This is a genomic window from Streptomyces sp. ADI96-02, assembly GCF_003846185.1.
In the GTDB taxonomy this organism is placed as follows: domain Bacteria; phylum Actinomycetota; class Actinomycetes; order Streptomycetales; family Streptomycetaceae; genus Streptomyces.
Genome location: NZ_ML123034.1, coordinates 1281199 through 1338869, shown reverse-complemented (window position 1 = coordinate 1338869; position 57671 = coordinate 1281199). Strand labels below are relative to the sequence as shown.

General features: G+C 72.4%; 49 protein-coding genes (2 of these 49 only partly in view). 33 read left to right on the top strand and 16 right to left on the bottom strand.

Features of this window, described 5'->3' with window-relative positions; all coding sequences use genetic code 11:
- The 3 genes from EES43_RS05860 to EES43_RS05850 all read left to right on the top strand — a co-directional run.
- On the top strand, positions 1-658 hold the 3' portion of the coding sequence (locus EES43_RS05860) for a slipin family protein (RefSeq protein ID WP_124267711.1). 368 nt of this gene lie to the left of the window's left edge; the window shows 658 of its 1026 coding nt (coding positions 369-1026); the start codon falls outside the window, past its left edge; it ends in the stop codon at positions 656-658.
- A gap of 212 nt (positions 659-870) precedes the next feature.
- On the top strand, positions 871-3933 hold the full coding sequence (locus EES43_RS05855; protein ID WP_241192330.1) for a DEAD/DEAH box helicase: 3063 nt from the start codon (positions 871-873) through the stop codon (positions 3931-3933).
- The gene (locus tag EES43_RS05850; RefSeq protein WP_124267710.1) at positions 3930-5249 is read left to right on the top strand and encodes an SWIM zinc finger family protein; all 1320 of its coding nucleotides are present in this window, start codon (positions 3930-3932) and stop codon (positions 5247-5249) included. The genes EES43_RS05855 and EES43_RS05850 overlap by 4 nt, the downstream gene beginning before the upstream one ends.
- A gap of 91 nt (positions 5250-5340) precedes the next feature.
- On the opposite strand, the gene EES43_RS05845 is transcribed toward EES43_RS05850, so the two are convergent.
- Positions 5341-6552 (bottom strand): pyridoxal phosphate-dependent aminotransferase, encoded by a 1212-nt coding sequence (locus tag EES43_RS05845; protein ID WP_124267709.1) that lies wholly within the window; start codon positions 6550-6552, stop codon positions 5341-5343.
- Positions 6553-6637: 85 nt separating this feature from the next.
- Here EES43_RS05845 and EES43_RS05840 point away from each other — a divergent pair, with 85 nt between their 5' ends.
- On the top strand, positions 6638-7366 hold the full coding sequence (locus EES43_RS05840; RefSeq protein WP_124267708.1) for a winged helix-turn-helix transcriptional regulator: 729 nt from the start codon (positions 6638-6640) through the stop codon (positions 7364-7366).
- Positions 7367-7444: 78 nt separating this feature from the next.
- Complete coding sequence (locus EES43_RS05835; RefSeq protein ID WP_124267707.1) at positions 7445-8104, top strand: nucleoside/nucleotide kinase family protein; 660 nt, start codon at positions 7445-7447, stop codon at positions 8102-8104.
- A 16-nt stretch (positions 8105-8120) separates the two neighbouring features.
- Here the strand turns inward: EES43_RS05835 and EES43_RS05830 are convergent, their stop codons facing one another.
- From EES43_RS05830 to EES43_RS05820, 3 genes are all read right to left on the bottom strand, one after another.
- A complete protein-coding gene (locus EES43_RS05830) occupies positions 8121-9014 on the bottom strand; it encodes a carbohydrate kinase family protein (protein ID WP_124271804.1) in 894 nt (297 codons plus the stop codon).
- Between the two features lie 20 nt (positions 9015-9034).
- Complete coding sequence (locus tag EES43_RS05825) at positions 9035-10063, bottom strand: pseudouridine-5'-phosphate glycosidase (protein ID WP_124267706.1); 1029 nt, start codon at positions 10061-10063, stop codon at positions 9035-9037.
- A 90-nt stretch (positions 10064-10153) separates the two neighbouring features.
- Positions 10154-11476: an MFS transporter gene (locus tag EES43_RS05820; protein ID WP_124271803.1), complete on the bottom strand. Its 1323-nt coding sequence runs from the start codon at positions 11474-11476 to the stop codon at positions 10154-10156.
- Positions 11477-11963: 487 nt separating this feature from the next.
- Here EES43_RS05820 and EES43_RS05815 point away from each other — a divergent pair, with 487 nt between their 5' ends.
- On the top strand, positions 11964-12890 hold the full coding sequence (locus EES43_RS05815) for a CDP-diacylglycerol diphosphatase (protein WP_241192329.1): 927 nt from the start codon (positions 11964-11966) through the stop codon (positions 12888-12890).
- Between the two features lie 91 nt (positions 12891-12981).
- On the opposite strand, the gene EES43_RS05810 is transcribed toward EES43_RS05815, so the two are convergent.
- Positions 12982-13869 (bottom strand): glycerophosphodiester phosphodiesterase, encoded by an 888-nt coding sequence (locus tag EES43_RS05810; RefSeq protein WP_124267705.1) that lies wholly within the window; start codon positions 13867-13869, stop codon positions 12982-12984.
- Between the two features lie 239 nt (positions 13870-14108).
- Between EES43_RS05810 and EES43_RS05805 the strand changes: the two genes are divergently transcribed.
- From EES43_RS05805 to EES43_RS05785, 5 genes are all read left to right on the top strand, one after another.
- Positions 14109-14921, top strand: coding sequence for an MHYT domain-containing protein (locus EES43_RS05805; protein ID WP_124267704.1), 813 nt, complete (start codon positions 14109-14111; stop codon positions 14919-14921).
- A gap of 169 nt (positions 14922-15090) precedes the next feature.
- Positions 15091-17223, top strand: coding sequence for an excinuclease ABC subunit UvrB (gene uvrB / locus EES43_RS05800; RefSeq protein WP_124267703.1), 2133 nt, complete (start codon positions 15091-15093; stop codon positions 17221-17223).
- Positions 17224-17391: 168 nt separating this feature from the next.
- The gene (locus EES43_RS05795; RefSeq protein ID WP_124267702.1) at positions 17392-17970 is read left to right on the top strand and encodes a TerD family protein; all 579 of its coding nucleotides are present in this window, start codon (positions 17392-17394) and stop codon (positions 17968-17970) included.
- A 110-nt stretch (positions 17971-18080) separates the two neighbouring features.
- The gene (locus tag EES43_RS05790) at positions 18081-20003 is read left to right on the top strand and encodes a TerD family protein (RefSeq protein ID WP_124267701.1); all 1923 of its coding nucleotides are present in this window, start codon (positions 18081-18083) and stop codon (positions 20001-20003) included.
- Between the two features lie 242 nt (positions 20004-20245).
- On the top strand, positions 20246-21274 hold the full coding sequence (locus EES43_RS05785) for a TerC family protein (RefSeq protein WP_124267700.1): 1029 nt from the start codon (positions 20246-20248) through the stop codon (positions 21272-21274).
- Positions 21275-21483: 209 nt separating this feature from the next.
- Here the strand turns inward: EES43_RS05785 and EES43_RS05780 are convergent, their stop codons facing one another.
- Both EES43_RS05780 and EES43_RS05775 read right to left on the bottom strand, forming a co-directional pair.
- Positions 21484-22140: an MBL fold metallo-hydrolase gene (locus EES43_RS05780; RefSeq protein WP_124267699.1), complete on the bottom strand. Its 657-nt coding sequence runs from the start codon at positions 22138-22140 to the stop codon at positions 21484-21486.
- Between the two features lie 10 nt (positions 22141-22150).
- The gene (locus tag EES43_RS05775) at positions 22151-22840 is read right to left on the bottom strand and encodes a maleylpyruvate isomerase family mycothiol-dependent enzyme (protein ID WP_124267698.1); all 690 of its coding nucleotides are present in this window, start codon (positions 22838-22840) and stop codon (positions 22151-22153) included.
- A gap of 174 nt (positions 22841-23014) precedes the next feature.
- On the opposite strand from EES43_RS05775, the gene uvrA reads away from it, so the two are divergent.
- Both uvrA and EES43_RS05765 read left to right on the top strand, forming a co-directional pair.
- Entirely contained in the window at positions 23015-26077 is a 3063-nt protein-coding gene (uvrA, locus tag EES43_RS05770; protein ID WP_124267697.1) for an excinuclease ABC subunit UvrA, read from the top strand.
- 238 nt (positions 26078-26315) lie between these two features.
- Positions 26316-26744: a Rieske (2Fe-2S) protein gene (locus EES43_RS05765; RefSeq protein ID WP_124267696.1), complete on the top strand. Its 429-nt coding sequence runs from the start codon at positions 26316-26318 to the stop codon at positions 26742-26744.
- Positions 26745-26783: 39 nt separating this feature from the next.
- Here the strand turns inward: EES43_RS05765 and EES43_RS05760 are convergent, their stop codons facing one another.
- Positions 26784-27713 (bottom strand): hypothetical protein, encoded by a 930-nt coding sequence (locus EES43_RS05760; protein ID WP_124267695.1) that lies wholly within the window; start codon positions 27711-27713, stop codon positions 26784-26786.
- A 230-nt stretch (positions 27714-27943) separates the two neighbouring features.
- Here EES43_RS05760 and EES43_RS05755 point away from each other — a divergent pair, with 230 nt between their 5' ends.
- The 14 genes from EES43_RS05755 to EES43_RS05690 all read left to right on the top strand — a co-directional run bounded on the left by EES43_RS05755 (position 27944) and on the right by EES43_RS05690 (position 42683).
- Positions 27944-28564, top strand: a complete 621-nt coding sequence (locus EES43_RS05755) for a papain-like cysteine protease family protein (protein WP_124267694.1) — start codon at positions 27944-27946, stop codon at positions 28562-28564.
- Positions 28565-28568: 4 nt separating this feature from the next.
- Positions 28569-29489, top strand: coding sequence for a hypothetical protein (locus EES43_RS05750; protein WP_124267693.1), 921 nt, complete (start codon positions 28569-28571; stop codon positions 29487-29489).
- 105 nt (positions 29490-29594) lie between these two features.
- A complete protein-coding gene (uvrC, locus tag EES43_RS05745) occupies positions 29595-31655 on the top strand; it encodes an excinuclease ABC subunit UvrC (RefSeq protein ID WP_124267692.1) in 2061 nt (686 codons plus the stop codon).
- A complete protein-coding gene (gene rapZ / locus EES43_RS05740) occupies positions 31652-32650 on the top strand; it encodes an RNase adapter RapZ (protein WP_124267691.1) in 999 nt (332 codons plus the stop codon). Before uvrC ends, rapZ begins: the two co-directional genes overlap by 4 nt.
- Complete coding sequence (yvcK, locus tag EES43_RS05735) at positions 32647-33681, top strand: gluconeogenesis factor YvcK family protein (protein ID WP_124267690.1); 1035 nt, start codon at positions 32647-32649, stop codon at positions 33679-33681. Before rapZ ends, yvcK begins: the two co-directional genes overlap by 4 nt.
- Positions 33672-34661 carry a DNA-binding protein WhiA gene (gene whiA / locus EES43_RS05730; RefSeq protein ID WP_014045276.1) on the top strand — a complete coding sequence of 330 codons (990 nt, stop codon included), beginning with the start codon at positions 33672-33674 and terminating at the stop codon, positions 34659-34661. Before yvcK ends, whiA begins: the two co-directional genes overlap by 10 nt.
- 238 nt (positions 34662-34899) lie before the next feature.
- The gene (gap, locus tag EES43_RS05725) at positions 34900-35910 is read left to right on the top strand and encodes a type I glyceraldehyde-3-phosphate dehydrogenase (RefSeq protein ID WP_124267689.1); all 1011 of its coding nucleotides are present in this window, start codon (positions 34900-34902) and stop codon (positions 35908-35910) included.
- 111 nt (positions 35911-36021) lie between these two features.
- Entirely contained in the window at positions 36022-37233 is a 1212-nt protein-coding gene (locus tag EES43_RS05720; protein ID WP_124267688.1) for a phosphoglycerate kinase, read from the top strand.
- 6 nt (positions 37234-37239) lie between these two features.
- Entirely contained in the window at positions 37240-38016 is a 777-nt protein-coding gene (gene tpiA, locus EES43_RS05715; protein WP_124267687.1) for a triose-phosphate isomerase, read from the top strand.
- 112 nt (positions 38017-38128) lie between these two features.
- Positions 38129-38362 (top strand): preprotein translocase subunit SecG, encoded by a 234-nt coding sequence (secG, locus tag EES43_RS05710; RefSeq protein WP_124267686.1) that lies wholly within the window; start codon positions 38129-38131, stop codon positions 38360-38362.
- 109 nt (positions 38363-38471) lie between these two features.
- Positions 38472-38807, top strand: coding sequence for an RNA polymerase-binding protein RbpA (locus tag EES43_RS05705; RefSeq protein ID WP_124267685.1), 336 nt, complete (start codon positions 38472-38474; stop codon positions 38805-38807).
- A 195-nt stretch (positions 38808-39002) separates the two neighbouring features.
- Complete coding sequence (gene pgi, locus EES43_RS05700) at positions 39003-40655, top strand: glucose-6-phosphate isomerase (protein WP_124267684.1); 1653 nt, start codon at positions 39003-39005, stop codon at positions 40653-40655.
- 4 nt (positions 40656-40659) lie between these two features.
- Positions 40660-41163, top strand: a complete 504-nt coding sequence (locus EES43_RS05695) for a PH domain-containing protein (RefSeq protein ID WP_124267683.1) — start codon at positions 40660-40662, stop codon at positions 41161-41163.
- The gene (locus EES43_RS05690; protein ID WP_124267682.1) at positions 41160-42683 is read left to right on the top strand and encodes a PH domain-containing protein; all 1524 of its coding nucleotides are present in this window, start codon (positions 41160-41162) and stop codon (positions 42681-42683) included. The genes EES43_RS05695 and EES43_RS05690 overlap by 4 nt, the downstream gene beginning before the upstream one ends.
- Before the next feature lie 145 nt (positions 42684-42828).
- On the opposite strand, the gene pgl is transcribed toward EES43_RS05690, so the two are convergent.
- The 5 genes from pgl to tkt are packed head-to-tail and all read right to left on the bottom strand — an operon-like array spanning position 42829 to position 49418.
- Entirely contained in the window at positions 42829-43611 is a 783-nt protein-coding gene (gene pgl, locus EES43_RS05685; protein ID WP_124267681.1) for a 6-phosphogluconolactonase, read from the bottom strand.
- On the bottom strand, positions 43608-44645 hold the full coding sequence (gene opcA / locus EES43_RS05680; protein ID WP_124267680.1) for a glucose-6-phosphate dehydrogenase assembly protein OpcA: 1038 nt from the start codon (positions 44643-44645) through the stop codon (positions 43608-43610). The genes pgl and opcA overlap by 4 nt, the downstream gene beginning before the upstream one ends.
- Positions 44642-46174 carry a glucose-6-phosphate dehydrogenase gene (gene zwf / locus EES43_RS05675; RefSeq protein ID WP_124267679.1) on the bottom strand — a complete coding sequence of 511 codons (1533 nt, stop codon included), beginning with the start codon at positions 46172-46174 and terminating at the stop codon, positions 44642-44644. The genes opcA and zwf overlap by 4 nt, the downstream gene beginning before the upstream one ends.
- 5 nt (positions 46175-46179) lie before the next feature.
- Complete coding sequence (gene tal / locus EES43_RS05670; RefSeq protein ID WP_124267678.1) at positions 46180-47298, bottom strand: transaldolase; 1119 nt, start codon at positions 47296-47298, stop codon at positions 46180-46182.
- A 32-nt stretch (positions 47299-47330) separates the two neighbouring features.
- On the bottom strand, positions 47331-49418 hold the full coding sequence (gene tkt / locus EES43_RS05665; protein ID WP_124267677.1) for a transketolase: 2088 nt from the start codon (positions 49416-49418) through the stop codon (positions 47331-47333).
- Positions 49419-49704: 286 nt separating this feature from the next.
- Between tkt and EES43_RS05660 the strand changes: the two genes are divergently transcribed.
- A complete protein-coding gene (locus tag EES43_RS05660) occupies positions 49705-50658 on the top strand; it encodes a heme o synthase (RefSeq protein ID WP_164493119.1) in 954 nt (317 codons plus the stop codon).
- A 178-nt stretch (positions 50659-50836) separates the two neighbouring features.
- On the top strand, positions 50837-51214 hold the full coding sequence (locus tag EES43_RS05655; protein ID WP_124267676.1) for a hypothetical protein: 378 nt from the start codon (positions 50837-50839) through the stop codon (positions 51212-51214).
- A gap of 85 nt (positions 51215-51299) precedes the next feature.
- On the opposite strand, the gene EES43_RS05650 is transcribed toward EES43_RS05655, so the two are convergent.
- The 3 genes from EES43_RS05650 to EES43_RS05640 all read right to left on the bottom strand — a co-directional run bounded on the left by EES43_RS05650 (position 51300) and on the right by EES43_RS05640 (position 54043).
- Complete coding sequence (locus EES43_RS05650) at positions 51300-52286, bottom strand: COX15/CtaA family protein (RefSeq protein WP_124271800.1); 987 nt, start codon at positions 52284-52286, stop codon at positions 51300-51302.
- Positions 52287-52352: 66 nt separating this feature from the next.
- Positions 52353-53120 carry an ABC transporter permease gene (locus EES43_RS05645; RefSeq protein ID WP_124267675.1) on the bottom strand — a complete coding sequence of 256 codons (768 nt, stop codon included), beginning with the start codon at positions 53118-53120 and terminating at the stop codon, positions 52353-52355.
- The gene (locus EES43_RS05640) at positions 53117-54043 is read right to left on the bottom strand and encodes an ABC transporter ATP-binding protein (RefSeq protein WP_124267674.1); all 927 of its coding nucleotides are present in this window, start codon (positions 54041-54043) and stop codon (positions 53117-53119) included. The genes EES43_RS05645 and EES43_RS05640 overlap by 4 nt, the downstream gene beginning before the upstream one ends.
- 136 nt (positions 54044-54179) lie before the next feature.
- Between EES43_RS05640 and EES43_RS05635 the strand changes: the two genes are divergently transcribed.
- The 4 genes from EES43_RS05635 to EES43_RS05620 form a co-directional block, all read left to right on the top strand.
- Positions 54180-54923 carry a helix-turn-helix transcriptional regulator gene (locus tag EES43_RS05635; RefSeq protein ID WP_124267673.1) on the top strand — a complete coding sequence of 248 codons (744 nt, stop codon included), beginning with the start codon at positions 54180-54182 and terminating at the stop codon, positions 54921-54923.
- Positions 54920-56341: a Fe-S cluster assembly protein SufB gene (gene sufB / locus EES43_RS05630; RefSeq protein WP_124267672.1), complete on the top strand. Its 1422-nt coding sequence runs from the start codon at positions 54920-54922 to the stop codon at positions 56339-56341. The genes EES43_RS05635 and sufB overlap by 4 nt, the downstream gene beginning before the upstream one ends.
- A 99-nt stretch (positions 56342-56440) precedes the next feature.
- A complete protein-coding gene (sufD, locus tag EES43_RS05625) occupies positions 56441-57622 on the top strand; it encodes a Fe-S cluster assembly protein SufD (RefSeq protein WP_124267671.1) in 1182 nt (393 codons plus the stop codon).
- On the top strand, positions 57622-57671 hold the 5' portion of the coding sequence (locus EES43_RS05620; RefSeq protein ID WP_124267670.1) for a bifunctional 3-phenylpropionate/cinnamic acid dioxygenase ferredoxin subunit. The gene runs 268 nt beyond the window's last position; the window shows 50 of its 318 coding nt (coding positions 1-50); its start codon is at positions 57622-57624; its stop codon lies beyond the right edge, outside the window. The genes sufD and EES43_RS05620 overlap by 1 nt, the downstream gene beginning before the upstream one ends.

The window sequence follows — 57671 nt, the reverse complement described above, 5'->3', positions numbered from 1 at the left end:
CATCGGCAAGAGCGACCTCGACGACCTGCTCTCCAACCGCGAGAAGCTGAACCAGGGCCTGGAGCTGATGATCGACAGCCCGGCGGTCGCCTGGGGCGTGCAGATCGACCGCGTCGAGATCAAGGACGTCTCGCTGCCGGAGACGATGAAACGGTCCATGGCACGGCAGGCGGAGGCGGACCGGGAGCGGCGCGCCAGGGTGATCAACGCCGACGCCGAACTCCAGGCGTCGAAGAAGCTGGCCCAGGCGGCGGGAGAGATGGCCGAACAGCCCGCGGCGCTCCAGTTGAGGCTGTTGCAGACCATCGTGGCCGTCGCGGCGGAGAAGAACTCCACGCTGGTGCTGCCCTTCCCGGTGGAGCTGCTGCGCTTCCTGGAACGGGCCCAGCCGCAGGGGACGGCTCGGCAGGACCGGGATCAGGGGGTGGAACAGGACCAGGACCAGGGGCTGGAAGGGGACCAGCGACAGGAGCGGACGGCGTCGGAGGACTCGCAGGACGCTGCCGCGTCGGTGCCGGCCGCCGCCGCGGTGCCCTCCGCCGCGTTCGACCGGCGGCCCTCCGCCGACCGCCGCCCTTCCGGACCGCCGGTTTCGGATCCTCCCGAGGTGCCCGCGAAGGACGTCGGGGCGGACTCCGAGCCGTACGCCCATCACTGAGCGCGGCCGGGCGCGCCACTGACCGGAGGATCGAGGATCGAGGATCGGCCGGTAGCGGGCTGAGCTGCGGCGACGCTCCGGCGGGACGGGTTGTCAGACCCCCCGCTTAGACTCGCGGAGTCAGCACAATCCGTGCTCGACGAGTGAGCGGACCGCGACGGACCGTGGCCGGATCGACGCGGGAACCGAGGCGTGAGGGGGTGGCGGCCGGGATGACGGAGCGGACAGCGCGGAGCCGGCTTCACGCCCACGACGCGAGCCACCTGAGAGACCCGGGAGGCGGACACGACACCCCGGGCGGCGCCGACGCCGACCGTCTGCTGCGCTGCGCCGCCGTCTTCCTGCCGGGGCCGGTGCCGAGGGAAGGCCGCATCGCGTTCTGGGACCCGGACACAGTGCCGGCCCCGCCCGGTGAGCGGGCCCCGGGTGGCGAGGCGGAACGGGGCGGTTCACCGTTCGTGTACGCCGACGGCTCCGGGCGGTCCGACCGCGTGCCGTACGCCCCCGCAGAGCTGACGGTCGTGCGGAGAGCCGGAGGCGCGGGCCGCGGCGGCGGTGTGCGGAGCGTGCCCGTCGACGCCGCCCTGGTCTCCGTGGCCGACGCGCTGCCCGTGCTCGTCCGCGCCCGGCACCGCGCGTCGGCCCACCCCGCCGCCCGCGCCTGGGGGGCCGCCGCACTGCACGCCCTCCAACTGGTCGCCCGGGGCAAGCTGCTGCCGGGGCTCACCGCCGACGGCCAGGACGCCTGGCGGGCGGGGCCCCGGGACGCCGAGGACGTCGCCCATCTGCGGGCCGTCGCCGCCGCGCTGCCGCCCGAGGGGTACGCGGTGCCGCTCCCGGAATCCGACCCGCCCCGGCTTCACGAGCCCGAAACGCTGATCGGGGCCTTCCTCGACGCGGTCGCCGACACCCTGCCGCGTACGCCCGCCGCCGCCTTCGCCATGGGCTCGCCCTTCGCCGCGCGGGAGCCCCAGCACCTGCCGCACGCCGCCGCCTGGGCGGTCGACGTCGCCTCCGGTCTCGACGCCGGCGTCCGGATCTCGTTGCGGCTCGACCTCTCGGCGTACGAGTTGTTCGACACCGCCGACACCTACGCCGTCGCCGCCGCACCCGAGGAGACGCCGGACGCCGACGCGCCGGAGCGGCGCCCGGACGACCCGGCGGTCCGCCACGCCGCGGCGGCCGTCGTCCAGGTGCACAGCCTCGCCGACCCGACCTACGTCGTCGACGCCGCCGCCCTGTGGAACGGGCTCGCGGGGGAGCCGTTCGGCCCGCGTTCCCGGGTCGACGCCGTGCTGGCGCTGCGCCGGGCCGCCCGCGTCTGGGCCCCGCTCGAACGGCTCCTGGAGCAGCCCGCCCCCGATGTGCTCGCCCTCACCGAGGACGAGCTGTACGAGCTGCTGAGCGATGCCGGGGCCCGCCTCGCGACGGCCGGGGTCGCCGTGCACTGGCCGCGTGAGCTGGCCCGTTCGCTCAGCGCGGCGGCCGTGGTCCGGCCCGCGCCCGGCTCGGCCACGGACGGCACCTCGTTCTTCGACGCCGAGCAGCTCTTCGCCTTCGACTGGCAGCTGTCCCTGGGCGACCAGCCGCTGACCGAGGCCGAGATGGACACCCTGGCCGAGGCGCACCGGCCGGTGGTGCGGCTGCGCGACCAATGGGTCGTCGTCGACCCCGCGCTCGTACGCAAGGCGCGCAAGCGCGAGCTCGGCCTGCTGGACCCGGTCGAGGCGCTGGCCGTCGCCCTCACCGGCAGCGCCGAGGTGGACGGCGAGCGGGTGGACGCCGTGCCGGCCGGAGCCCTGGCCGCCCTGCGTACGCGGATCCTCGCCGACGACGCGACGATCGCACCGCCGCCCGGGCTGGACGCGACGCTGCGCGACTACCAACTGCGCGGGCTGGCCTGGCTGGACCGGATGACCTCGCTCGGCCTCGGCGGCTGCCTCGCCGACGACATGGGCCTCGGCAAGACGATCACCGTGATCGCCCTCCACCTGCACCGCGCGCACCCGGAGCCCACCCTGGTGGTCTGCCCGGCCTCCCTCCTCGGCAACTGGCACCGGGAGATCAACCGGTTCGCCCCCGGCGTTGCGGTCCGCCGCTTCCACGGCGCCGACCGGTCCCTGAGCGACCCGGACGGCGGCTTCGTCCTCACCACCTACGGCACGATGCGCTCCAGCGCGGCCGAGCTGGCCGCACAGCCCTGGGGGCTGGTCGTCGCCGACGAGGCCCAGCATGTCAAGAACCCGCACTCCTCCACCGCGAAGGCCCTGCGCACCATTCCGGCCCCCGCCCGCGTCGCCCTGACCGGCACACCCGTGGAGAACAACCTCTCCGAGCTGTGGGCGCTGCTCGACTGGACGACGCCCGGACTGCTCGGCCCGCTCAAGGCGTTCCGCTCCCGGCACGCCCGGATCGTGGAGAACACCGGGACGGCGGCCGGCCTCGGCAACGACGAGGCGGTCGAGCGCCTGGCCCGGCTGGTGCGCCCCTTCCTCCTGCGACGCAAGAAGTCCGACCCCGGCATCGCCCCCGAACTGCCGCCCAAGACGGAGACCGACCACCCCGTCTCCCTCACCCGCGAGCAGGCCACGCTCTACGAGGCGGCCGTACGCGAGACGATGGCGCGGATCGAGGCGGCGGAGGGCATCGCCCGCCGCGGGCTCGTCATGAAGCTGCTGGCCTCGCTCAAGCAGATCTGCAACCACCCCGCCCAGTATCTGAAGGAGGAGCCCACCCGGCTGACCGGCCGCTCCGGCAAGCTCGCACTCCTCGACGAACTCCTCGACACGATCCTGTCCGAGGGGGCCTCCGTCCTGATCTTCACCCAGTACGTGACGATGGCCCGGCTCCTCTCCGCGCACCTCGCCTCCCGCGCCATCCCCTCCCAACTGCTGCACGGCGGCACGCCGGTGCCCGAGCGGGAGCGCATGGTGGACCGCTTCCAGTCCGCCGAGATCCCGGTCTTCCTGCTCTCCCTCAAGGCGGCCGGCACCGGCCTCAACCTCACCCGCGCCGCCCATGTCGTCCACTACGACCGCTGGTGGAATCCGGCCGTGGAGGAGCAGGCCACCGACCGCGCCTACCGGATCGGCCAGACGCAGCCCGTGCAGGTCCACCGGCTCATCGCCGAAGGCACGGTGGAGGACCGCATCGGTGAGCTGCTGGAGTCCAAGCGGGCCCTGGCCGACGCGGTGCTCGGCACCGGCGAGACCGCTCTGACCGAGCTGAGCGACCACGACCTCGCCGACCTGGTCTCGCTCCGGAGGCCCGCATGAGCCCCAGGCCCGCCCTCGCCACCGGCCGGCCCGAGCGGCCCCGCTCCACCGCCCCGCGGGCCCGCCCCGGCCCCGACGACCTGCGGCGCACCTTCGAGGCCGCCCCGGCCCGTACGTCCTCGCCCGACGCGCCCTTCGCCGACAGCTGGTGGGGCCGCGCCTGGGTGGACGCGCTGGAGGCGCTGCCGCTGGACGGCGCCCGGCTGGCCCGAGGCCGGGCGTACGCGGACGGCGGCCACGTCGCCGCCGTCACCGTCACCCCGGGCCGGGTCGTCGCCTACGTGCACGGCAGCCGCGCCCGCCCCTACCGGGCCGAACTGCGCCTGCGCACCTTCGGCGACACCGGCTGGGGCGCCTTGCTCGACGCGGTCGCCGCCCACCCCGGCCACCTGTCCGCCCTGCTGGCCAAGGAGATGCCGCACTCGCTGGCCGACACCGCGCGGGAGGCCGACGTCCGCCTGCTGCCCGGCGCGGACGACCTCGACCCGAGCTGTTCGTGCCCCGACCACGGACGGCCCTGCAAGCACGTGGCCGCCCTCTGCTACCAGACCGCCCGGCTGCTCGACAGCGACCCGTTCGTCCTGCTGCTGATGCGGGGCCGCGGCGAACGGGAGCTCCTCGACGACCTCGGCCGCCGCAACGCCGAACACGCCGCCCGTGAGCGCCCCGCCGCCCCGGCCGCCCCGTCGGTCACGGCCACGGGCGCCCTGGCCGAGCGCTTCCTGCCGCCGCTGCCCGCGCCACTGCCCGTCCCGCCGCACCCGGGGCAGCCGCCGTCCTACCCCGATCTGCCCGGCGCCCGCGATCCGCTCGGCCTCGACCACCTCGCCACCGACGCCGCCGCCCGCGCCCACGCGCTCCTGACGACGGGCCGCGATCCGATCGCGGGGCTCGACGCGTGGCAGGACGCGGTCCGGATCGCCGCCTCGCGCCCGACCGCCGGCCTGACCGCCACCACCCGCGCGCTCTACCGGGAGCTGGCCCACGCCACCGGTCGCAACACCATGGACCTGGCCCGTGCGGTCGCCGCCTGGCGGCAGGGCGAGGCCGAGGGGCTGGCTGTCCTGGAGGAACCCTGGGACCCGCCCGCCGGGCCCTTCGACCGGGCCAGGCCCGCCTTGGCCGCCGCGGGCCACCCGCGCTTCCAGCCCCGGCGCAACCACCTGACGCACCCGGACGGTTCGCTCCAGCTCCGCTTCGGCCACGACGGCCGCTGGTACGGCTACGAGTCCGACCCGGGCGCCGACGACTGGTGGCCGCGCTCCGCCCCGGCCGCCGACCCCGTCACCGCACTCGAAGCCCTGCTGGGCGGCTGAGGGTCCGGCCGGGAAGACCTCCGCCACCCCCGGCTCCGCTCCCGTGACCGCAGGAGAACGCCCGGCCCACCCCGCGGGCCGCGGGCCGCGCTCACTGCCGGTATCCGCTCAGGAAGCGGCCGATCCGGCTGATCGCCGCGTCGAGGTCGTCGGCGTACGGCAGCGTCAGGATGCGGAAGTGGTCCGGCCGCGGCCAGCTGAAGCCGGTGCCCTGCACCACCTGGATCTTCTCGCGCAGCAGCAGGTCCAGCACGAACTTCTCGTCGTCGACGATCGGGTGCACCTTCGGGTCGATGCGCGGGAAGGCGTACAGCGCGCCCTTCGGCTTTACGCAGGAGACGCCGGGGATCTCGTTCAGCCGCTCCCAGGCCCGGTCGCGCTGCTCGTGCAGCCGGCCGCCCGGCGCGACGAGCTCGCGGATCGACTGCCGCCCGCCGAGCGCGGCCTGGATGGCGTACTGGGCCGGCGCGTTGGGGCACAGTCGCATGGAGGCCAGCATCGTCAGGCCCTCCAGGTAGTCGCGCGCGTGCTGCCGCGGACCGGACACCACCATCCAGCCGGAGCGGAATCCGGCCACCCGGTACGTCTTCGACAGTCCGCTGAAGGTGAGGCAGACCAGGTCCGGGGCGAGGAGGGCCGCGCTGTGGTGCTCGGCGCCGTCGTACAGGATCTGGTCGTAGATCTCGTCGGCGAACACCATCAGCCCGTGCCGCCGCGCCAGGTCGAGGATGCCTTCGAGGATCTCGCGCGGATAGACCGCTCCGGTGGGGTTGTTCGGGTTGATGATCACGACGGCCCGGGTGCGGTCGGTGATCTTCGACGCCATGTCGGCCAGATCGGGGTTCCAGTCCGACGACTCGTCACAGGTGTAGTGGACGGCCCTGCCGCCCGCGAGCGTCGTCACCGCCGTCCAGAGCGGGAAGTCCGGCGCCGGGATCAGCACCTCGTCCCCGTCCTCCAGCAGGCCCTGCACGGCCATGGAGATCAGCTCCGACACCCCGTTGCCGAGGAACACGTCGTCCACGCCGACCTCGGTGAGCCCCATCGCCTGGTAGCGCTGCGCCACCGCGCGCCGGGCGGAGAGGATGCCGCGCGAGTCCGTGTAGCCGTGCGCCCGGGGCAGCATCCGGATCATGTCCTGGACGATCTCCTCCGGGGCCTCGAAACCGAAGAGCGCCGGATTGCCGGTGTTCAGGCGCAGCACGCTGTGGCCGGCCTCCTCCAAGGCGTCGGCCTGCTCGATGACCGGGCCCCGGATCTCGTAGCAGACCTCGTTGAGCTTGCTGGACTGCCGGAACTCCATGCGGTGCCTCCCCGAGCCGAATGTGATACTTGGTTTTACCAAGTTCACGCTTGGAAAGTCCAACAACTTGTCTAGACTGCGTCGCATGCCACGTCAGCAGCCCCCCGCACCACGGTCCGCGACCCGTCCCGTCCGACGCCGGAGCTACGACCAGTTCTGCGCCGCCGCCCGCGCCCTCGACTCCGTGGGCGACCGGTGGACGCTGCTGATCGTCCGCGAACTGCTGGCCGGACCCCGCCGCTACACCGACCTGCACGCCGATCTGCCGGGCGTCAGCACCGACGTCCTGGCCTCCCGGCTCAAGGACATGGAGCAGGGCGGCCTCGCGGTGCGCCGCAAGCTGCCGCCCCCGGCCGCGGCGTCGGTGTACGAGCTGACCGGCCGCGGCCGGGACCTGCTGCCCGTCCTCGCCGCTCTCGCCGACTGGGGAGCGCCCGCCCTGGCCGAACGCCGGCCGACCGACGCCGTGCGGGCCCACTGGTTCGCGCTGCCGCTGCTGCGCGCCCTGGCCGGGGTCGGCCGGCGGGGCGTGCTCGAAGTCCGCCTGGACGAAGGCGTGTTCCACCTCCGTACCGGCCGGCCGTCAGCCGAGGCCCGGTCGGACGCGGCGCTCGACGGCACCGTGTCCGACGCCGTGTCCGACGCCGTGTACGGCGACGGCCCGGCCGATCGCCCGGACGCCCGGATCACCCTGGACGCCGAGCTGTGCCTCCGGCTCGGCCGGGGCGTCGTCACGTTCGCGGAGGCGGTCGGGGAGGGCCTGATCCAGGTGTCCGGCGAGAGCCCGCTCGCCACCGAACTGCGGGGCGGCTGAATCGCGCCCCGGCGCGGCACAGTGGCCCGGCCCGCCTCTCCATCGCCCTTCGCCGGAAGGTGCGGCGATGATGGAGACGTGCGACTCGAAGCGATCACCTGGGAACGGCTGGCCGGCGAGCTGGCCCGGTACGGCGACGGGCTGTCGTCCGCCGACGGAGGCCCTTGGCTCGCGCTCGGCGTCGACGGCGCGCCTGCCGCCCCCACCGGCGACCTCGCCGCCCGGGTCGCCCAGGAGCTGCGGCTGCTCGGCCGGGCGGTGCTGGTCGTGTCCACCGAGGGATTCCTGCGCCCGGCGAGTCTGCGCTTCGAGTACGGCAAGCAGGACCCCGACGCGTACGCCGACAGCTGGTTCGACACGGGGGCGCTGTGGCGTGAGGTGTTCGGGCCGCTGGAGGCGGGCGGCTCGGGGCGCGTCCTGCCCGACCTGTGGGACCCGGTGGCCGATCGCGCGACCCGCAGCCCATACCACCCGCTGCCGGAGGGAGGCGTGGTCGTCGTCCACGGTCCGCTGCTGCTGGGGCACTGGTTCCCGTTCGCGCTCAGCGTCCACGTACGCCTCTCGCCGGGGGCGCTGCGGCGGCGCACCGAGGAGGCGGAGCGATGGACGCTGCCCGCCTTCGACCGTTACGAGGCCGAGGTGGGGCCCGCCGACCGGGCGGACGTGGTCGTACGGGCCGACGACCCCCGGCATCCGGCCTGGTCGGGTCTGCCCGGGGCGGCAGGCGGGGCCGGCTGACCCGTCGGCCCTCCCGTCAGCGGGCCGGCCTGCCGCCGACCGTCGTCACCGCCTCGGCTCCCGCCCGGCACCCCGCCCCCGCGGCCGTCGCGTCGTCGGCCCCGGCGAGCAGGGCCGCCAGGAAACCGCCGGTGAACGCGTCGCCCGCCCCCGTCGAGTCGACCGGTTCGCGGACCGGCGGGCCCGCCACCCGTCCGGTCACCGCGCCCCCGGCCGCCAGTACCGCGCCCCGGGCCCCCAGGGTGACCGCGACCTTCGGGAAGCGCCGGCTCAACTCGGCGGCGGCGGCGTCCGGTTCGGCCAGGCCGGTGAGCAGCCGCGCCTCGTCCGCGTTCGGCAGCAGCAGCTCCGCGCCCTCGGCCAGTTCCAGGAACCGGCCGGGACCCAGCTCGGCGAGGAACCCCGCCGAGGCCGGATCCACGCTGACCGGAATGTTCCGCTCCCGGGCGGTCCGGACGGCGAGCAGCGCGGCGTCCCGGCTCGCTCCGGCGAAGAGGAGGTAGCCGGAGACGTGCAGCCGCCCCACCCCGTCGAGCATCGCGGGCGAGAAGTCCTCGACGGCCAGGCGCAGGACCGCCCGGCTGTCGGTGAGGAACGTGCGCTCCGCCGTGGCGTCCACCAGGGCGATGACGGTCGCGCTCGCCACCTCCTCGTCCACCGCCAGCAGCGCCCGCACCCCGGACCGCGCCAGCGCGTCCCGGTGCCAGGCGGCCGACTCCGCCCCGGTCCGGGCCAGCAGCCTGACGTCCGGGCAGCCCGAACGCGCCGCCCAGCAGGCGGCGTTGGCCCCGGCTCCACCCGGCAGGGTGCGGATCCGGGCGGTCGTGTCCGTACCGTTCACGAGCGCGGAGGCGTGCCGCGCCACCACGTCCGTGACCACTTCGCCCACCACGAGGAGCCCGCCGCCCACCGCACCCGAGGCGCCGCCGTTCACAGCACCGCCGCCACGGCGATCCGCGCCGCGAGCCGTACGTTGCCGCGTACGGCCGCCAGGTTCGCCTCCAGCGACGCGCCCCCGGTCCGCCGCGTCAACTGGTCGAGCAGGAACGGAGTGACGCCCTGCCCCGCGATGCCCCGCTCCCGGCACGCGTCCAGCGCCTCGGCGAGCACCCGGTCGTGCAGCGCGGGATCCAACTGGTCCTCGACCGGCACGGGGTTGGCGACGATCAGCGCGGCCTGCGGCCCGCCCAGCGCGTCCTTCGCCCGCATCACCTCCGCCACCTCCGCAGGACTGTCCACCGTCCAGTCGACGGGTACACCGGAACTGCTGAGGTAGAAGCCGGGGAAGTGCCCGGTCCCGTACCCGACGATGCCGACGCCCAGGGTCTCCAGGCGCTGGAGCGTCGCCGGAACGTCCAGGATCGACTTCACCCCGGCGCACACGACGGTGATCCCGGTGCGGGCCAGCAGCCGCAGATCCGCCGACTCGTCCTGGTTCTCCGTCCATCCCCGGTGTACGCCTCCGAGCCCTCCGGTCGCGAAGACGCGCAGGCCCGCCCGCGCCGCCAGGAACGCCGTCGCGGACACCGTCGTCGCTCCGCTCGCCCCGCTCGCGAGGGCGGGGGCGAGATCGCGGTGGCCCAGTTTGCGGACCGTCGGATCCTCGGCGATCCGCGCCAACTCGTCCTTCTCCAGGCCCACATGGGCCCGACCGTCCAGGACGGCGATGGTGGCCGGTACGGCGCCGGCGGACCGGACGATCTCTTCCAGCTCCGTCGCCACCCGGAGGTTGCGGGGGCGCGGAAGCCCGTGCGCGATGATCGTCGACTCCAGGGCGACGACCGGCAGCCCGGCGGCCGGGGCGGCCCGCACCTCGGCCGAGAGGACCGGCTCGTAGCGGCCCTCGTCGTCGCCCGGCCGGTGGGAGGAGGACGCCCCGGGCGAGGAGGACGCCCCGTGGGAGGAGGACCGCCCGGCAGGCCGCCCCGGCGGGAGGTGTTCGGCTGGGTTCTGTGGCATGCCCCATCCCTGTCGCGGCCGGAACGGGCGCAAACCACGGGGTGACCCGATCCGGCCGGTCCTCGCCGCATCCGGGCCGGAAGCGGTCGCTCAGGGGCGATCCGCCTTCCGCTTCCCCGCCGCCGCCTCCCACTCCGCAGCCGCAGGAGCAGGCGGGCCCTCGGTCTCCGGGCTCGCCGCGCCGCCGGTCGCCGGGCCCGCGCCGCTGGTTGCCGCGCCCGCGCCGCCGGAGGGCCGCAGGCTGCGGCGCAGGGCGAGCGCGGCGACCGGCAGCAGCAGTGCGGCGGCGGTCGCGTTGAGCGGGCCGTACCCCCACTGCGCGACCACGACCCCCGCGGCTGCTCCGCCGAGGCCCGCCGCCGCGTTCATCGTCAGGTCGGAGAGGCCCTGTACGGCGGCTCGGGCGGCCTGCGGGACGGAGTCGGTGAGCAGCGCCGAACCGGCGATCATCCCCGCCGACCAGCCGAGTCCGAGCACGAACAGGCCGGCGGCCGTCTGACCGTGCCGGGGTCCGGCCGTACCGGCCAGGAGCGCCGCGACGCCCAGCAGCCCGACGGCCAGGCCGATCACGGAGAGCCGCCCGAAACGATCGGCCAGCCACCCCATCACCGGCGAGAACGCGTACATGCCTCCGATGTGCCCGCTGATCACGAGCCCGATCAACTGGAGGTCCGCACCGTGCCGGCCCAGGTCGACCGGGGTCATGACCATGATCGACACCATCGCGGTGTGCGAGATGGTGACGGTCACCAGGGCCAGTCGGGCCCTCGGCGACGCCCGGACGGCCGCCACACCGTCGCGCAGCGATCGCCGGCCCCGGCCCTCGTCGCCGTGCGCAGCCAGGGCGCGCGCCGTGAGCAGCGGGTCCGGGCGCAGCAGTATCGCCACGACCAGTCCGGCGAGCAGGAAGACGACGGCCGAGCAGAGATAGGGCCCGGCGTTCTCGGGGACCGGCGTGCCGCGGAACAGCCGGTTCACCGGGGCGGCGATGTTGGGGCCCAGCACGGAGCCGATCGTGGTCGCCCAGACGACGTGGGAGATGGCCCGGCCCCGCCGTTCCGGCCCGACCAGGTCGGCCGCCGCGAACCTGGCCTGGAGGTTGGCCGAGGACCCCGCGCCGAACGCGGCCATGCCGACCAGGAGCACCGGGAAGCTGCGCTCCGCCGTCCCGAGCACCACCAGCGCGCCGCCCAGCGCGCCGATCACATAGGCGAGCACCAGGCCGGGGCGGCGGCCCCGGGAGGCCATCAGGGCGGCCAGCGGCAGCGACAGGAGCGCGGTGCCGGCGACGGAGGCCGTCGGGGCGAGCCCGGACAGCGCCTCGGAGCCGCTGACCTCGGTGGCCAGCATCGGCGCCGGCGCGATGCCGACCGCGACCCCGAGGCCGCCGAGTATCTGGCTGACGATGAGCACGGCGGAGGTGCGGCGGCGGAGCGCGGGCAACTCGGCGGCCGTGACCCGGGAGGGCGGGGGAGGTGGCGTCACCGGCGCAGTGTGCCATCAGCCGCGCCCGTCGAGGCACCCGTACGGGTGAATCGTTCGCCGGAGCGGCCGGGAAGCACCGGTCGGACACCGCCCGACGCGCCGGGTCGGTCGGCGCGGCCCGACGGTTCGACGGCCCGACGGCCCGACGGCCCGACGGCCCGACGGGTCGACGGAACAGGCGACGGTGGACCGCGCTGACCGGGCACCGGCCGTGACGTCGGGCCCGGAATCGTCGCGCGCTCGCCAGAGACAACGCGCAAACCCTCAGGCGGCGGCCGAACGGCGGAACCGATGCCGATCTCCCCTTCCGGCCACGGGTAATTCGCCGGCCACCGCCTACCCTGTGAGCGTTTCAGCGGACGCTCGAATTCCGGCCCATGATCCAAGCGCCGGTCATCACCACAGGAGATCACGCATGAATGGCCAACAGAATGCGGACGAGCTGCCCCGGCGTCAATTCGTGGCGTTCTCCGGCGCCATGGGGGCGGCGGTCCTGCTGACCGGTGCCGGGTCGATGGGGAGCACGGCCGCGGCGGCCGGCGGCCCGGCACCCGGCGGGACCCCGCCCGAATCCTGCCCCACCCCTCCACCCGGGTCGGGCCAGAGCCCTTGCCCGCCCGCCCAGCTCCAGTCCGTCTGCGGCAGGCCCACCGACAACGATCCGCTGTGGCGCGACGTCCGGTACTGCACGCAGGGGACGCCGCCGCCACCGCCGCAGCCCAAGCCCGAGTGCTTGAAGGTGACGCCGAACTACGTCGTGCTGCACGGAAAGCCCGAGAACCAGCACAACTACCTCATGGTTCCCAGTTGTCGGATCACGGGAATCGAATGCCCGTTTCTCCTGAGCTCCGGGGTGGAGAACTACTGGAACGACGCATGGCAGAACGCGAGGAGCGGGGGAAGCGTCCCCGTGCGCTACGCCGATATCGGACTGGGAATCAACTCGCAGAGCGCCCGGCGCCTGAACCAGTTGCATATCCACATGGCCGGTATCCGGTCGAGGACGCAGAGACGACTCCAGGAACTCGAAACGATGGGACGGGTCACCGCCAATCCCGCCCAATGGGGTTCATCGGCCTTCCAGGTGTCCATCGAGGGCGCCCCGGGCTCGGGGGATCGGACCTACCGGGCCCTCAGGCTGCCGAATCTCGATCAGAACCTCTTCGCGCTGGTGAACCGGTACGTGGTGATGCCGGCCGGGTTGGACATGGCGGACCAGACCCTGATCGTGGTGCCGAAGATGACGTCCGCCGGATTCGCCGGGACCTTCTACGTCCTCAGCAGCGACAACTCGCTCCACGACGGAACGAGCACGTGCGACCACCTGCTCGTGTACAGCTGACGCCGAGTCGGCGACCCTCCCGGAACGTCCGTCTCCGTTCCGCCCCGAGCCCCGTCGAGCAGCAGCGGCCCGACGGGGCTCGGCGCCACCGTCAGCCCGTGGCGTGGCGCACCACGTCCGGGAAGTTGCTGATGATGCCGTCGACCCCGTACGACCGGGCCGTGGCCGCCTTCTTCGCGTCGTTGACCGTCCACGTGTTCACCCGCAGGGGTTTGCCGTGTGCTCCCTTCAGCCGCTGCACGGCCGCCACGTAGTCGGCGCTGATCGTCGCGTACGAGGGGTTGATCTGATCGGCGAACACCGCGTACGAGGGGAGATCGGCGACCGCCGGCGTGCCCAGGAAGCCGGTGGTGACGTCGGGGCGCAGGGCGCGCACCGTCCGCACGCTGTCGACGCCGAAGCTCTGGACGACCAGCCGGTCCCGTACGTGCGAGCGGTCCAGCCACCCCTCCTTGCGCAGCACGCGCAGGATGTCGCGCTCGATGCCCGGATAGGTCTGCGGGCTCTTGATCTCCAGCAGCAGCTTCTGGTCGTTGCGCTCCAGCCGGTGCAGGAAGCGGGTCAGCGTCGGGACCCGGGCCCCGGCGAACCGCGGGCCGAACCAGCTGCCCGCGTCGAGCCTCGACACCTCGGCCGCCGTGAAGTCCTTCACCGCCCACGGCGCACGGTCGGGGAACACCTCCTCGACGTTCGTCGTGCGCTTCAGATCGGTGTCGTGCAGGACCACGAGAACGCCGTCCCTGGTGCGCTGCACGTCGTTCTCCACCCAGTCGGCGCCGAGCGCGTCCGCGGCGTCGATGGCGGCGAGCGTGTTCTCCGGGGCGTAGCCCGACGCGCCCCGGTGGGCGACGACGATCGGGCTCCCCTGCCGTTCGGAGGCGTGGTCCGAGGCCAGCGTCCGGGGGACGGGGAGCAGGAGGGCGCCGGCGCCGAGCACGGCCGCGGCGGCGGTGGAAGCGGTTGCGGAGCGTACGAACACGTGGACTCCTCGCATCGGATGTGCGGACACGCAGAGAGTGGCAGCGGCCCACCAACGGGGAGCGGGGAGCCGATGGCCGCGGAATGAACGGAATCCGCGCCACCGGCGCGCACCGGAGTGGACTGGGGAGCACGGGCACGGTTCCGAACGGATAAAATGGGCGTCCTTATGTCTGCCTGCCGGGCCTGGCCCTTCGGGGACCCCTCTCGAACCCGGGTTTCCGTGAAGGGCGTACCAGCATGCAGGGCACGGTCGACGGCTTCACCTACGGACTGGTGACTCCGGTCGCCGCCTTCCTCTTGGCCGGTATGGGAGCCGCCCTCGGGCTCCGCTGCACCACCAGGTCCCTGCGCACGGCACGCTCCTTCAAGATCGGGTGGCTGGGGCTGGGCGCCCTGTCCATAGGCTCCGGCATCTGGACGATGCACTTCGTGGCGATGATGGGCTTCACGGTCGAGGAGGCTCCGATCTCCTACGACAGACCGCTCACCTTCGCCGGTCTGGCCGTGGCCATCGTCATGGTCGGCATCGGCACGTTCATTGTCGGACACCGGGGCGCAACCCGCATGGCGTTGATCACCGGCGGCACCATCACCGGACTCGGCGTGGCGTCCATGCACTACCTCGGCATGGCGGGCATGCGCCTCCAGGGGCACCTGACCTACGACACGCCCCTGGTGGCCCTCTCGGTGGTGATCGCGGTGGTCGCCTCGACGGCCGCGCTCCGGGCCACCGCCGTCGGCCGCGGCTTCCTCTCCAGCCTCGGCGCGAGCGTGGTGATGGCCGTGGCCGTGACCGGGATGCACTACACCGGTATGGCCGCCCTCGACGTCCACCTGCATCCCGCCGCGGGCGGCCCGGTCCCCGGCGGACGCCCCGCCGAGCTGATCGTCCCCCTGCTCATCGGCCCGGCCTGCTTCCTGCTGCTGGCGGCGGTGGTCGTGATGTTCGACCCGGCGGCGGTGGCGGGCGAACCGGACCGGGACGGGCGCTCCGCCCGGCGCTCCCGCGAGCCGCTGCCGGCGCTGGTCCGAGGCCGTCGGCGGCGCTGACGCGGGGCCGTCGCCGACGTTGACGCGCCGCCGATGTTGACGCGCTGCCGACGTTGACGCGACGCCGCCGCCCGACGCTGATCCGGGGCCGCGGGGGGGGGAGGGGTTCCGAGGGCATCGGCGGAGCGGTTCCGGAGCCGTTGTCAGTGGGGAGCCGTACGGTGGTTCCATGCGGCCCGTTTCTCAGATCGAACGTTCGGTGGCGCCCTTCGAGGTCGTCAGTCCCTACCAGCCCAGCGGCGACCAGCCGGCGGCCATCGCCGAGCTGGAGCGACGCGTCCGCGGCGGTGAGAAGGACATCGTCCTGCTCGGCGCGACCGGCACCGGCAAGTCGGCGACCACCGCCTGGATGATCGAGAAGCTGCAGCGCCCCACCCTGGTCATGGCGCCGAACAAGACGCTCGCCGCCCAGCTGGCCAACGAGTTCCGCGAGCTCCTGCCCAACAACGCCGTGGAGTACTTCGTCTCGTACTACGACTACTACCAGCCCGAGGCGTACGTCCCGCAGTCGGACACCTACATCGAGAAGGACTCCTCCATCAACGAGGAGGTCGAGCGGTTGCGCCATTCGGCGACCAACTCGCTGCTGACCCGGCGCGACGTCGTCGTGGTCGCCTCCGTGTCCTGCATCTACGGCCTCGGCACGCCCCAGGAGTACGTGGACCGCATGGTCCAGCTCAAGGTCGGCGACGAGATCGACCGCGAGCAGCTGCTGCGCCGCTTCGTCGAGATCCAGTACACGCGCAACGACCTCGCCTTCACCCGCGGCACCTTCCGGGTCCGCGGCGACACCATCGAGATCTTCCCGGTCTACGAGGAGCTCGCCGTCCGCATCGAGATGTTCGGGGACGAGATCGAGGCGCTCTCCACGCTCCACCCGCTGACCGGCGAGGTCATCAGCGAGGACCAGTCGCTGCACGTCTTCCCCGGCAGCCACTACGTCGCCGGACCCGAGCGCATGGAGAAGGCCGTCAGCGGCATCGAGCAGGAGCTGGAGCAGCGCCTGGCCGAGCTGGAGAAGCAGGGCAAGATGCTGGAGGCGCAGCGGCTGCGGATGCGCACGACGTACGACATCGAGATGCTCCGCCAGATCGGCACCTGCTCCGGCGTCGAGAACTACTCGATGCACTTCGACGGCCGCTCGCCCGGCACCGCGCCCAACACCCTCCTCGACTACTTCCCCGAGGACTTCCTGCTCGTGCTCGACGAGTCGCACGTCACCGTGCCGCAGATCGGCGCGATGTACGAGGGCGACGCCTCCCGGAAGCGGACCCTGGTCGACCACGGCTTCCGGCTGCCGTCCGCCATGGACAACCGCCCGCTGAAGTGGGAGGAGTTCCTGGAGCGGATCGACCAGACGGTCTACCTCTCCGCCACCCCCGGCAAGTACGAGCTCTCGCGCGGCGACGGCTTCGTCGAGCAGATCATCCGCCCCACCGGCCTGGTCGACCCCGAGGTCGTCGTCAAGCCCACCGAGGGGCAGATCGACGACCTGGTCCACGAGATCCGCCTGCGCACCGAGCGCGACGAGCGCGTCCTGGTCACCACCCTCACCAAGAAGATGTCGGAGGACCTCACCGACTACTTCCTGGAGCTCGGCATCCAGGTCCGCTACCTCCACAGCGACGTCGACACGCTGCGCCGGATCGAGCTGCTGCGCGAGCTGCGCTCCGGCGAGTACGACGTCCTGGTCGGCATCAACCTCCTGCGCGAGGGCCTGGACCTGCCCGAGGTGTCGCTGGTGGCCATCCTGGACGCCGACAAGCAGGGCTTCCTGCGGTCCGGCACCTCGCTCATCCAGACCATCGGCCGGGCCGCCCGCAACGTCTCCGGCCAGGTGCACATGTACGCGGACAAGGTCACCCCGGCCATGGCGCAGGCGATCGACGAGACGAACCGCCGGCGCGAGAAGCAGATCGCCTACAACACCGAGCGCGGCATCGACCCGCAGCCGCTCCGCAAGAAGATCAACGACATCGTCGCGACCATCGCCCGCGAGGAGGTCGACACCGAGCAACTGCTCGGCACGGGATACCGCCAGGGCAAGGACGTCAAGGCCCCGGTGCCGGCGCTCGGCGGCAAGGCCGCGTCCAAGAGCGGCGCGAAGGGCCGGGCCGCCTCGCCCGGCGCGGTGCTGAGCGACCGCCCCGCCGCCGAACTGGCCGGGATCATCGAGGAGATGACGGAGCGGATGCGGGCCGCCGCCGCCGACCTGCAGTTCGAGGTGGCCGCCCGGCTGCGTGACGAGGTCGGCGAGTTGAAGAAGGAGCTGCGCCAGATGAGGGAAGCGGGCCTCGCCTGAGCTTCGCCGCGCGGGCGCCCGGGGGAGCGCCGGGGGAGTCGGTCCCGGCCGATGTGTTGCAGGACCGACACGAAACGGGACGGAGTCTCCTGCGGTGGCGGGGGGAATGCGTAGGGTGCGGGAAACCGCACACGGACGGATGCGGTGCATGGGGAGAGGGGACAGCGCGTGACGGTCAACATGACCAAGGGTCAGGCCATCAGCCTGCGGAAGAGCGACGGGGGGACCCTGACCGCGGTACGGATGGGGCTCGGCTGGCGGGCGGCTCCGCGTCGCGGCCTGTTCGGTTCGCGCACACGGGAGGTCGACCTGGACGCCTCGGCCGTGCTCTTCGCCGACAAGCAGCCGGTCGACGTCGTGTTCTTCCGTCACCTCGTGAGCGACGACGGCTCGGTCAGGCACACCGGTGACAACCTGGTCGGCGGTGCCGGCTCCGGCGGCGACGACGAGGCGATCCTGGTCGACCTCCAGCGCGTCCCGGTCCACATCGACCAGATCGTCTTCACGGTGAACTCGTTCACCGGCCAGACGTTCCAGGAGGTCCAGAACGCCTTCTGCCGCATCGTCGACGAGACCAACGGCCAGGAGCTCGCCCGGTACACGCTGGACGGCGGCGGCCAGTACACCGCGCAGATCATGGCCAAGGTGCACCGCGCGGGCAGCGGATGGCAGATGACGGCCCTCGGGAACCCGGCCAACGGCCGCACCTTCCAGGACCTGATGCCTTCCATCCTGCCGCAGCTCTGAGAGGTCACCGCGCGCACACGCACGTCACGAACCAGCACGCACGAAACGACACAGCACGGCGCGGCCCGCGCCCCGCAGGCGCGGGCAAGTCGTCGAGGGGGACGGGACACATGACGGCCGAACTGGTCCGGGGCCAGAACCACCCGCTGCCCCGGACCCGTCTGGAGATCCGCGTGTCGGCGGGCTCGCCCGTCGTGGCCGGAGCCACCCTCGGCGACGAACACGGCGTGGTCCAGGGCGTGGAGCGGATCGCCCACCCCGGCTCGCCCCGGCTCCCCGGGCTCGAAGTCTCCTCGCGGGCTGCGGCCGGGCACCGGCTCGCCGTCGACCTGGAGGCCCTGCCGACGGGGGTGCGCCGGGTCACCGTGCTGCTCGCCCTGCCGGTGGGCCTCGGCGGTCCGGCCACGTTCGGCGCCGCCGCCGCGCCCTTCGTCGCCGTCACCGGACTCGACGGGACGGAGGTCGCGAGCTTCACCCTCACCGGGCTGGACGCCGAGTCGGCGGTCAGCGCCCTGGAGCTCTACCGACGCCACGGCGTCTGGAAGGTCCGCGCCGTCGGCCAGGGGTACGCGGACGGGCTCGCCGCCCTCCTCACGGACCAGGGCGTGCCCGGCGCGGCGGAGCTGGCCGCGGCCGTCCACGAGGCGGTCGCCCGGGGCGCGGCCCGCTCGCTCGCCCCGCCGCCCCGGGCGGCCACCGCCGCCGGCCGCGTACAGCGGGCCGAGGGGACCGCGGAACACCCCAGCGCCCCGGCCGGCCCCACGCGCCCCGCCACGGCCCCCACCGCGCCGACCGCGTCCGCGGACCCCGCCGCCCCCTCCGGCCCCATCGACTACGCCCACCCGCGCAGACGGCCCGCCGCCGTGCCGCCCCCGCCCGCCGCCGGGCCCGGACAGGAGGCGCGGCCGGTCGCCGGGGACGCGGCCGGCCGTTCGATGGACGAGCGCCTCTACAACCAGATCTGGGGCATGTTCGAGGACCTGGCGCGCTCCGCCGCGGCCTGGCGCAGCGCGGCGGAGTTCGCCGAGTCCCGTATGGGCCGGGAGCTCGACCGGGCGCTGTCCGACCCGCGCGACCGGATCAGCGCCGCGGGCGACCGCGCCCGCCAGGAGGCCCGCGCCAAGCGCGACGAGCTGATCGCCCGCGCCCGCGAGGTCTTCGACCGCGATCTGGACCGGCTGGCCGCCGAGGCCGCCGTCGTCGAACCCGCCCTCCCCGCGGCCTATGCCGGTTGGGCCAACCCCGTCTGGCACGCCCCCGGGGTGGCGATGGACATGCCGATGGCCCTGCGGATCGGCGACCTGCACCTGCCCGAGCGGACCGGGCTGCGCATCCCGCTGCTCGTCCGGCTGCCGATGGAGCGCGGGGTGTGGGTGGACAGCGGCCGTACGGACTCCGAGGCCGCCGATCTGCTAGGAGCCGACGGCGTGCGCCGGCTCGCCGTCGAGAGCGCCGTCACGCTCGCCGCCCGGCTGCTGGCCGTGTACCCGCCCGGTGAGTTCTCGGTGCACGTCGTCGACCCGGCGGGCGCCGCCGCCCCGCAGCTGGCGCCCCTGGTCGACGCGGGCGTTCTCGCCGGGCCTCCGGCCGCCGGGGCCGCCGGGGTAGCGGCGGTGCTCGCCCACCTCACCCGGCATGTGGACCTGATGCAGATGGCGGTCCGGGCCGGCGCCGCGGACTCGCTCCCGCCCGATCTGGACGCCGCCGAACACCTTCTGGTGATCAACGACTTCCCGCACGGTTTCGACGACCGGGCCGTCACCCAGCTCCGCTACCTCGCCGACGAGGGCCCCTCCGCCGGGGTGCACCTGCTGATCGTGGCGGACCGGGCGGAGGCCCGCGCCTACGGTCCGGTGCTCGACCCGCTGTGGCGTTCGCTCCTGCGGATCACGCCGGTCGCCGACGACCACCTCGCCGACCCCTGGGTCGGCCACGCCTGGACCTTCGAGCCGGCGGCCGTCCCACCCGGGAGCAGGGTGCTGGAGCAGGTGCTCGCCGCGGTGGCCGCGGCCCGCCGGACCGTCGGCCGCTGATCCCGTACACGGCTCTGACCTGCTGAGTTAATCGTCCCTTTACCCTTATCTTTACCTTTTCTTGGTGGTACCTGTACTGTTCGGGGAACGGAGGGGAGTATTCCTTGCGCGACGTTCCCGTCAGTACGGACTGTGACCGGTCCCGGGGCGTCGGCCCGGCGCGCATCCCGTGCGCCAGGGTGGAAGAGACCTCCGGCAGCGACGACGCTGATCAGTAGCCGTAGCGAACTGCCGGAGGCGCAGTGGACGTTTCATGGACCCTTTGGGCGTTGACCATTCTCGGTCTCTCAGCCCTGATCGCCGTCGACTTCTTCATCGGGCGCAAGCCCCATGACGTGTCGACCAAGGAAGCCGGAATCTGGACCATCGTCTGGATCGCGCTGGCGGTGATCTTCGGCGTCGGCCTGATGGTCGCCGGCGAGAGCCAGGCGTCCGGTGAGTTCTTCGCCGGATTCATCACCGAGAAGTCGCTGAGCGTCGACAACCTCTTCGTCTTCGTCCTGATCATGGCGAAGTTCTCGGTGCCCTCCCACCTCCAGCAGCGCGTGCTGCTGATCGGCGTGCTGATCGCGCTGGTGCTCCGGGCGATCTTCATCGCCGCGGGCGCAGCCGTGATCGCGAACTTCTCGTGGGTCTTCTACATCTTCGGCGCGTTCCTGATCTACACCGCCTGGAAGCTCATCCAGGAGGCGCGGGCCGACGAGGAGGAAGAGGACTTCGAGGAGAACCGACTCCTCAAGTCGATCGAGCACCGCTTCGGCGTCGCCGACAAGTACCACGGCACCAAGCTCTTCATCCGGAACAACGGCAAGCGCATCATGACCCCGCTCATGGTGGTCATGCTCGCCATCGGCATGACCGACGTGCTGTTCGCGGTGGACTCGATCCCGGCGATCTTCGGCCTGACGCAGGACCCGTACATCGTCTTCACGGCCAACGCGTTCGCGCTGATGGGTCTGCGCCAGCTGTACTTCCTCATCGGCGGTCTGCTGAAGAAGCTGGTCCACCTCAGCTACGGCCTGTCGGTGATCCTCGGCTTCATCGGCGTCAAGCTGGTGCTGCACGCGCTGCACGAGTCCGGTGTGCACGTGCCCGTGGTCACCATCCCGTTCTCGCTGTCCTTCATCTGCGGCGTGCTGGTGATCACCACGATCACCAGCCTCATCGCCAGCCGGAAGAAGGAGGCGGCCGAGGCCGCCAAGGCGGAGAAGGACGGGCCGGACCAGGTCGCCGGCCCGGCCGACGAGGAGACCAGGAGCATCAGCGGCTGATCCCCGGTCCGGGCCGGCCGGCCCGGACCGCGAAGGACGACCGGCGGCGGCCGGGGCGCACGACGGAAGTCGGCGTCCCGGCCGCCGCGCGTGTGCCGCGCCCCCTCCGCGCGCCGGGCCGACGAGGCCCGCGCACCGGAACGACGAAGGCCCGCGCACCGGATTCCGGTGCGCGGGCCTCGTGCGTGTCCTGGCGGCGGGGCAGGCCCCTACCAGCCGCGCTCGCGCCACTCGGGCAGGTGGGGCCGCTCCTCGCCCAGCGTGGTGTCGTGCCCGTGGCCCGGATAGACCCACGTCTCGTCGGGCAGCCGGTCGAACAGCTTCGCCTCGACGTCGTCCAGCAGACGCGTGAACGCCTCGGGGTCCTGGTGCGTGTTGCCGACCCCGCCGGGGAACAGGCAGTCACCCGTGAACAGGTGCGGGGCCCCGTGCGGGTCGTCGTAGACGAGCGCGATCGACCCCGGCGTGTGGCCGGTGAGATGGCGTGCGGTCAGCTCGACCCGGCCCACGGTGATCGTGTCGCCGTCCTCGACCGGCACGTCGGTGGCGACCGGGATGCCCTCGGCGTCGTACCGCCCCGCGTACGTCCGGGCGCCGGTGGCCGCCACCACCTCCGCCAGCGCCTGCCAGTGGTCGCCGTGCCGGTGGGTGGTGACGACGGACGCGATCCCGTCGTCGCCGATGAGCTCCAGCAGCGTCTCCGGCTCGGCGGCGGCGTCGATCAGCAACTGCTCGCCGGTGGCCCGGCAGCGCAGCAGATAGGCGTTGTTGTTCATCCCGCCGACCGCGACCTTGGAGATCATCAGATCCGTCAGTTCGTGCACACTGGCCGGTCCGCCGACCTTCACCGCTCCGCTGTACGTCATACGGCTCAGCCTATAGCGGGGGCAGAGCGGGCAACGGGCCGCCGGTGACCGCCAGGGCGGAGCCGTCGCGCCGCCCGCACAGCCAGCCCAGCAGGTCGGCCGCCGGACCGCGCACGGCCACCGGTGCGCCCTCCGCGCCACCGCCCGTGGTCCACGTCCGGCCCTCCTCGTCGGCGACGGCGGTGGCCGGAACGTCGGGGTGGCGGTGGAAGCGCTCGGTGAGGACGGCGATCTCCCGCTCCGTGAACTCCGCCGGCAGATCCTCCAGCTCGTAGCCGACGTCCAGGTCGACGTGGTGCAGCTCCACCTCGATCCGGCGGCGGAAGGGTACCCGGGAGGCGGAGTCGGTCACGCCGTTGCGCAGGGTGACGGTCCGGGACCAGTCGGCGGGCCGGGCAGCGACCGCCAGGAAGCCGTCCCCGCTCCGCCGCAGGTCGGCCAGCTGCTCGGCCGGCGGGCGCGGTGCCCCGGCCGCGATGTCCGCGTCCCGGGTTTCGCTGCTCGCGTACATCGGGAGCCCGCGGAGAACATTTCCGAGTGCGTCGGCGTTACGTGACAGGTGGGCCAGTACATGGCCCCGACTCCAACCGGGCAGCCGTGACGGCTCGGCGACGGCGGCGCCGTCCCACGTGGCCACCGCGCTGAGCAGCCGATCGGTCGCCTCGCGTACAGCTCCCAGGTCGTGCGCATGATCCATCATGCGGCCGAGCCTAGCTCCGCCACTCGTTCGGGTGAAGGAGTCGGAGGGCGACCGTAAATCGAATGTGCGTGCTATACGCTCGGAGTCGAAAACTTCCGACATCGCTGTGGCGCCCCCCTAACCTGGAACGGGGGCTCAGTTCCCCCGCTTCTCTCTAGAAAGGTGCGGACCGGCGTGGCCGACCGTCTCATCGTCCGTGGCGCGCGCGAGCACAACCTGAAGAACGTCTCGCTCGATCTCCCCCGCGACTCCCTCATCGTCTTCACCGGGCTCTCCGGGTCGGGCAAGTCCTCCCTCGCCTTCGACACGATCTTCGCCGAGGGCCAGCGGCGCTACGTGGAGTCCCTCTCCTCGTACGCCCGGCAGTTCCTCGGCCAGATGGACAAGCCGGACGTCGACTTCATCGAGGGCCTTTCCCCCGCCGTCTCCATCGACCAGAAGTCGACCTCGCGCAACCCGCGCTCGACGGTCGGCACCATCACCGAGGTCTACGACTACCTCCGGCTGCTCTTCGCCCGGATCGGCAAGCCGCACTGCCCCCAGTGCGGACGGCCGATCTCCCGCCAGTCGCCGCAGGCCATCGTCGACAAGGTGCTCGGCCTGCCCGAGGGCAGCCGCTTCCAGGTCCTCTCGCCGCTGGTGCGCGAGCGCAAGGGCGAGTTCGTCGACCTCTTCGCCGACCTCCAGACCAAGGGCTACAGCCGGGCCAGGGTCGACGGCGTCACCGTCCAGCTCTCCGAGCCGCCCGTGCTCAAGAAGCAGGAGAAGCACACCATCGAGGTGGTCATCGACCGCCTCACCGTCAAGGACAGCGCCAAGCGCCGGCTGACCGACTCGGTCGAGACCGCGCTGAGCCTCTCCGGCGGCATGGTCGTGCTGGACTTCGTCGACCTCCCCGAGGACGACCCCGAGCGCGAGCGGATGTACTCGGAGCACCTCTACTGCCCGTACGACGACCTCTCCTTCGAGGAGCTGGAGCCGCGCTCCTTCTCCTTCAACTCGCCGTTCGGCGCCTGCCCCGACTGCACCGGCATCGGCACGCGGATGGAGGTCGACCCGGAGCTGATCGTCCCGGACCCGGAGAAGTCCCTCGACGAGGGCGCGATCCACCCCTGGTCGCACGGCCACACCAAGGAGTACTTCGGCCGGTTGATCGGCGCCCTCTCCAAGGCGCTCGGCTTCCGTACGGACATCCCCTGGGCCGGGCTGCCGCAGCGGGCCAAGAAGGCCCTGCTGCACGGCCACAAGATCCAGACCGAGGTCCGCTACCGCAACCGGTACGGGCGCGAGCGCGCCTACACCACGCCCGCCTTCGAAGGCGCGGTGCAGTTCGTCAAGCGACGCCACACCGAGGCCGAGAGCGACTCCAGCCGGGAGCGCTTCGAGGGCTACATGCGCGAGGTGCCCTGCCCGACCTGCGAGGGCACCCGCCTCAAGCCGATCGTGCTCGCGGTCACGGTGATGGAGAGGTCCATCGCCGAGGTCGCCGCCATGTCGATCAGCGAGTGCGCCGAGTTCCTCGGCCGGCTGAAGCTGAACGCCCGGGACAAGAAGATCGCCGAGCGGGTGCTGAAGGAGGTCAACGAGCGGCTGAAGTTCCTCGTCGACGTCGGCCTCGACTACCTCTCGCTGAACCGCGCGGCCGGGACGCTCTCCGGCGGCGAGGCCCAGCGCATCCGCCTCGCCACGCAGATCGGCTCCGGCCTGGTCGGCGTGCTCTACGTCCTGGACGAGCCGTCCATCGGCCTGCACCAGCGCGACAACCACCGGCTCATCGAGACTCTGGTGCGCCTGCGCGACATGGGCAACACGCTCATCGTCGTGGAGCACGACGAGGACACCATCAAGGTCGCCGACTGGGTCGTCGACATCGGCCCCGGCGCCGGTGAGCACGGCGGCAAGGTCGTGCACTCAGGCTCGCTCAAGGAGCTGCTGGCCAACAAGGAGTCGATCACCGGCCAGTACCTCTCGGGCAAGCGGTCCATCGCGACGCCCGACGTCCGCCGCCCGGTCGACCCGTCCCGCGGCCTGACCGTGCACGGCGCCCGGGAGAACAACCTCCAGGACATCGACGTCTCCTTCCCGCTCGGCGTCCTCACCGCCGTCACCGGCGTCTCCGGATCCGGGAAGTCGACCCTGGTCAACGACATCCTCTACACCCACCTGGCCCGCGAGCTCAACGGTGCCAAGTCGGTTCCCGGCCGGCACACCCGGGTCGACGGCGACGACCTCGTCGACAAGGTCGTCCACGTCGACCAGTCGCCGATCGGCCGTACGCCCCGGTCCAACCCGGCCACGTACACCGGAGTCTTCGACCACGTCCGCCGGCTCTTCGCCGAGACGATGGAGGCGAAGGTGCGCGGCTATCTGCCGGGCCGCTTCTCCTTCAACGTCAAGGGCGGTCGCTGCGAGAACTGCTCCGGCGACGGCACCATCAAGATCGAGATGAACTTCCTGCCCGACGTGTACGTCCCGTGCGAGGTCTGCCACGGCGCGCGCTACAACCGCGAGACGCTGGAAGTCCACTACAAGGGCAAGTCCATCGCCGAGGTGCTGGACATGCCGATCGAGGAGGGCCTGGAGTTCTTCGAGGCCGTCCCGACCATCGCCCGCCATCTGCGCACGCTCAACGAGGTGGGCCTCGGGTACGTCCGGCTCGGGCAGTCCGCGCCGACCCTCTCCGGCGGTGAGGCACAGCGCGTCAAGCTGGCGAGCGAGCTCCAGAAGCGCTCCACCGGCCGCACGGTCTACGTCCTGGACGAGCCCACCACCGGCCTGCACTTCGAGGACATCAGCAAGCTCATCACGGTGCTCTCCGGGCTGGTCGACAAGGGCAACTCGGTGATCGTCATCGAGCACAACCTCGACGTCATCAAGACCGCGGACTGGGTCATCGACATGGGCCCCGAGGGAGGCAACGGCGGCGGCCTGGTCATCGCCGAGGGCACCCCGGAGCAGGTCGCCTCGGTCCCCGCCAGCCACACCGGGAAGTTCCTCCAGAGCGTCCTGGACGCTGACCGGATCGGCGAGGCCGCCGTCCCGTCGGCGAGCGGCCCGGCGCGCAGGAAGGCCACCGGGAAGACCGCGGCGGCGAAGAAGCCGGCGGCGAAGAAGGCGGCCACGGCGAAGACCGCCACGGCGAAGACCGCGACGGCGAAGAAGACCACCGCCGCCCGGGCGACCCCGGCCGAGAAGGCCACCACCGCGAAGAAGGCGACCCGCGCCCGCAAGGCGTGAGCGAGCCCCGCGCGGAACGCGGACGACGGCGGCCCCGAGGACGAGGGGCCGTCGTCGTCCGCGTTCCGGGACCGGCCCGGGGATCGGGCCGCGTCCGGACCGGGGACCGGCCCGGACGCAGAGCCTCCGCTCGTGGCCGGTATCGTCGGTTACCTCACCGGATGCCGCCGCGACCGCCGTCGGCCGGGCTGCCCGGAGACCCTTCGAACCCGTCCGCACACCGACCCGTGGAGTCCGCATGCCCGGCCTGCCCGCCGCCCGCCGTACCGTGCTGAAGGGCGCCGCGCTCGCCGGCGCCGCAGGGCTGGGAGCGGCGGCCTGCTCGACCGAATCCAAGCTGGGCCACGCCACGACGCCCACGCCGACCGCCCCCGTCGACCTCGGCGACGCCGCGGACGTGCCGGTCGGCGGCGCCCGGCTCTACCGCGAGCAGCGCCTTCTCGTCAGCTGCCCGGCCGAGGGCGAGTACAAGGCGTTCAGCGCCCAGTGCACCCACGGCGGTTGCGTGCTGACCAAGATCGAGGGCACCGAGGGGCACTGCCCCTGCCACGGCAGCCGCTTCGACACGACCACCGGCAAGCCGGTGAAGGGCCCGGCCACCGTGCCGCTGCCCGCCGTCCCGGTCACCGCCGAGGGCGGGAAGCTCGTCGCGGGCCCCCAGAGCTGACCCCGGCACCGCCCGCGGAGCCGGCCCGCGAAGGGCTCGTCACTCCCAGTCCCAGTCGACGCCCACCAGCCCCGGCCGCACCCCCTCCTCGACCACGTGCACGGTCCGGTGCCGGCCGGCCAGGGTGAGGTCCCTGCGGTCCGCGCGCGCCGCGCCCGCCGAGGACTGCGCGAACCGGCGGCACCGCACCGGCAGCGCCCGCTCGTCGAAGCCGACCTGGAGTACGTACTGGCCGCCGCCGTAGGTGAAGCCGCGCACGTACTCGCCGCTGACCCCGCCCGTGCCGTCCTCGAAGCCGTAACCGAAGAGGTAGGTCTCGCCGGACCGCAGCCGGGTGTCGAACAGCAGCTCCGCCACCAGCAGCCCCGCCTCCCGGTCCCAGCGGACCCGACCCGTCCGGCAGTTCTCCCGCGCCTCCACCGAGATCCGCGACGGATCGCAGCCCGGGTCGCCTCGGTGGACGGCCAGATAGCGGTCGACGCCGTCCCGGTGCGCGCGGACCACGTGCTGCGAGGCGCGGCCCGCCAGCTCCCGCCGCGCCCCGACGCGCACCCGTTCCTGGTGGCCCACGGTATGCAGCCCGCCGTCCACGGGTGACTCCATCGTCGCCAGCAGCCGCTCCACCGCACCGGAGGACTCCAGCAGCGAGCGGTACGGGCGCGCCGCCGGGCGCTTCCCGTCCGCCGCCGAGGCGTCCTCGCTCCGCAGCAGCCGCAGCAACGAGCCGTCCGGCAGCGCCAGCACCCCCTCCAGCGCCCGCACGGCCCGCAGCGACTCGGCGCGCCGGGGCCTGCGCGCGCCCTGCTGCCAGTAACTGAGGCTGGTCACACCGAGCTTGACGCCGCGATGCGCCAGATGGCGCTGGACCCGCTGGAGCGGCAGCCCGCGCACGGCCAAGGCCGTCCGCAGGGCCAGATGGAACGGTCCGCTGTCCAGCGCCTGAGCCAGTTCTCGTTCGGTGTGCCGCATGGCGGGGGCCTCCGGTGAACGTTCACGTGCGGGAGGGGGACACCGCCCGCCGGGGACGCGGGGAGCAGGTGAACGGGGTGGCGCGTTCACACGGGCGCCGCTCCGTTCACACCGCGATGTCCCCCCGCATTGAAGCGTGTTGACCTGTTCCGGACAACGGCCGATGCTCCTCGTCAGCGTCCGGACGCGCTCCTCACCACCCACGCCCCCCTCGCCCTGGGAGGAACGCCATGCTCGATCGAAGAGTCAGGCCCGGCAGGTTCCCGTTCGCGGCACTCCTGGCCGCCGCCCTGCTCGCCGTCCCGGCGGCCACCGCCACCGCGGTCACAGCGCCGCCGGCACAGCCGCCAAAGGCGCCCGCCGCCGTCGCAGCCGCCCAGCGGCTGGACATCACCATGCAGGCCCAGCAGAAGACCAACTGGTGCTGGGCGGCGGGAGGCAACACCATCGCCTCCTGGTTCGGCCGGGGCTACACGCAGAACCAGTTCTGCAACGCCGCCTTCAACCGGGCCCAGGGCTCCGAGTGCCCCAACTCCCAGGCCACCCTGGGCAACGTGCAGACCGGCCTGTCCTGGGCCGGGATCAGACCCGGCTCCTACGTCACCGGTTGGCTGCGCTACGCGACCGTACAGGCCGAGACAGCCGCTCAGCGGCCCGTCGAGACCCGTATCCAGTGGTCCTCCGGCGGCGGCCACATGCACGTCCTGTACGGCTACGACGACGCCGGAAGCTGGGTCTACTGGGGCGACCCGTGGCCCTCCAGCGACCGCTACAACTGGGCCTCGCACGCCTGGTACGTGAACAACGACGAGTTCTCCTGGACCCACTCCCTCTACCGGATCGGTGCGTGAGGACATGGATTCCGCCACCCGGCGCGTCGCCGTCGCCGCCGCTCTCACCGGGGCGGCCCTGTTCACCGCCGCTCCGCAGGCCGCGGCGGGCGACGGCCCGGCCGCTCCGCCGGCCCTGACCGCCGCCACCCTCGCCGCCGCCCACGACGCCGCCACCGAGCCCGCGATCCTGGACACCCTGTCCCGGTTCTTCGCCCGGGAGAGCGCGGCCGGCCGTACGCGGGCCGCGCCCCGGACCGGGCAGGCCGCGCCCCGGATCGTGGGGGAGGCCGTCCCCGTCCGCACGCTGTCCGCCGCGTTCGTCGCCGGGAAGCCCGGAGCCGCCCCGAGCACGCTGGAGCACCTGGCGAGCACCGCCGTCGCCGCCGACGGCCGAACGGCCTCGCTGTGGACCGTCCCGGCGGCCGGCGGCGGCTCCGCGTGGCAGGTGGTGAACATCGCCACCGGCGACGACGAGGCCCGCTACACGGCGGCCGGGGCGCGCGGACTGCCCGGCGGCACGGTGTTCCGCGAGCCGCAGATCGACGCCTGGTACGTCCACGACGCCTCCCGCGTCCTGCCGCTGGACGCCGAGGCGAGGGCCGCGGTCGGCACCCGCGGCGTCACCCTGCGCGCCTACCGGGCGCGGGTCGCCGAGGCGTACGGCGACAAGCTGCCCGGCTCGCCGTACGCCCGGTCCGGCGCGGCGGGCGGATACGGCCCCGGAGCGGCGCGCGGACCGGTCGCCGGCCCGCCGCCACCGGCCGCCGGAGCCGCGCCCGCGCGCCCCGCTCCCGCCCTCGCCGCGCCGGACGCGCCGGGCGGCGGCCCGACCGCCGTCTCCGCCGTCGCCGGGGCGGGCGCGCTGCTGGCCCTGGCCCTCGGCGGGGCCGCGGCGGCCCGCCGCCGGAGCCGCACGCCGCAGGGGGCCGTACAGGGCCGCTGAGCGGCACGGCCAGCCGCGCTCCGGGGTCGCCGACACCCTGCGGCACCCCGGAGCGCCGCATCCTGGACGGACGCGCTGTCACTGTCCGCAAGTAGGGTGTGAGACATGGCAGACCCCTCCAGCTACCGCCCCAAGCCGGGACAGATCCCCGACTCCCCGGGGGTCTACAAATTCCGCGACGAGCACCGCCGGGTGATCTACGTCGGGAAGGCCAAGAACCTGCGCCAGCGCCTGGCCAACTACTTCCAGGACCTCGCCGGACTCCATCCGCGTACGCGCACGATGGTCACGACCGCCGCGTCCGTGGAGTGGACGGTCGTCTCCACCGAGGTCGAGGCGCTGCAGCTGGAGTACTCCTGGATCAAGGAGTACGACCCCCGGTTCAACGTCAAGTACCGCGACGACAAGAGCTATCCGTATCTCGCCGTCACGCTGAACGAGGAGTTCCCCCGCGTCCAGGTGATGCGCGGGGCCAAGAAGAAGGGCGTGCGCTACTTCGGTCCGTACGGGCACGCCTGGGCGATCCGCGAGACCGTCGACCTGATGCTGCGCGTCTTCCCCGTCCGCACCTGCTCCGCCGGCGTCTTCAAGAACGCCGAGCGCACCGGCCGCCCCTGCCTCCTCGGCTACATCGGCAAGTGCTCGGCCCCCTGCGTGGGCCGCGTCAGCCCCCAGGAGCACCGCGAACTGGCCGAGGACTTCTGCGACTTCATGGCCGGGCGCACCGGCACCTACATCCGCCGCCTGGAGAAGGACATGATGACGGCGGCCGAGGACCTGGAGTACGAGCGGGCCGCGCGGCTCCGCGACGACGCCGGGGCCCTGAAGCGGGCCATGGAGAAGAGCGCCGTCGTCCTCGCCGACGCCACCGACGCCGACCTGATCGCCGTCGCCGAGGACGAGCTGGAGGCCGCCCTCCAGATCTTCCACGTGCGCGGCGGCCGGGTGCGCGGCCAGCGCGGCTGGGTCACCGACAAGGTCGAGGCGGTCGACACCTCCGGCCTCGTCGAGCACGCCCTCCAGCAGCTGTACGGGGAGGAGCGCGGCGACGCGGTGCCCAAGGAGGTGCTGGTCCCCGCCCTGCCCGAGCAGGCCGAGGCCGTCGCGCAGTGGCTCGCCGAGCGCCGGGGCTCGCACGTCAGCCTGCGCATCCCGCAGCGCGGCGACAAGAAGGACCTCATGGTCACCGTCCAGCGCAACGCCCAGCAGGCGCTCGGCCTGCACAAGACCAAACGCGCCTCCGACCTGACGACCCGCTCCCGCGCCCTGGAGGAGATCGCCGAGGCCCTCGGCCTGGACACCGCTCCGCTGCGCATCGAGTGCTACGACATCTCCCACCTCCAGGGCGACGACGTGGTCGCCTCCATGGTCGTCTTCGAGGACGGCCTCGCCCGCAAGAGCGAGTACCGCCGCTTCCAGATCAAGGGCTTCGAGGGCCAGGACGACGTGCGCTCGATGCACGAGGTGATCGGCCGCCGCTTCCGGCGCTACCTCCAGGACAAGGAGCGCACGGGGGAGTGGGAGGAGCCCGTGGCCCCCGCCGCGCCCGGATCCGCCGGACCCGCCCCCTCCGGACCCGTGCCCGCCCCCGCCGCGTCCGCGGCCCCCGGTGGCGAGGAGGGCGAGCCCCGCGAGGACGACGGCCGGCCCAAGCGGTTCGCCTATCCACCGCAGCTCGTCGTCGTCGACGGCGGTCAGCCGCAGGTGGCCGCCGCCCGACGCGCCCTGGACGAGCTCGGCATCGACGACATCGCCGTCTGCGGCCTGGCCAAGCGGCTCGAAGAGGTCTGGCTGCCCGACGAGGACGACCCGGTGGTGCTGCCCCGCTCCAGCGAGGGCCTCTACCTTCTCCAGCGCGTCCGCGACGAGGCCCACCGCTTCGCCATCGCCTACCAGCGGACCAAGCGGGCCAAGCGCATCCGCAGCAGTCCGCTCGACGACGTGCCCGGCCTCGGCGACACCCGGAAACAGGCGCTGATCAAGCATTTCGGCTCCGTGAAGAAGCTCCGGCAGGCCACCGTCGACGACATCTGCCAGGTCCCCGGCATAGGGCGCAGGACGGCGGAATCGGTGGCCGCCGCCCTCGCCGCGGCGGCTCCCGCGGCACCGGCCGTGAACACGGCCACAGGAGAGATCATGGAAGAGGACGACGGGGACACCTCATGACCGAGCCCACCCCGGGGACCGCACCCCGGACCCCGCACCACCCCGACCCGCAGCACGCACGCACAGACCGAGCAGACGGAGCAGCAGACGTGAGTACGAACACCGCGAACGAGACGGGCGAGGCGGCCGTGCCGGCCATCCCCGAGCTGGTGATCATCTCGGGGATGTCGGGTGCCGGGCGCAGCACCGCCGCCAAGTGTCTGGAGGACCTCGGCTGGTTCGTCGTCGACAACCTGCCGCCCGCCCTGATCCCCACCATGGTCGAGCTGGGCGCCCGCTCCCAGGGGAACGTGGCCCGGATCGCCGTCGTCGTCGACGTGCGCGGCCGGCGCTTCTTCGACAACCTCCGCGAATCCCTCGCCGACCTGGAGGCCAAGAACGTCACCCGGCGGATCGTCTTCCTGGAGTCCTCCGACGACGCCCTGGTACGCCGCTTCGAGTCGGTCCGCCGCCCGCACCCGCTCCAGGGCGACGGCCGCATCGTCGACGGCATCGCCGCCGAGCGCGACCTGCTGCGCGAGCTGCGCGGCGACGCCGACCTCGTCATCGACACCTCCAGCCTCAACGTGCACGAGCTCCGGGCCAAGATGGACGCCCAGTTCGCCGGCGAGACGGAGCCGGAGCTGCGCGCCACGGTGATGTCCTTCGGCTTCAAGTACGGCCTGCCGGTCGACGCCGACCTGGTGGTCGACTGCCGCTTCCTGCCCAACCCGCACTGGGTGCCGGAGCTGCGCCCCTTCACCGGTCTGAACGAGGAGGTCTCCGCCTACGTCTTCGACCAGCCGGGCGCCAAGGAGTTCCTCAACCAGTACACCGAGCTGCTCCAGCTGATCGCCGCCGGATACCGCCGCGAGGGCAAGCGGTACGTGACCATCGCCGTCGGCTGCACGGGCGGCAAGCACCGCTCCGTCGCCATGTCCGAGAAGCTCGCCGCCCGCCTCGTCGCCGAAGGCGTGGAGACCGTCCTCGTGCACCGGGACATGGGGCGAGAGTGACCGGTCGCAATCTGCGGCTGCGGCGTCTGAGCCGCGCCACCTCGGCGCTCTCCGGCCGCAAGCGCGGCGCCCAGCCCAAGGTCGTCGCACTCGGCGGCGGCATGGGCCTCTCGGCGTCCCTGGCGGCGCTGCGCCGGATCACCGGCGACCTCACGGCCGTGGTCACCGTCGCCGACGACGGCGGGTCCAGCGGCCGGCTGCGCGAGGAGCTGGGCGTCCTGCCGCCCGGGGACCTGCGCAAGGCGCTCGCCGCGCTCTGCGGCGACGACGACTGGGGCCGGACCTGGTCCCGGGTCATCCAGCACCGCTTCGAGTCCAAGGGCGACCTGCACGAGCACGCCGTCGGCAATCTGCTGATCGTGGCCCTGTGGGAGCAGCTGGGCGACCACGTCCAGGCGCTGGACCTGGTCGGCAGGCTGCTCGGCGCGCACGGCCGGGTGCTGCCGATGTCGGCCGTCCCGCTGGAGCTCCAGGCCCTGGTGCGCGGCCACGATCCGGACCTCCCCGACGCGGTCGTCACCGTCCGGGGCCAGGCCACGGTCGCCCTCACCCCGGGCGAGGTCCAGTCCGTGCACGTCGTGCCGCCCGACCCGCCCGCCGTCCCCGAAGCGGTCGAGGCGGTCCTGGACGCGGACTGGGTGGTGCTCGGCCCCGGCTCCTGGTTCTCCTCCGTGATCCCGCACCTGCTCGTGCCCGAACTGCTCGACGCGCTGGTCGCCACGAAGGCCCGCAAGGTCCTCTCGTTGAACCTCGCACCGCAGCCCGGCGAAACAGATGGCTTCTCCCCGCAGCGTCATTTGGAGGTTTTGGGACGACACGCCCCTAAACTCGCCTTGGACGTGGTGCTGGCCGATGAGGCCGCCGTGCCCGACCGTGAATCCCTCGCCGATGCCGCACAACGGCTCGGAGCCGCGGTCGAGCTGGCGCCGGTGGCATCGCCCGACGGCGTTCCGGTTCATGATCAGGAGCTGTTGGCCGCCGCGTACGACCGTATTTTCCGGATGCATGGAAGGATCGGCCCATGGCGATGACGCCAGCGGTGAAGGACGAAATCTCTCGGCTTCCCGTCACCCGGACCTGCTGCAGGAAGGCGGAGGTCTCGGCGATTCTCCGGTTCGCGGGCGGGCTGCACCTGGTGAGCGGCCGGATCGTGATCGAGGCGGAGCTGGACACCGCGATGGCGGCGCGCCGGCTCAAGCGCGACATCCTCGAAATCTTCGGGCACAGCTCGGAGCTGATCGTGATGGCCCCCGGCGGACTGCGGCGCGGCTCGCGCTACGTCGTACGGGTGGTCGCCGGCGGTGACCAGCTGGCCCGCCAGACCGGTCTGGTGGACGGCCGCGGCCGTCCCATCCGCGGCCTGCCCCCGCAGGTGGTCTCGGGGGCCACCTGCGACGCGGAGGCCGCCTGGCGCGGGGCGTTCCTCGCGCACGGCTCGCTCACCGAGCCCGGCCGCTCCTCCTCGCTGGAGGTCACCTGCCCCGGCCCGGAGGCGGCCCTCGCCCTCGTCGGCGCGGCCCGCAGACTCTCCATCGCGGCGAAGGCCCGCGAGGTGCGCGGGGTGGACCGCGTGGTCGTCCGCGACGGTGACGCGATCGGCGCGCTGCTGACGCGGCTCGGCGCGCACGAGTCGGTGCTGGCCTGGGAGGAGCGCCGGATGCGGCGCGAGGTCCGCGCCACGGCCAACCGGCTCGCCAACTTCGACGACGCGAACCTGCGCCGCTCGGCCCGCGCGGCGGTCGCCGCCGGAGCCCGGGTCGGCCGGGCGCTGGAGATCCTCGGCGAGGAGGTCCCCGAGCACCTGGCGGCGGCCGGACGGCTGCGCATGGAGCACAAGCAGGCGTCGCTGGAGGAGCTGGGAGCGCTCGCCGACCCGCCGCTGACCAAGGACGCCGTCGCCGGCCGGATCCGGCGGCTGCTCGCCATGGCGGACAAGCGCGCCCAGGATCTGGGCATCCCGGGGACGGAGTCGACGCTCAGCGAGGAGATGGCGGACGGCCTCGTCGGCTGACTCCGCGACGGGCGGCGGGCGTTGGTCCCGGGCCGCCCGCGCGCCGCTCCGAGAGGGCGGACGGAGGCCCGTACCCCCTACTGGGGAGTACGGGCCCCGCGCCTTTCCCGTTGGTGTGTACGGCTCGTCTCGATGTCACCTCCGGGCCCTCGGAGAGGTAGGGTCGGAGGCGGTCGGGGACATCCCTATACAACTCGCCGGCGTCGAAAACCGGCGTACCTAACGAGGAGATCGGTTCGTGACGATCCGCGTAGGCATCAACGGCTTTGGCCGCATCGGTCGCAACTACTTCCGCGCGCTGCTGGAGCAGGGTGCGGACATCGAGATCGTGGCTGTCAACGACCTGGGTGACACTGCGACCACGGCCCACCTGCTGAAGTACGACACCATCCTGGGTCGTCTCAAGGCAGAGGTCAGCCACACCGCCGACACCATCACGGTGGACGGCCACACCATCAAGGTGCTCTCCGAGCGCAACCCGGCCGACATCCCCTGGGGTGACCTGGGCGTCGACATCGTCGTCGAGTCCACCGGCATCTTCACCAAGAAGGCCGACGCCGAGAAGCACATCGCGGGCGGCGCCAAGAAGGTCCTCATCTCGGCTCCGGCCAAGGACGAGGACATCACCATCGTGATGGGCGTCAACCAGGACAAGTACGACGCGGCCAACCACCACGTCATCTCCAACGCCTCCTGCACCACCAACTGCGTGGCGCCGATGGCCAAGGTCCTCGACGAGAACTTCGGCATCGTCAAGGGCCTGATGACGACGGTCCACGCGTACACCAACGACCAGCGGATCCTGGACTTCCCGCACTCGGACCTGCGCCGCGCCCGCGCCGCCGCCGAGAACATCATCCCGACCACCACCGGCGCCGCCAAGGCCACCGCGCTGGTCCTCCCGCAGCTCAAGGGCAAGCTCGACGGCATCGCGATGCGCGTCCCGGTCCCGACCGGCTCCGCCACCGACCTGGTCGTGACGCTCCAGCGCGAGGTCACCAAGGACGAGGTCAACGCCGCGTTCAAGAAGGCCGCCGACGACGGCGACCTCAAGGGCTTCCTGACGTACACCGAGGACCCGATCGTCTCCTCGGACATCGTCGGCGACCCGTCGTCCTGCACCTTCGACTCCTCCCTGACCATGGTCCAGGAGGGCACGTCGGTGAAGATCCTCGGCTGGTACGACAACGAGTGGGGCTACTCCAACCGCCTCGTCGACCTCACGGTCTTCGTCGGCGACCAGCTCTGATCCCCGGGCCGGCAGGCAACACGATGTGAGTAAGGGGCTCGACGGCCGCAGCGCGGCGACCGTCGAGCCCCTCAGCATGCTCATCCGTCCTTGCAAGGAGTAACGGAACAGATGAAGACGATCGACGAACTTCTCGCCGAAGGGGTCGCGGGCAGGCGGGTATTCGTCCGTGCCGACCTCAATGTGCCGCTGGACGGCACCACGATCACCGACGACGGCCGTATCCGCGCCGTCGTCCCGACGGTCGCCAAGCTCGCCGAGGCCGGCGCACGCGTCGTCGTCGCCTCGCACCTCGGCCGCCCCGAGGGCGCCCCGGACCCGGCGTTCTCACTCGCGCCCGCCGCCGCCCGCCTCGGCGAACTCCTCGGCGCCGACGTCGCCTTCGCGACCGACACCGTCGGCGAGTCCGCCCGCGCCGCCGTCGCGGGCCTCACCGACGGCCAGGTCGCCGTCGTCGAGAACCTCCGCTTCAACGCCGGAGAGACGGCCGGGGACGACGCCGAGCGCGCCGCCTTCGCCGACCGGCTCGCCGAGCTGGCCGACGTGTACGTGGGCGACGGCTTCGGCGCCGTCCACCGCAAGCACGCCTCGGTCTTCGACCTCCCGGCCCGGCTGCCGCACTACGCCGGCTACCTGATCGCCACCGAGGTCGGCGTCCTCAAGCGGCTCACCTCCGACGTGCGGCGGCCCTACGCCGTCGTCCTCGGCGGCGCCAAGGTCTCCGACAAGCTCGGCGTGATCGACCACCTGCTGGAGAAGGCCGACCGCATCCTGATCGGCGGCGGCATGGCGTACACCTTCCTCAAGGCCCAGGGCCACGAGGTCGGCATCTCGCTGCTCCAGGAGGACCAGGTCCCGGCCGTCCAGGGCTACCTCAAGCGGGCCGAGGAGCGCGGCGTGGAGTTCGTGCTCCCGGTCGACGTCCTGGTCGCGGGCGCGTTCCCGGACCTGAAGACCAAGGCCCCGGCGCACCCCGACACGGTCGCCGCCGACGCCATCCCCGCCGACCAGGAGGGGCTGGACATCGGCCCCGAGACCCGCAAGCTGTACGCGGCGAAGCTCGCCGACGCGGCCACCGTCTTCTGGAACGGCCCGATGGGCGTCTTCGAACACCCCGACTACGCCGAGGGCACCCGCGCCCTCGCCCAGGCCCTCGTCGACTCCCCGGCCTTCAGCGTGGTCGGCGGTGGCGACTCCGCCGCCGCCGTCCGCATCCTGGGCTTCGACGAGAACGCGTTCGGACACATCTCGACCGGTGGCGGCGCCAGCCTCGAATACCTTGAGGGCAAGACGCTTCCCGGCCTCGCCGCACTGGAGGACTGACCTTTCATGACCACCCGCACCCCGCTGATGGCGGGCAACTGGAAGATGAACCTCAACCACCTTGAGGCCATCGCCCACGTCCAGAAGCTCTCCTTCGCCCTGAACGACAAGGACTACGAGGACGTCGAGGTCGCCGTCCTCCCGCCCTTCACCGACCTGCGCTCCGTGCAGACCCTGGTGGACGGCGACAAGCTCAAGATCAAGTACGGTGCCCAGGACCTCTCGGCGCAGGACTCCGGCGCGTACACCGGGGAGATCTCCGGCTCGATGCTCGCCAAGCTGCGCTGCACCTACGTGGCCGTCGGCCACAGCGAGCGCCGCCAGTACCACGCCGAGAACGACGAGGTCTGCAACGCCAAGGTGAAGGCCGCCTACCGGCACGGGCTGACCCCGATCCTCTGCGTCGGCGAGGGCCTGGACGTGCGGAAGGCCGGCGAGCAGGTCGCGTACACGCTCGCGCAGCTCGACGGCGGCCTGAAGGACATCCCGGCCGAGCAGGCCGAGTCCATCGTGATCGCCTACGAGCCCGTCTGGGCCATCGGCACCGGCGAGGTCGCCACCCCCGAGGACGCCCAGGAGGTGTGCGGAGCGATCCGCCGCCGGCTGGCCGAGCTGTACTCGCAGGAGCTGGCCGACGCGGTCCGCATCCAGTACGGCGGCTCGGTGAAGTCCGGCAACGTGGCGGCGATCATGGCCCAGCCCGACGTCGACGGCGCCCTGATCGGCGGGGCCGCGCTGGACGCCGACGAGTTCGTCAAGATCGTCCGCTTCCGCGACCAGTGAGTAGGCGCTAGCGCCGATCCGTCGTACCCTTGCGGGGGCCGAGGGGCTTGCGCCCTCGGCCCCCGCTGTACGTACACGCAGTAGTCAAGAATTCCGGAAAGAGGGACCAGCCGTGGTTTTGGCGTTCCAGATCGTTCTGATCGTCTTCAGCCTGCTGCTGATGCTGCTGGTGCTCATGCACAAGGGCAAGGGCGGCGGCCTCTCCGACATGTTCGGCGGCGGAATGCAGTCCTCCGTCGGCGGCTCCTCGGTCGCCGAGCGCAACCTCGACCGGATCACCGTCGTGGTCGGCCTGATCTGGTTCGCGTGCGTCGTCGTCCTCGGCCTGCTCGTCAAGCTCGACTGAACCGGTCGTCGCGATTGCCGGTGAGGGTGTAACTCCTTTCACTGGACGCGCGTTGGGCCTTACGTAGACTGGGGCATCCTCGAGCACCATCACGCAGGGAGTTACGACCGTGGCAAGTGGCAACGCGATCCGGGGAAGCCGGGTCGGAGCGGGGCCGATGGGCGAGGCCGAGCGCGGCGAATCCGCGCCCCGCCTCCGCATCTCCTTCTGGTGCTCGAACGGGCACGAGACGCAGCCGAGCTTCGCCCATGACGCGCAGGTGCCGGACACCTGGGACTGCCCGCGCTGCGGCTTCCCGGCCGGCCAGGACCGGGACAGCCCGCCCGACCCGCCCCGCACCGAGCCGTACAAGACGCACCTGGCGTACGTGCGCGAGCGGCGCAGCGACGCCGACGGCGAGGCCATCCTCGCCGAAGCCCTCGCCAAGCTCCGCGGCGAGATCTGAGCGAGCCCTCATCCCCGGACCAGGAGACTTCCCGCAGGTCCGCGACGTCGTACACCGGCCGGACACCCACGGGTGCCCGGCCGGACCGCTTTCCCGTGCCGCGGCCCGCGTCCGCGCCGCACGCCCCCTCGATCAATTAGGTTGGAGAGCCAGCGGGGAAGCGCAGTTACGAGAAGAAGTGGGCTGATATCCGGGATGAACGCAGCACGCCGAACCAGGCTCAACCAGACCTCCGAGTGGACGGCTCTCGGCAAGCACCGTGAGGAGTTCGGCGCCACACGGCTGCGCCGCCTGTTCGCGGACCGGCCGGACCGGGGCACCGCCTACACCCTGCGGGTCGGCGACCTCCACATCGACTACTCCAAGCACCTGATCACCGACGAGACGCTGCGCCTGCTGCGCGAACTCGCCGCCGCCACCGGGGTCGCCGAGCTGCGCGACGCGATGTTCCGCGGCGAGAAGATCAACACCACCGAGGACCGGGCCGTCCTGCACACCGCGCTGCGCGCCCCGCGCGACGCGGTCGTCGAGGTCGACGGCGAGAACGTGGTGCCCGCCGTCCACGCCGTCCTGGACAAGATGGCCGCCTTCTCCGAGCAGGTCAGGTCGGGGCGCTGGACCGGCCACACCGGCAAGCCGATCAAGAACGTCGTCAACATCGGCATCGGCGGCTCCGACCTCGGCCCCGCCATGGCGTACGAGGTGCTGCGCTCCTTCACGGACCGCTCGCTCACCGTCCGCTTCGTCTCCAACGTGGACGGCGCCGACCTGCACGAGGCCGTCCGCGACCTCGACCCGGCCGAGACGCTCTTCGTCATCGCCTCGAAGACGTTCACCACGATCGAGACCATCACCAACGCCACCTCCGCCCGCGACTGGCTGCTCACCGAGCTGCGCGCCGGGCAGGACGCCGTCGCCAAGCACTTCGTCGCCCTCTCGACCAACGCCGAGAAGGTCGCGGACTTCGGCATCGACACCGCCAACATGTTCGAGTTCTGGGACTGGGTCGGCGGACGCTACTCCTACGACTCGGCGATCGGCCTCGCGCTGATGATCGCCATCGGCCCGGACCGCTTCCGCGAGATGCTCGACGGCTTCCACCTCGTCGACGAGCACTTCCGCACCGCGCCCCCCGAGGAGAACGCGCCGCTCCTGATGGGCCTCCTCGGCGTCTGGTACGGCAACTTCTTCGACGCCCAGTCGCACGCGGTGCTGCCCTACAGCCACTACCTCTCGAAGTTCACGGCCTACCTCCAGCAGCTCGACATGGAGTCCAACGGCAAGTCCGTCGACCGGGACGGCGACCGGGTCGACTGGCAGACGGGACCGGTCGTCTGGGGCACGCCCGGCACCAACGGGCAGCACGCCTACTACCAGTTGATCCATCAGGGCACCAAGACGATCCCGGCGGACTTCATCGGCTTCGCCGCCCCGGTGCACGACCTGCTGCCCGGCCTGATCGCCCAGCACGACCTGCTGATGGCCAACTTCTTCGCCCAGACCCAGGCCCTCGCCTTCGGCAGGACGCCCGACGAGGTCCGCGCCGAAGGCGTGCCCGAGGAGCTGGTGCCGCACAAGACGTTCCGCGGCAACCACCCCACCACCACGATCCTCGCCGACCGGCTGACCCCCTCGGTCCTCGGCCAGCTGATCGCGCTCTACGAGCACAAGGTCTTCGTCCAGGGCGCGATCTGGAACATCGACTCCTTCGACCAGTGGGGCGTCGAACTCGGCAAGGTCCTCGCCAAGAAGATTGAACCGGTCCTCACCGAGGGCGTCGGCGGCGAGCAGTTGGACAGCTCCACCGCCGCCCTGGTCAGCGCCTACCGCGGCCTGCGGGGGCGCTGAGCCGATGCCGCCGGGGGAGGGGACGGTGCGGCTGAGGCCACCGCGCAACACGCTGGACGAGCGGGCCGTCGGCTGGTGGCGGGCGCGGTGGCTGCTGCTGACCGCCGCGCCCGTGGCGCCGCTCGCCGTGCTGGGCGCGATCGTCGCTCCCGCCCGGTTCTGGCTGCTGCTGTCCGCCGCGGTCCTGGCCGCGGCGGGCCTGGCGGTCACCGTCCTCCTCCCGCGGTGGTGGTTCCGCACCCACCGCTGGGAGGTCACCGAGGACGCGGTGTACGTACGGACCGGGTTCTTCCGGCAGGAGTGGCGGATCGCGCCGATGTCCCGCATCCAGACCGTCGACACCGTGCGCGGGCCACTGGAGCAGCTGTTCCGGCTCGGCACCGTCACGGTCACCACCGCCTCCGCCAAGGGCGCGGTACGGATCGAGGGGCTGGACCACGAGGTCGCCGCCCAACTGGCCGAACGCCTCACCCGCATCACCCGCGACACCCCGGGCGACGCCACATGAGCACCCGCGACGACCAGAACCTTCCCGGCGACGGCCGGCGCCTCGATGCCCGTACGGTCCTGGTCACCGCGGTCGTCGTCGCCGGGGTCGCGGCTGGCGCGGCCGTGCCGACGACGCTCGGGCTCGCCGGATGGCTCGGAACGCTGCCCGCCGCACTCTGGGTGCTGGCCGGGGCGGTGCTGCTCATCGGGGCCGCGGCGGGCGCCGACCACGTCCGGTGGCGGCGCACCCGCTACCGCGTCGGGCCCGAGCGCGTCGAGCTGCACACCGGTCTGCTCCTCGTGAAGCGCCGCTCGCTGGCCCGCGAGCGCGTCCGCACCGTCGACCTCACCGCCAACCCGCTGCTGCGCGTCCTGGGCCTGGTCACCGTCAGGATCGGCACCGGCGAACACGGCGGCGACTCCACCCTCGAACTGGACCCGGTCACCCGCGCCGAGGGCGAACGGCTGCGCCGGCTCCTGTTGGAGCGCGTCGGCGCCGGGAGCGCCGGCGGCCACCGCGAAGGCGAACTCGCCGTCCTGGACCCCCGCTGGATCCGCTACGCCCCGGTCTCCTTCGTCGTCCCGATGCTCGGCGGCGCGGCGGCCGGAGCGGTGCTCCAGGTCAGCGACTGGGCCGGAGCCCAGCGCGAGGTCATCGGGTGGATCGGCGACCGCCTGCGCGACACCCCGCTGCTCTGGACGGTCGCCACCCTCGTGCTCGCCGCGCTGGTCGCGGGGGTGGTGGGCGCGCTCGGCCTCTGGGTCGAGATGTGGTGGAACTACCGCCTGGAGCGCGAGCCCGGCTGCACCCTGCGCGTGCGGCGCGGCCTGTTCACCTCCCGCTCCATATCCGTCGAGGAGGCCCGGCTGCGCGGCGTGGACCTGGTCGAACCGCTCGGCGTCCGGCTCTTCGGCGCCGCCCGGCTGGACGCCATCACCACGGGGCTGGCCAAGGACGAGGACACCGGCAACGCCGACCACGACACCCTGCTCCCGGCCGCTCCCCGCGCCCTGGCCGACCGCGTCGCCGCCGACGTGCTCCGCGAGGCGGCCACCCCGACCGGCGCCCCGCTCACCGCCCATCCGCGCGCCGCGCGGGCCCGCAGGCTGCGCTGGGCGCTGGCGGCGGTCCTGGCTCCGGTGCTCGTCCTGGCCGTCCTGGGGGCGCTGCTCACCCCCGTCCTGCTGTGGATCGCCCTCGGCTGCGCGGCGGCGGGCGCGCCGCTCGCGGTGGCGCTGGCGCTGGACGCGTACCGGGGTCTGGGGCACGCGCTCGCGGGCCGCTATCTGGTGACCCGCTCCGGTACGCTCCGCCGCTCCACCGCCGCCCTGGAGCGCACCGGCGTGATCGGCTGGACCATCAGGCAGTCGGTCTTCCAGCGGCGGGCCGGGCTGATCGGCGTCACCGCCACCACAGCCGCCGGAGGCGGCGCGTACACGGCGTACGACACCGACGCCTCCGAGGGCCTGGCCTTCGCCGCCGAGGCCGTCCCCGGGCTGCTGGAGCCCTTCCTGGAGCGCGTCCCGGACGGCTCCTGAGGGCGGTGGACGCGGGTGGGGCCGGTCAGCCGCCGTGCGTGGTGCCGGGACCAGCACCACCCGGCCGTCCGAGCCCGGAGCCCTTCGCGCCGCAGGCCCGGACCGCCGGGGAAAGAAGCGGGCCGGGCCTGCGGGGCGTGAGCGCTCAGGGCGAGGCGGGCGGGTAAAGCGCGCGCGGCAGCCGCGAGGCCGCCGCGGCGTCCAGCAGCCACAGCGTGCGGCTGCGCCCGTACGCCCCCGCCGCCGGGGCCTGGATCTCCCCGGCGCCCGACAGGGCGACGGCCGCGGCCTCCGCCTTGTCCTCGCCCGCCGCGAGCAGCCACACCTCGCGCGCCGCGCGGATCGCGGGGAGCGTGAGGGAAACGCGCACGGGCGGCGGCTTCGGGGCCCCGTGCACACCGACCACGGTGCGCTCGGTCTCCCGCACCGCGGGCAGCTCCGGGAAGAGCGAGGCCACGTGCGTGTCCGGGCCGACGCCCAGCATCAGCACGTCGAACGCCGGCACCTGGCCGTGGTCCTCCGGACCCGCGGCGGCGGCCAGCTCCGCCGCGTACCCGGCCGCCGCGGCGTCCGCGTCCGCGCCGTACGGGCCGTCCGACGCGGGCATCGCGTGCACCCGGGCCGGGTCCAGCGGCACCGCGTCGAGCAGCGCCGCGCGGGCCTGGGTGACGTTGCGCTCCGGGTCGCCCTCGGGCAGGAACCGCTCGTCGCCCCACCACAGGTCCAGGCGCGCCCAGTCGACCGCGTCCCGGGCGGGCGCCGCGGCGAGGGCGGCCAGCAGGCCGTTGCCGTTGCGCCCGCCGGTCAGCACCACCGAGGCGTGGCCCCGGGCGGCCTGGGCGTCCACCACCTTCGTGATCAGCCGGGCCGCCGCGGCCTCGGCCATCAGCTGCTTGTCGCGGTGCACGACCAGCTGCGGCGGCGTCACTTCGGCGCCGCCTTCTTCGCCGCGGTCTTCTTCGCGGCCGGGGCCTTGGCCTCGCCCTCGGACGACCGGTCGGTCTTGTCGTCGAGCGGGGCGGCCTTCACCTCGCCGCCCATGGTGAGCCGGTCCAGCCCGAACTTCACCGCGGACTCGTAGGTGTTGTCCGGGTCCAGGCGGCGCAGCTCCTCCGCCAGCAGCTCGGCCGTGTCGCGGCGCTTGAGCGCCACCCCGCGGTCGGGCTGGCCCTGCATGGAGAGCGTGGCGAGCGAGCCGTCGGCCCGGTCCAGGACGATGACGCCGCTCTTCGTCTCCAGGCGGACGGCGGTGAGGCCGGGGCCGCCGGAGAGCGTGCGCTCCACCGGGACGTCGAGCCGGTGCGCGAGCCACATCGCCAGCAGCTCGCAGCTCGGGTTGTCGCTCTCGCCCTCGACGGTGGCGCCGATGACCCGGGCCGGCTGCTGGTCCAGCGCGGCGGCCAGCATGGAGCGCCACGGCGTGATCCGGGTCCAGGACAGGTCCGTGTCGCCCGGGCTGTACGTCGCCGCCCGCACCGCCAGCTCGTCGAGCGGGCGCTCGGCGGAGTAGGCGTCGGTGATCCGGCGCTGGGCGAGCGCGCCCAGCGGGTCCTTCGCCGGATCGGCCGGCGCGCCCTCGGGCCACCACACCACGACCGGGGCGTCCGGCAGCAGCAGCGGCAGCACCACCGACTGGGCGTGGTTGGCCAGTTCACCGTGGAGCCGCAGGACGACGGTCTCGCCCGTGCCCGCGTCGGAACCGACCCGGACCTCGGCGTCGAGGCGGGCGTCCCGCCGGGCGCGCGGCGAGCGGCTGATCCGCTTGATCACCGCGATGATCCGCGAGGGGTGCTCGCGCGAGGCGTCGCCCGCCGACTTGAGCGCGTCGTACGCGTTCTCCTCGTCGGTGACGATGACCAGCGTGAGCACCATGCCGATGGCGGGGGTGCCGATGGCCCGGCGGGCCGAGACCAGCGCCTGGTTGATCTTGCTGGACGTGGTTTCCGTGAGATCGATCTTCATGGCCGGCGCCAGCTCCGTCCGTCGCGTGCGAGCATCTCGTCCGCCTCGGCCGGACCCCAGGTACCGGCCGCGTACTGCGCGGGCTTGCCGTGCTTGTCCCAGTACTCCTCGATCGGGTCGAGGATGGTCCAGGAGAGCTCGACCTCCTGGTGGCGGGGGAAGAGGTTGGCGTCGCCCAGCAGCACGTCCAGCAGGAGCCGCTCGTAGGCCTCCGGGCTGGACTCCGTGAAGGACTCGCCGTAGGCGAAGTCCATCGTGACGTCCCGGACCTCCATCGAGGTGCCGGGCACCTTGGAGCCGAAGCGCACGGTGACGCCCTCGTCCGGCTGGACCCGGATGACCAGCGCGTTGCCGCCCAGCTCCTCGGTCGCACCGGACTCGAAGGGAAGGTACGGGGCGCGCTTGAAGACGACCGCGATCTCCGTGACCCGGCGGCCGAGCCGCTTGCCGGTCCGCAGGTAGAACGGCACGCCCGCCCAGCGGCGGTTGTTGATCGTCAGCTTGATCGCGGCGAAGGTGTCGGTCGTCGACTTGGGGTCGATGCCGTCCTCCTCCAGATAGCCCGGGACCTCCTCGCCGCCCTGCCAGGCGTGCGCGTACTGGCCGCGCACGGTGTGCCGGCCCAGGTCCTCGGGCAGCTCGACGGCGGTGAGCACCTTGAGCTTCTCGGCGACCAGGGCCTTCGGGTGGAAGGAGCCGGGCTCCTCCATCGCGGTCAGCGCCAGCAGCTGGAGCAGGTGGTTCTGGATGACGTCGCGGGCGGCGCCGATGCCGTCGTAGTAGCCGGCCCGGCCGCCGATGCCGATGTCCTCGGCCATCGTGATCTGCACGTGGTCGACGTAGGACCGGTTCCAGATCGGCTCGAACATCGTGTTGGCGAAGCGCAGCGCCAGGATGTTCTGGACGGTCTCCTTGCCCAGGTAGTGGTCGATCCGAAAGACCTCGTTGGGCGGGAAGACGGCGTGCACGAGCTGGTTGAGCTCCTGCGCGCTGGCCAGGTCGTGGCCGAACGGCTTCTCGATGACGGCACGCCGCCAGGAGCCCTCGCCCTGGTCGGCCAGCCCGTGCTTCTTGAGCTGCTGGACGACCTTGGGGAAGAACTTCGGCGGCACGGACAGGTAGAAGGCGAAGTTGCCTCCGGTGCCCTGCGCCTGGTCCAGCTCCTGGATCGTCGCCTTGAGCGTCTCGAACGCCTCGTCGTCGTCGAAGTTGCCCTGGACGAAGCGCATCCCCTGGATGAGCTGCTGCCAGACCTCCTCGCGGAACGGCGTACGGGCGTGCTCCTTGACGGCGTCGTGGACGACCTGGGCGAAGTCCTCGTCCTCCCAGTCGCGGCGCGCGAAACCGATGAGCGAGAAGCCCGGCGGCAGCAGGCCGCGGTTGGCCAGGTCGTAGACGGCGGGCATCAGCTTTTTACGGGACAAATCGCCCGTGACGCCAAAGATGACCAGGCCCGACGGCCCCGCGATGCGCGGGAGCCGGCGGTCCTGGGCGTCACGAAGCGGGTTGGCTCCGGGAACACCAGACAAAGTGGTCAGCCCTCCGAGGGGGCGAGGCGCGAGAGCTCCGCCTCGGTCGACTTGAGCAGGTCGTTCCAGGACGCCTCGAACTTCTCGACGCCCTCGTCCTCCAGCACCTGCACGACCTCGTCGTACGAGATGCCGAGCTTCTTGATCGCGTCCAGGTCGGCACGCGCCTGGTCGTAGCGGCCGGAGACGGTGTCGCCGGTGATCTCGCCGTGGTCGGCCACGGCCTCCAGCGTCGCCTCCGGCATGGTGTTGACCGTGTTGGGCGCGACGAGGTCGTCGACGTACAGGGTGTCCTTGAGGGACGGGTCCTTGACGCCGGTGGAGGCCCACAGCGGGCGCTGCTTGTTGGCGTGCGCCTTGTCCAGCGCGGCCCAGCGCTCGCCCGAGAAGACCTCCTCGTACGCCTCGTACGCCAGGCGGGCGTTGGCCAGGGCGGACTTGCCCTTGGCGGCCTTCGCCTCGTCGGAGCCGACGGCGTCCAGCCGCTTGTCGACCTCGGTGTCCACACGGGACACGAAGAACGAGGCGACCGAGTGGATCTTGGCCAGGTCCAGACCCGCGGCCTTCGCCTTCTCCAGGCCCGCCAGGTAGGCGTCCATGACCTCGCGGTAGCGCGCCAGCGAGAAGATCAGCGTCACGTTCACGCTGATGCCCCGCCCGATCACCTCGGTGATCGCCGGCAGGCCGGCCTTCGTCGCCGGGATCTTGATGAGCGTGTTCGGACGGTCCACCAGCCAGGCGAGCTGCTTGGCCTCGGCCACCGTGGCCGTGGTGTCGTGGGCCAGGCGCGGGTCGACCTCGATGGAGACCCGGCCGTCCTGGCCCTCCGTCGCGTCGAAGACGGGCCGCAGGATGTCGGCGGCGTCGCGGACGTCCGCCGTCGTGATCATGCGGATGGCTTCCTCGACGGTGACCTTGCGGGCGGCGAGATCGGTCAGCTGCCCGTCGTAGCCGTCACCCTGGGAGATCGCCTTCTGGAAGATCGACGGGTTGGTGGTCACCCCGACGACGTGGCTCTGGTCGATCAGCTCGGCCAGGTTGCCGGAGGTGATCCGCTTGCGCGACAGGTCGTCGAGCCAGATCGCCACGCCCTCGTCGGAGAGGCGCTTGAGTGCGTCTGTCATGAGTTGCATCTCCTACTAGTCGTATGACGGCGTCAGCGTGCTGCGGCGTCGAGAGATTCCCGCGCGGCGGCGGCCACGTGCTCGGGGGTGAAGCCGAACTCGCGGAACAGCACCTTCGCGTCGGCCGAGGCGCCGAAGTGCTCCAGCGAGACGATCCGTCCGGCGTCGCCGACGTACCGGTGCCAGGTCAGGCCGATGCCCGCCTCGACGGCGACGCGCGCCCTCACGGACGGCGGCAGGACGCTGTCCTTGTACGCCTGGTCCTGCTCCTCGAACCACTCGACCGACGGCATCGAGACGACCCGGGTCGGCACGCCGGCCGCCTGGAGCTGCTTGCGGGCCTCGACGGCCACGTGGACCTCGGAGCCGGTCGCGACGAGCAGCACCCGCGGCTCGCCTCCCTCGGCCTCGAACAGCACGTAACCGCCCTTGGCCGCGTCCTCGTTGGCCGCGTACGTCGGCACGCCCTGGCGGGTCAGCGCCAGACCGTGCGGGGCGCCCTTGCCGAACACCTTGGTGTAGCGGCGCAGGATCTCGCGCCAGGCGATGGCGGTCTCGTTCGCGTCGGCCGGGCGTACGACGTTCAGGCCCGGGATGGCGCGCAGCGCCGCCAGGTGCTCGACCGGCTGGTGGGTCGGGCCGTCCTCGCCGAGGCCGATGGAGTCGTGCGTCCACACGTACGTCACCGGCAGGTGCATCAGCGCGGAGAGCCGCACCGCGTTGCGCATGTAGTCGGAGAACACCAGGAACGTGCCGCCGTAGATACGGGTGTTGCCGTGCAGCGCGATGCCGTTCATGGCCGCGGCCATGGCGTGCTCGCGGATGCCGAAGTGGATCGTGCGGCCGTACGGGTCCGCCTCCGGCAGGGGGTTGCCCGCGGGGAGGAACGACGAGGTCTTGTCGATCGTGGTGTTGTTCGAGCCGGCGAGGTCGGCGGAACCGCCCCACAGCTCGGGGACGAAGTCGCCGAGCGCCTGGAGCACCTTGCCGGAGGCCGCGCGGGTGGCGAGGCTGTGGCCCGTCTCGAAGACCGGAAGCCGCTCCTCCCAGCCCTCGGGCAGCTCGCCCGCGGCGATCCGGTCGAAGTCGGCGGCGCGGGCCGGGTCGGCCGTGCGCCACGCGGCGAAGGACTTGTCCCACGCGGCGCGGGCCTCGCGGCCCCGGTCGAGCGCCTGCCGGGTGTGGCCGATGACCTCGTCGGAGACCTCGAAGGACTTCTCCGGGTCGAAGCCGAGGACCCGCTTGGTCGCCGCGACCTCGTCGTCGCCGAGGGCCGAGCCGTGCGCGGCCTCGGTGTTCTGCGCGTTCGGGGCGGGCCAGGCGATGATGGACCGGGCCGCGATGAACGACGGGCGCTCGGTCTCGGCCTTGGCCGCCTGAAGCGCCGCGTACAGACCCGCCGGGTCCAGGTCGCCGCTGGGCAGCTGGTCGACGCGCTGGACGTGCCAGCCGTACGCCTCGTACCGCTTCAGGGTGTCCTCGGAGACCGCGGTCTCCGTGTCGCCCTCGATGGAGATGTGGTTGTCGTCCCAGAGCAGGACCAGGTTGCCCAGCTTCTGGTGACCGGCCAGCGAGGACGCCTCGGCGGAGATGCCCTCCTGGAGGCAGCCGTCACCGGCGACGACCCAGACCATGTGGTCGAACGGGGACGTGCCCGCGGCCGCCTCGGGGTCGAACAGGCCGCGCTCGTAGCGGGCGGCCATCGCCATGCCCACGGCGTTGGCGACGCCCTGGCCCAGCGGGCCGGTCGTCGTCTCCACGCCGGTGGTGTGGCCGTACTCCGGGTGGCCGGGCGTCTTGGAACCCCAGGTGCGGAAGGTCTTGAGGTCGTCCAGCTCCAGGCCGTAGCCGGCCAGGTAGAGCTGGATGTACAGGGTCAGGCTGGAGTGGCCCGCCGAGAGGACGAACCGGTCGCGACCGGTCCACTCCGCGTCCGCGGGATCGTGCCGCATCACCTTCTGGAAGAGGGTGTACGCGGCGGGAGCCAGGCTCATCGCCGTGCCCGGGTGGCCGTTTCCGACTTTCTGTACGGCGTCCGCGGCGAGGACGCGGGCGGTGTCCACGGCCCGCTGGTCCAAATCGGTCCACTGGAGGTCTGTGGTGGTCGGCTTGTTGCTCACCCTGAGTCAGGGCTCCTCTCCACTGTCGTAAACCGGTGACGGGTGCCGTACCGGGCGCTGTCGAGCCTACCCCCGTCGCCAGGCACACTTTCCGAGCACTTTCCAGGGTGGGGGCGACCCGTGCGGTCCGCCTCCCGGGAGAATGTCCCCGCCGCCGCCGAGTCACCCCCAACACGACCCCACCCCCGCGAAGGAGGGCGTAACGGCAACGTCTACAGTGGTCGGGTTCGCGCAAGTCTTCACCGGGCCTCCTCGCCCGGAGCTTGCTGGGATTTCTCTGTCAGGGGTGTGCGTGACGGCCGTCGAGTCCCGACCCGCAGGGGTCGCCTTGACTCCCAGCCCAGGGGGCCATCGCCCGTTCGGGGCCCGCGTCAAGGCATTCGTGGCGCTTACCAAGCCACGGATCATCGAGCTGCTGCTCATCACCACCGTTCCGGTGATGTTCCTCGCCGCCCAGGGTGTGCCCGACCTGTGGCTCGTCCTCACCACCACCGTCGGCGGATACCTCTCCGCGGGCGGCGCCAACGCGCTCAACATGTACATCGACCGCGACATCGACGCGCTGATGGACCGTACGTCGCAGCGCCCGCTGGTCACCGGCATGGTCAGCCCCCGCGAGTGCCTGGCCTTCGGCATCGCCCTCGCGGTGGTCTCCACCGTGTGGTTCGGACTGCTCGTCAACTGGCTCTCCGCCGCGCTCGCGCTCGGCGCGCTCCTCTTCTACGTCGTCGTCTACACGATGCTGCTCAAGCGCCGTACCTCGCAGAACATCGTCTGGGGCGGCATCGCGGGCTGCATGCCGGTCCTCATCGGCTGGTCCGCCGTGACGAACTCCGTGTCCTGGGCCGCGGTCATCCTCTTCGCCGTCATCTTCTTCTGGACGCCGCCGCATTACTGGCCGCTGTCGATGAAGGTCAAGGAGGACTACGCCCGGGTCGGCGTCCCGATGCTCCCGGTCATCGCCTCCAACCGGGTGGTCGCCCGGCAGATCGTCCTCTACAGCTGGGTGATGGTGGCGGTCTCGCTGCTGCTGACCCCGCTGGGGTACACCGGGTGGTTCTACACCGCGGTGGCCCTGGTGACCGGCGGCTTCTGGCTCTGGGAGGCCCACGGCCTCCAGAACCGCGCCAAGGCCGGTGTGACGGGCGGCAAGCTCAAGGAGATGCGGCTGTTCCACTGGTCCATCACCTACGTCTCCCTCCTCTTCGTCGCCGTCGCGGTGGACCCCTTCCTCCGCTAGGGCCCGTCCGATAATTCCCGCCTGACGCCGCGCGGCCGGCCTGCCGGCGACGACGGGAATCGGTCAGACAGGCCCCAGCGCTCCTCCCTCCGTAAGTCCGCCGACGGGCGGGCCACGTGGCCCAAGCCACGCGGCCCGCCCGTCGCCAGTGGATCTACTCGTCGGTAGCATCGTGTCCATGGCAGAGACGGCAGCAGACGCAGCAGACACCGAAGAGACCGGCCGCGCCGACGCCCGGCGCGCGGCCCGCGCGGAGCGCAGGGCGGCGAGGCTCGCCCGCGAGATCGGCTCCTTCGCCAAGGAGCACGGCGGGGCCGAGGGGCAGCTTGCCTACATCGGCCAGGCGGGCGCGCGCATCGTCCTGGTCGGCGCGGACGGCGCCTGGGGCGACCTGGTCGCCCCGACGTACGCCGTCGCCGAGAGCGCCGCGCACAAGTCCGGGATCACGATGCACGAGGAGTTCGACGGCGAGTTCGCCGCCCGGGTCCGCACCGGCCCGTACGAGTGGTCGCGCATGGCGGGCATCCAGGTCGGCGGACCGTCCAACGACCGCTGACGCTCACTCCGCCGTAAGGGCCGGGACACGGCGAAGGGGGCGGCGGGCATCGGCCCGCCGCCCCCTTCGGGGTCGTTCCTCCGGCTCAGCCCGCCGGGGCGGACGCCGGTTCGGCCCGCTCGGCCGAGGGGCCCGGGAGCGGGGCGGGCACGTCGTCGCCGCGCTCGCGCATGCTCAGCACGACGCGCAGGGCGGCGATCCACAGCAGCGCCGAGCCGAGCATGTGGACGCCGACCAGGATTTCGGGTACGTCGCTGAAGTACTGCACATAGCCGATGGCGCCCTGCGCGAGCAGCACGATCAGCAGGTCGCGGGCGCGGGCCAGGGTGTCGGCGGGCGCGTCGGCCACGCGCAGGGCCAGCCACAGGGCGATGGCGAGGGCGCAGACCACCCAGGCGGCGATGGCGTGCACATGCGCGGCGGCCGACCAGTCCCACGGCATGCGCGGTACGTCGCTGCTGTCCCCGGCGTGCTTTCCGGAGCCGGTGACCGCGGTGCCCAGCACGATGAGGACCACGGTCGTCGCGAGGATCGCCCAGGACAGCCGGCGCACCGGCAGCGGCGCGCGCGGGCGGGGCGGTCCGTCGCCCTCGCCGATCCGGACCCAGGTGATCACGGTGACCGCGAGCAGGCAGTTGGCGAGCAGGAAATGCCCGGCGACGGTCCACGGGTTGAGGCCGGCCAGGACCGTGATGCCGCCGAGGACGGCGTTCCCCAGCACGATCCAGAACTGCGACCAGGCCAGCCGGACCAGCTTGCGGCGGCGCGGGTTGAGGGAGCTGACGGCGACGATCGTCCAGCCGACCGCGGCCGACAGGACGTAGGTCAGCATCCGGTTGCCGAACTCGATGGCGCCGTGGATGCCCTCTTCGGGCGTCGCGAACAGGCTGTCGTCCGTGCACTTGGGCCAGGTGTCGCAGCCGAGGCCCGAACCGGTCAGCCGGACGGCCCCGCCCGTGACGATGATGAGGACGCTCATCACGACGGCGGAGAGCGCGGCACGCTTGACCACCTTGGTGGAGGGCGTCCAGCGCTTGGCGATGGAGGAGATGGGGGTTTCCACGCCGACCATCGTAGGCGGGGGCTTGTGCATGTTTTCACGAGGGGTGGGTTCGTACCTGGATGCCCGCGAAAGTCCTTACTCCCAGCGGAAGAACCGGGCCGCCGCGCCGAGCCCCAGCACGGCCCAGAGCGCCAGGATTCCGGCATCGGCCCACGGCATCGCGGCCCCGTGCTGGAGGACGTCCCGCAGGCCGTCGGAGAGCGCCGAGATCGGCAGCAGTTCCAGCACCGACCGCACGGCGTCCGGGAACTTCTCCAGTGGCACGATGACGCCGCCGCCGACCAGCAGCAGCAGGAAGACCAGATTGGCGGCGGCCAGCGTCGCCTCCGCCTTCAGCGTCCCGGCCATCAGCAGCCCGAGCCCGGAGAACGCGGCGGTGCCCAGCACCAGGAGCAGCAGCACGGAGAGCGGGCCGCCCTGCGGGGACCAGCCGAGAGCGAGGGCGATGACCGTCAGCAGCGCGATCTGGAGCACCTCGGTGACCAGCACCGACAGCGTCTTCGCGGTCATCAGCGCCCAGCGCGGCAGCGGCGAGGCCCCGAGCCGCTTGAGCACCCCGTAGCGGCGCTCGAAGCCGGTGGCGATGGCCTGCCCGGTGAAGGCCGTCGACATCACCGCCAGCGCCAGGACGCCCGGGGCCAGGAAGTCGACCGACGCGCCCGCGCCGGTGTCCACGATGTCGACCGCGCTGAACAGCACCAGCAGCAGCGTCGGGATGATCACCGTCAGCAGCAGCTGCTCGCCGTTGCGCAGCAGCATCCGGGTCTCCAGCGCGGTCTGCGCGGCGATCATGCGGGGGAGCGGGGCGGCGCCGGGGCGCGGGCTGTACGTACCGGCGCTCATGCGCGCAGCTCCTTGCCGGTCAGTTCGAGGAAGACGTCCTCCAGGGTGTGCCGCTCGACGGAGATGCCGTCCGGCATGACGCCGTGCTGCGCGCACCAGGAGGTGACGGTGGACAGGAGCTGCGGGTCGATCCGGCCGGTGATGCGGTAGACGCCGGGCGCCGTCTCGGCCGCCCCGGAGCCGTCGGGCAGCGCCTTGGCGAGCGAGCCGAGGTCCAGGCCCGTACGGCCGGTGAAGCGCAGGGTGTTCTCGGCGCCGCCCCGGCACAGCTCCTCCGGGGTGCCCCGGGCGATGACCCGGCCCGCGTCGATGATGGCCACGTCGTCGGCGAGGGCTTCGGCCTCGTCCATGAAGTGCGTGGTCAGCACGAGCGAGACGCCGTCGGCGCGCAGTTCGCGGATCAGCTCCCAGGTGGAGCGGCGGGCCTGCGGGTCGAGGCCGGCGGTGGGCTCGTCCAGGAAGACCAGCTCGGGGCGTCCGACGACCGCCATGGCGAGCGCGAGGCGCTGCTGCTGGCCGCCGGAGAGCCGCCGGTAGGCGGTGCGTCCGCAGCCGCCGAGGCCGAGGCGTTCGATCAGGGCGTCCACGTCGAGGGGGTGGGCGTGCAGCTTCGCCATGTGGCGCAGCATCTCCTCGGCGCGGGCTCCGGAGTAGACGCCACCCGACTGGAGCATCACGCCGATCCGGGGGCGCAGCCGTCCGGCGTCGGCGACCGGGTCGAGTCCGAGGACCCGCACGGTGCCCGCGTCCGGGCGGCGGTAGCCCTCGCAGATCTCGACGGTGGTGGTCTTGCCCGCGCCGTTCGGGCCGAGTACGGCGCTCACCGCGCCGGCCGGGACCGCCAGGTCGAGGCCGTTCACCGCGGTCTTCGCGCCGTACCGCTTGACCAGGCCCCTGACCTGTACGACGGGCTCGTTCTCCATGGCCGGTAAGTCTAGGCAGGGGCCCGGAGCGGGCGGGTCCCGGGGGCAGATTAGGTAACCCTAAGTGACGAACCACACCGTAGATCGTTTCGGACTGTGGTTGTCAGGGTCGAACGAATTACGCAACAATGGTGTTGTGAAATACGTCGGCGGGACTCCGCAGGAAGAGTTCGCGACCGGTGAGCGCTCCACGCGCAACCGGGTCGCGCGCTCGATCCTGGACCACGGTCCGTCCACCGTCGCCGAGCTCGCCGAGCGCGTCGGCCTCACGCAAGCCGCCGTCCGCCGGCACCTCGACGCCCTCGTCTCCGACGACGTCGTCGAGGCCCGCGAGCAGCGGGTCTACGGAGCGCGCACGCGCGGCCGGCCCGCCAAGGTCTTCGCCCTGACGGACTGCGGCCGGGACGCCTTCGACCAGTCCTACGACAAGCTGGCCGCGGACGCGCTGCGCTGGATCGCCGACTCCGGCGGGGACGAGGCGGTCGCCGCCTTCGCCCGCGCCCGGATGGCGTCCATGGGCGAGGCGTACCGTGCCGTCGTCGAGTCCGCCGAGCCCGAGCGGCGTACCGAGGCGCTGGCCAGGGCCCTGACCGCCGACGGGTACGCTGCTACGGCGCGAAGCGCGCCGGGCCCCCAGCGGGGCGAGCAGCTGTGCCAGCACCACTGCCCGGTGGCGCATGTCGCCGAGCAGTTCCCACAGCTGTGCGAGGCGGAGACGGAATTCTTCTCCAGCCTCCTCGGGACCCATGTGCAGCGTCTGGCCACCCTCGCCCACGGCGACGGCGTGTGCACGACGTACGTGCCGCGCAGCGGCCACGCAGCACCCCCACAGACCACCCATTCAGCATCTGCAAGCACGGCCGGGAGGAACCCCGCATGACGCTCCCCACGGAGACTGCCCACCCTGAGCTCGAGGGTCTGGGTACGTACGAATTCGGCTGGGCCGACTCCGACGCGGCAGGCGCGGCGGCCAAGCGCGGCCTGTCCGAGGCCGTCGTCCGCGACATCTCGGAGAAGAAGAACGAGCCGGAGTGGATGCTGAAGCTGCGGCTCAAGGGCCTCAAGCTCTTCGGCAAGAAGCCCATGCCGAACTGGGGCTCCGACCTCTCGGGCATCGACTTCGACAACATCAAGTACTTCGTGCGGTCCACGGAGAAGCAGGCGGAGTCCTGGGAGGACCTGCCCGAGGACATCAAGAACACGTACGACAAGCTCGGCATCCCCGAGGCGGAGAAGCAGCGCCTGGTCGCCGGCGTCGCCGCGCAGTACGAGTCCGAGGTCGTCTACCACCAGATCCGCGAGGACCTGGAGGAGCAGGGCGTCATCTTCCTGGACACCGACACCGCGCTGAAGGAGCACCCGGAGCTCTTCAAGGAGTACTTCGGCACCGTCATCCCGGTCGGCGACAACAAGTTCGCCTCGCTGAACACGGCCGTGTGGTCCGGCGGCTCGTTCATCTACGTGCCCAAGGGCGTCCACGTCGACATCCCGCTCCAGGCCTACTTCCGTATCAACACGGAGAACATGGGCCAGTTCGAGCGGACGCTGATCATCGTCGACGAGGACGCCTACGTCCACTACGTCGAGGGCTGCACCGCCCCGATCTACTCCTCGGACTCGCTGCACAGCGCCGTGGTCGAGATCATCGTCAAGAAGGGCGGGCGCTGCCGCTACACGACCATCCAGAACTGGTCGAACAACGTCTACAACCTGGTCACCAAGCGGGCCGTGGCCTACGAGGGCGCGACCATGGAGTGGGTCGACGGCAACATCGGCTCCAAGGTGACCATGAAGTACCCGGCCGTCTACCTGATGGGCGAGCACGCCAAGGGCGAGACGCTGTCCATCGCCTTCGCGGGCGAGGGCCAGCACCAGGACGCCGGCGCCAAGATGGTCCACATGGCCCCGAACACCTCGTCCAACATCGTCTCCAAGTCGGTGGCGCGAGGCGGCGGCCGTACGTCCTACCGCGGCCTGATCGAGATCGGCGAGGGCGCGCCGGGCGCGAAGTCCAACGTGCTCTGCGACGCTCTGCTCGTCGACACCATCTCGCGCTCGGACACCTACCCCTACGTCGACGTCCGCGAGGACGACGTGTCGATGGGCCACGAGGCGACCGTCTCCAAGGTCTCCGAGGACCAGCTCTTCTACCTCATGAGCCGCGGACTCACGGAGTTCGAGGCCATGGCGATGATCGTGCGCGGCTTCGTCGAGCCGATCGCGAAGGAGCTGCCCATGGAGTACGCCCTGGAGCTCAACCGGCTGATCGAGCTGCAGATGGAGGGTTCGGTCGGCTAGGTCCTCGCCCGAGGACCACCGGGACGGCCCGCGGCGGCCGTCCCCGCCCTACCGAACGCCCCGAGTTCTTGACTGAAGAAAGCGAGCACTACGACAGCCATGGCTGAGGCTCAGAACACTCCGGCGGGCTCCACCACCGCCGGCTCCATCGCGGTGGCCGCCGAGTCCACCGTCGCCACCCGCATGAGCGCACCCCCGTCCTTCGACGTCGCGGACTTCCCCGTTCCGCACGGCCGCGAGGAGGAGTGGCGCTTCACGCCGCTGGAGCGGCTGCGCGGGCTGCACGACGGCACCGCCGTCGCCACCGGCAGCGGTGTGAAGGTCGCGATCGACGCGCCCGAGGGCGTCACCGTCGAGACCGTCGGCCGCGACGACGCGCGGCTCGGCAGGGCCGGCACCCCGGTGGACCGGGTCGCTGCCCAGGCGTACTCCTCCTTCGCACAGGCATCCGTCGTCACGGTCGCCAAGGACACCGTGCTCACCGAGCCGGTCCGGATCGCGGTGCACGGCGAGGGCGGTGTGGCCTACGGCCACCAGGTCATCGAGCTGGAGGCATTCGCCGAGGCCGTCGTCGTCATCGACCACACCGGCGACGCGGTGCTCGCCGCCAACATCGACTACGTCATCGGCGACGGCGCCAAGCTGACCGTCGTCTCCGTCCAGGACTGGGACGACACGGCCGTCCACGTCGGCCAGCACAACGCGCTGGTCGGCCGGGACGCCTCCTTCAAGTCGATCATCGTCACCCTCGGCGGCGACCTCGTCCGCCTGCACCCGCGGATCGCCTACGCGGCCACCGGCGGCGAGGCGGAGCTCTTCGGCCTGTACTTCACCGACAAGGGCCAGCACCAGGAACACCGCCTCCTGGTCGACCACAACACCCCGCACTGCACGTCCAACGCGGTGTACAAGGGCGCCCTCCAGGGCGACGGCGCGCACGCCGTCTGGATCGGCGATGTCCTCATCCAGGCCGCGGCCGAGGGCACCGACACCTACGAGATGAACCGGAACCTCGTCCTCACCGACGGCGCCCGGGTCGACTCGGTGCCCAACCTGGAGATCGAGACCGGCGAGATCGTCGGCGCCGGACACGCCTCGGCGACCGGCCGCTTCGACGACGAGCAGCTTTTCTACCTCCAGTCCCGCGGCATCCCCGCCGAGGAGGCCCGCCGCCTGGTCGTGCGCGGCTTCTTCGCCGAGCTGGTCCAGCAGATCGGCCTGCCGGACGTCGAGGCGCGGCTCATCGAGAAGATCGAGGCCGAGTTGAAGGCGTCCGTCTGATGTCCTTCGTCAGGGCCTGTGCGCTGAGTGAGCTGGAGGACGACACCCC

What these genes read in the sequence shown, in the direction of transcription:
- EES43_RS05855 (WP_241192330.1), top strand. Translation starts at nt 871, where the DNA reads ATGACGGAGCGGACAGCGCGGAGCCGGCTTCACGCCCACGACGCGAGC.
- EES43_RS05850 (WP_124267710.1), top strand. Translation starts at nt 3,930, where the DNA reads ATGAGCCCCAGGCCCGCCCTCGCCACCGGCCGGCCCGAGCGGCCCCGC.
- EES43_RS05845 (WP_124267709.1), bottom strand. Translation starts at nt 6,552, where the DNA reads ATGGAGTTCCGGCAGTCCAGCAAGCTCAACGAGGTCTGCTACGAGATC.
- EES43_RS05840 (WP_124267708.1), top strand. Translation starts at nt 6,638, where the DNA reads ATGCCACGTCAGCAGCCCCCCGCACCACGGTCCGCGACCCGTCCCGTC.
- EES43_RS05825 (WP_124267706.1), bottom strand. Translation starts at nt 10,063, where the DNA reads ATGCCACAGAACCCAGCCGAACACCTCCCGCCGGGGCGGCCTGCCGGG.
- EES43_RS05815 (WP_241192329.1), top strand. Translation starts at nt 11,964, where the DNA reads ATGAATGGCCAACAGAATGCGGACGAGCTGCCCCGGCGTCAATTCGTG.
- EES43_RS05805 (WP_124267704.1), top strand. Translation starts at nt 14,109, where the DNA reads ATGCAGGGCACGGTCGACGGCTTCACCTACGGACTGGTGACTCCGGTC.
- uvrB (WP_124267703.1), top strand. Translation starts at nt 15,091, where the DNA reads ATGCGGCCCGTTTCTCAGATCGAACGTTCGGTGGCGCCCTTCGAGGTC.
- EES43_RS05790 (WP_124267701.1), top strand. Translation starts at nt 18,081, where the DNA reads ATGACGGCCGAACTGGTCCGGGGCCAGAACCACCCGCTGCCCCGGACC.
- EES43_RS05780 (WP_124267699.1), bottom strand. Translation starts at nt 22,140, where the DNA reads ATGACGTACAGCGGAGCGGTGAAGGTCGGCGGACCGGCCAGTGTGCAC.
- EES43_RS05775 (WP_124267698.1), bottom strand. Translation starts at nt 22,840, where the DNA reads ATGATGGATCATGCGCACGACCTGGGAGCTGTACGCGAGGCGACCGAT.
- EES43_RS05765 (WP_124267696.1), top strand. Translation starts at nt 26,316, where the DNA reads ATGCCCGGCCTGCCCGCCGCCCGCCGTACCGTGCTGAAGGGCGCCGCG.
- EES43_RS05760 (WP_124267695.1), bottom strand. Translation starts at nt 27,713, where the DNA reads ATGCGGCACACCGAACGAGAACTGGCTCAGGCGCTGGACAGCGGACCG.
- EES43_RS05755 (WP_124267694.1), top strand. Translation starts at nt 27,944, where the DNA reads ATGCTCGATCGAAGAGTCAGGCCCGGCAGGTTCCCGTTCGCGGCACTC.
- EES43_RS05750 (WP_124267693.1), top strand. Translation starts at nt 28,569, where the DNA reads ATGGATTCCGCCACCCGGCGCGTCGCCGTCGCCGCCGCTCTCACCGGG.
- uvrC (WP_124267692.1), top strand. Translation starts at nt 29,595, where the DNA reads ATGGCAGACCCCTCCAGCTACCGCCCCAAGCCGGGACAGATCCCCGAC.
- rapZ (WP_124267691.1), top strand. Translation starts at nt 31,652, where the DNA reads ATGACCGAGCCCACCCCGGGGACCGCACCCCGGACCCCGCACCACCCC.
- whiA (WP_014045276.1), top strand. Translation starts at nt 33,672, where the DNA reads ATGGCGATGACGCCAGCGGTGAAGGACGAAATCTCTCGGCTTCCCGTC.
- EES43_RS05720 (WP_124267688.1), top strand. Translation starts at nt 36,022, where the DNA reads ATGAAGACGATCGACGAACTTCTCGCCGAAGGGGTCGCGGGCAGGCGG.
- tpiA (WP_124267687.1), top strand. Translation starts at nt 37,240, where the DNA reads ATGACCACCCGCACCCCGCTGATGGCGGGCAACTGGAAGATGAACCTC.
- pgi (WP_124267684.1), top strand. Translation starts at nt 39,003, where the DNA reads ATGAACGCAGCACGCCGAACCAGGCTCAACCAGACCTCCGAGTGGACG.
- EES43_RS05695 (WP_124267683.1), top strand. Translation starts at nt 40,660, where the DNA reads ATGCCGCCGGGGGAGGGGACGGTGCGGCTGAGGCCACCGCGCAACACG.
- EES43_RS05690 (WP_124267682.1), top strand. Translation starts at nt 41,160, where the DNA reads ATGAGCACCCGCGACGACCAGAACCTTCCCGGCGACGGCCGGCGCCTC.
- opcA (WP_124267680.1), bottom strand. Translation starts at nt 44,645, where the DNA reads ATGAAGATCGATCTCACGGAAACCACGTCCAGCAAGATCAACCAGGCG.
- tal (WP_124267678.1), bottom strand. Translation starts at nt 47,298, where the DNA reads ATGACAGACGCACTCAAGCGCCTCTCCGACGAGGGCGTGGCGATCTGG.
- EES43_RS05655 (WP_124267676.1), top strand. Translation starts at nt 50,837, where the DNA reads ATGGCAGAGACGGCAGCAGACGCAGCAGACACCGAAGAGACCGGCCGC.
- EES43_RS05650 (WP_124271800.1), bottom strand. Translation starts at nt 52,286, where the DNA reads ATGGTCGGCGTGGAAACCCCCATCTCCTCCATCGCCAAGCGCTGGACG.
- EES43_RS05645 (WP_124267675.1), bottom strand. Translation starts at nt 53,120, where the DNA reads ATGAGCGCCGGTACGTACAGCCCGCGCCCCGGCGCCGCCCCGCTCCCC.
- EES43_RS05640 (WP_124267674.1), bottom strand. Translation starts at nt 54,043, where the DNA reads ATGGAGAACGAGCCCGTCGTACAGGTCAGGGGCCTGGTCAAGCGGTAC.
- sufB (WP_124267672.1), top strand. Translation starts at nt 54,920, where the DNA reads ATGACGCTCCCCACGGAGACTGCCCACCCTGAGCTCGAGGGTCTGGGT.
- sufD (WP_124267671.1), top strand. Translation starts at nt 56,441, where the DNA reads ATGGCTGAGGCTCAGAACACTCCGGCGGGCTCCACCACCGCCGGCTCC.